The following is a 57,671-nucleotide window of genomic DNA, read 5'->3' as shown; positions in this document are numbered from 1 at the left end:
CGCCAACCAGCGCACGGATTAGCTTATCGATCGAGCTACCTTCCGCCATAAACAGCGGCAACATCACCGATGACATAAACAGGACGGTGATCAGCGGTACGCCACGCCAGAACTCGATAAACAGAACGCACAGCGTACGCACGACCGGCATACGTGAGCGACGTCCTAACGCCAGCAGGATGCCCAGCGGTAGTGCCCCGGCAATACCGACAGAGGCAATGATCAGGGTCAGAGTCAGGCCACCCCACTGGCGCGTTTCGACACGTTCCAGCCCGAAGTAGCCACCGTACAGCAGGAACCAGACGACGATCGGATAGATCACCGCCCAGGCCGCGATGTAGGTCCCACGTCGCGGCAGGCGTTTCAGGAACATCGGAACAATGGTTACCAGGCCGACTACCAGCGCCAGGTTAATACGCCAGCGCAATTCATGCGGGTACAGTCCGTACATGAACTGGCCAAAACGCGCATGGATAAACACCCAACATGCCCCATCTTTGGTGCAGTCAGCGCGTGTTTCACCAATCCAGTTAGCCTGAAACACCAGCCAGTTCAGCGCCGGAGGGATAACTGCCCATATCACCCACAGACAAAACAGCGTCAGCAGTGAGTTTCCGACGCTGGAGAACAGATTTTTTCTTGCCCAGAGCACGGCACGCGCAAGCGAAGTCGCAGGTGCCGCAGGGACTTCATGAGTGGTCATCGTCATAATCCCGTTCTCTTAACGCTCTATAAGAGCAATTTTGCGGTTGTAGATGTTCATTAACAGCGAAATCGACAGGCTGATGATGAGATAGACACCCATAGTGATGGCAATAGTTTCGATGGCCTGGCCCGTCTGGTTCAGTACCGTACCGGCAAACAGGGACACCATATCGGGATAACCAATCGCGGCGGCCAGCGAAGAGTTTTTCACGATATTCAGATACTGACTGGTCAGCGGAGGAATAATCACGCGCATTGCCTGCGGGATAATCACCTGACGCAGGGTGACGGGGTTGGGCAGACCGAGAGAACGGGCGGCCTCATGCTGACCGTGCGGAACAGACTGAATACCGGAACGGATCACTTCGGCAATAAATGAAGACGTATAAATCGACAGTGCCAGCGTTAAGGCCGCCAGCTCCGGGATCAGCACGAACCCGCCGCGGAAATTGAATCCACGTAGTTCAGGGATGTCCCAGTGCATCGGGCTACCCGCAAACAGTGAGGCCACCAGCGGAAAGAGGACCAGCATCGCGAGAGCCGCAGGCCAGGTGCGACGCAGTTGTCCTGTTTTCAGCTGATGCTGCTTGTTGTAGCGAAATAAACCGAACGCGATTGTCAGAGCCAGGGCTATGGCGATCAGGAACGGCCCGGTACCTGCCACGTATTCAGGCCAGGGAATATACAGCCCACGGTTACTGACATAGGCGAGATCGAAGGCGTTGAGTGCCTGGCGTGGGCCTGGCAGATTGCGCAGTACCGCAAAATACCAGAAAAATATCTGCAGCAGAGGGGGAATATTACGGAACGTCTCAATATAGATATTGGAGATTTTCCGCAGCAGCCAGTTATCAGACAGGCGGGCCAGTCCGATAAAGAACCCGAGGAAAGAAGCAAAGACGATACACAGCGCAGACACCAGCAGGGTGTTAGTGAGACCGACCAGGAACACGCGGGCATAGGTGTCGCTTTCAGTGTAATCAATCAGGTGCTGGACGATACCAAAGCCAGCGCTACGTTCAAGGAAACCAAAACCGGAGGTAATGCCACGGTTTGCCAGGTTAATGATGGTGTTGTGCATCAGGTAACCCGCAACGGCAAGCACCGCGACGATCGCAATGATCTGGTAAAGCCAGGCGCGCACCGCAGGATTGCTGAATGAAAAATCCCTTTTCACGGTTGGGCGTTGAGACATGTTGAGACCTCAGTGACGAAAATTCTGGCGTGGGCACCGACAGGCCGGTGCCCTGTAATCATGGGAATTAACGTACTGGTGGTGCGTACTGAATACCGCCCTGATTCCACAGTGCATTCTGACCACGAGCAATTTTCAGCTGGCTGTCTTTACCGACGTTACGGTCAAAGACCTCCTGATAGTTACCCACTTGTTTGATGATGTTATAAGCCCATTTGTTATCCAGCTTCAGATCTTTACCGAAGTCACCTTCCGCGCCCAGCAGGTGGGCCATATCCGGGGTGGTTGGTTTCGCCGTCATATCATCGACATTTTTAGAGGTGATCCCCATCTCTTCGGCGTTCAGCATGGCGAACAGGGACCACTTAACAATGGTGTACCAGTCATCATCACCGCGACGTACAACCGGGCCCAGCGGCTCTTTAGAGATCACTTCTGGCAGCACGATAAAATCGGAAGGTTTACCCAGCTTGATACGCAGCGCATAGAGCTGTGACTGGTCGGAAGCAAGGGTATCGCAACGGCCAGTGTCCAGGGCCTTAGCCGACTCATCGGAACGGTCGAAGGTCACCGGGGTATACTGCATTTTGTTGGCTTTAAAGTAGTCGGCGACGTTCAGCTCGGTATCCGTACCGGCCTGAATACAGACGGTGGCACCGTCCAGCTCTTTAGCGCTCTTCAGGCCTGCCTTCTGATGGGTGAGGAAGCCGATACCGTCGTAGTAGTTTACGCCGGCGAAAATGAAGCCCATACCGCCATCGCGCGAGGATGTCCAGGTGGTGTTACGTGACAGGATATCAACCTCACCAGACTGCAGCGCGGTAAAGCGCTCTTTTGCGGTCAGTGGGGTATATTTCACTTTGGTCGCATCGCCAAATACTGCCGCTGCTGCTGCACGGCACACGTCCACATCAATACCGGTAAATTTACCGCTGGAATCCGCGTAGGAGAAACCCGGCAGGCCGTCACTGATACCGCACTGAACAAAACCTTTCTTCTTAATGGCGTCCAGTGTCGTACCTGCATGAGCCTGATTTGCCACAGAAAACAGCGTAGCAGCGGCAACCAGAGTGGAGAGCATCATCTTTTTCATAAAGCATCCTGTGTGGCAGATTTATTTTGTTATGTGTAATGCACGCTTTGGTGCACTTTGCCTGTCTGTGGCCGAAGCCATTCACTGCTTTGCAAAGGTAATGCCACATTTGCAGAGCCCTGAATTTGTTGAGAAGCATTAACGATAATGGGAACTTTCTTATCGGCAGCGTTAATATCGCGCACCAGCGAGGGGCAAAAATAGCCATGATGGTCACAAATAGTGCATTTAGTTTCACTATGTGGAAGCAATGTGAAGGCGGTGGCAGATTTGTTATTTAAATGTAAAGTTTCTTGCGGCAGCCAGCGCCTCAAGGCGCTGGTGGAAAAAAGGAGGGCAGCAGGGGTGAGACGTTAGTAGAGAGAACTGGCGCCAGCAGGGCGGGTTTTAAAACGGCGGTGCAGCCACATATATTGATTCGGCGCGCGCATGATCTCGCGTTCAATCACCCGGTTCATATACTCAGCAGCCAGCTGTTCACTTTCAATCGGATAATCCTGCAGCTCAGGCTGGATCACCAGTTCATAACCGCTGCCGTCTTCGTTGCGGATCAGCACCGTAGTGATCAGGGCCGGTTTCGCCATGCGCGCCAGCATCCAGGTACCGCTGGTCGTCGCTGCCTCAGGCACGGCAAACAGCGGTGCAAAAACGCTGCCCTTAGGACCGTAGTCCTGATCGGGAGCGAACCAGACTGCTTCACCCTGTTTCAGGGCTTGTACCATACCCCGCAGATCGCGACGGTTGATCATCGCTTTATTCGAGCGCATACGGCCTTTAGTCTGTACCCACTCCATCAGTTTATTGTTATGCGGGCGATACATCGCCATCATCGGCTGGCAGAGGCCCATCGCCCGTCCACCTAACTCCAGCGACATAAAGTGCACGCCAATAATCAGCGCACCGCGGCCATCCGCCTGCGCAGCCTGCAGGTTATGTAAGCCGTTAACTTTAAACCAGCGCTTTACGCGGCGATCTGACCAGAACCAGGCCATGCCCGTTTCTATCAGCCCCATACCGAGAGATTCAAAGTTGCCAATTATCCGCCGTTCCAGCTGTTCCTTATCCATATCCGGGAAGCACAGCTCCAGATTGCGGCGGGCGATCGAGACACGGCGCTTCATAAAGCGCATGGAAGTGCGGCCCATCCAGCTACCGAACTTATGCAGCAGCGGATAAGGGAGTTGTACCAGCAGATAGAGAACGCTGACGCCAAACCAGGTTAACCAGTAGCGTGGGCGCAGAAAACCCCGTTTGAATTGTTGTGACGGCTTCATTTATTACTCATTCTTGGCATTATGGGTTAAGAGAACCTGTAACGCATATGAAGACGATCAGCAGCGATACAATGACTCAGACACCCGTTCAGGACGATGGTTTAGCCGGGTTCCACAGGCAGCAAAACTTTACATTCGTGGGGGCATTACGCACTGCAGCAGAAGGTAAGGGCGGCAGGCATTTCCAGTCAACGTGATTTTACACAAGTTACCCAACCTTCAGGAAGATGTGCATGTGAAAATTCTTAATGGAAAGTTTATCCAATCAACGGATAATAAAAAAGCGCTTACCCCAAAGGAATAAGCGCTTTCGAAACAACATGATAGCCAGAGGCTATTAGTTCATGCCGTATTTTTTCAGTTTCTTACGCAGTGTACCGCGGTTGATGCCCATCATCAGGGCTGCACGGGTCTGGTTGCCACGGGTGTACTGCATCACCATGTCCAACAGAGGCTGTTCTACTTCAGCCAGTACCAGCTCATACAGATCATTTACATCCTGACCATTCAGTTGAGCAAAATAGTTCTTCAGTGCCTGTTTGACCGAATCACGAAGTGGCTTTTGGGTCACCTGATCCTGTGAATTTACGGTAGATACGGTCAGTACGTCAGAATTTACGCGTTGTTCGAACATAGTTCTGTCAGCTCTTTATTTCTAATTACGCAAGATTTTCGAAGTATGCCTCCAACGCCTCCAGCTGTTCGCTGGCATCCTCTATGGCGTTGAATGTGCGCCGAAACTGGTCGTTTGGGGCGTGCTCCTGCAGATACCAGGAGACGTGCTTCCGGGCAATACGGTATCCCTTGCGGTGACCATAAAAGTCGTGCAGTTCCCGTAAGTGCCCGATGAGCAAGCGCTTTACTTCAGCCAGTGGCATCGGTGCCAGCAGCTCCCCAGTGTCCAGATAGTGCTGGATTTCCCGGAAGATCCACGGTCTTCCCTGAGCCGCCCGTCCTATCATCAGGGCATCAGCCCCCGTATAGTCAAGTACGGCTCTGGCTTTGTGCGGGTCAGTAATGTCCCCATTCGCGATAACCGGAATGGATACGTTCTGCTTAACTGTCCGAATGCTGTCGTATTCAGCTTCGCCGTTGAACAAACACGCGCGAGTGCGTCCGTGAATTGTCAGGGCCTGAATACCACAACGCTCAGCCAATTGGGCAATCTCTACACAGTTGCGGTTGTCGCTATCCCAGCCGGTGCGAATCTTTAAGGTAACCGGTACGTCAACTGCATTGACCACCGCTGAGAGGATAGACTTCACCAGCTCAGGATGTTGCAGCAGCGCCGAACCTGCCATCTTGCGATTCACTTTTTTGGCTGGGCAACCCATGTTGATGTCGATCACCTGCGCACCTGATGTTGCATTGATGCGTGCGGCTGCCGCCATCTCTTCCGGGTCACAACCGGCAATTTGCACGGTACGAATACCAGGTTCGTCACTGTGTACCATACGCAACCGCGACTTATCGCTGTCCCAGACTTCGGGGTTGGACGACATCATCTCGGAAACAGTCATACCAGCGCCCATTGCATAGCAAAGGGTCCTGAATGGCCTGTCTGTTATCCCGGCCATCGGGGCTGCAATCAAACGATTACGAAGCTGGTGATTTCCTATGCGCATGAAAAAAAAGTGACCATAGTGTGTCCGCAAGGCGGCGTATATTACGCATTTTTTCAGGAAGATGAAAGGCCAAACTTTGAACAATCCGCGGTAGCGGAACGTTAGATCGCCTTACGTGCTTCGGTTATTAATTTTATAGTGTTATAAAACAACACATTAAAAAAATATGACGAAATTGTGTACAAAGATTTTTCTTTTTTTGTGACCTGGATAACAACATAAACTGCGTCAGTTTGACCAATATTCGGGACATATGACGTCATCAGCGGGATGACGCAGCTCATCCGGGCTGCGTCATCTGCTTGTTTTATCGGCGAATACCGGTGATCCGGCACCACTCTTCTTTCTCTGCCACCGGATCCAGCGCAAAGGTATCGGCATACGCGTCACAAACGCCCTCAGCCTGGCTGGCCAGCACACCGGATAAACCAAGGTGGCCGCCTTCTTTAGGCAGTACGCTAATCAGCGGAGCCAGCTCACGCAGTGGGCCTGCGAGGATATTGGCGACCACGACATCCGCACTCAGGTTATCCGGCTGCTGGTGGGGCAGATAGAGCGACAGACGCTCAGAAACGCCGTTGCGTTCTGCATTGTCGCGGCTGGCCTGGATCGCCTGAGGGTCAATATCAATGCCAATCGCGGCAGCGGCACCCAGCTTCAGTGCGGCAATCGCCAGAATGCCTGAGCCACAGCCAAAGTCGATCACCGTTTTACCCACCAGATCCAGGCCATCAAGCCACGTCAGGCACAGCGCGGTGGTCGGATGGGTCCCCGTACCAAAGGCCAGACCCGGATCGAGCATAACGTTGACCGCATCGGGATCCGGCACGTCACGCCAGCTTGGACAGATCCACAGGCGTTCGCCAAAACGCATGGGGTGGAAATTTTCCATCCATTCGCGTTCCCAGTCTTTATCTTCGATCTGTTCGATCTTGTGATGAAAGCCTGCGCCCAGCAGCGGGTGCTGTTCCAGGCCGGCAATCACCTCCGGCATCTCTGTTTCGGCATCAAACAGGCCGATGACATCGGTATCACCCCACAGGCGAGTCTCACCCGGTAACGGTTCAAATACCGGGTTATCGTGAGTATCCTGGAAGGTGACGGACACGGCGCCGTTTTCAATCAGTGCGTCGCCCAGCTCTTCAGCCTGCGCACCAGTGGTATTCAACTTCATTTGTATCCAGGGCATAGTCAGTCTCTTCAATCAATCAGGGTGGAGGCAGTCGTTGATTCGCTGGCAGAGTGGCCAAAACGATTACCAATAATAAAGGCCAAAAGGCTGAGAAGCAGCGCTGGCACAATCGGGTGGAAGCCCCAGGGTTGCAGCGACAGGCTGGCCAGACCGGTATAGCAGGCTGCCCCGGTAATCATGCTGCTGAGAGCGCCGCTGGCATTGGCTCTTTCCCAATATAAGCCCAGCACCAGTGGCCAGAGGAATACGGCCTCCAGCCCGCCAAACGCCAGCAGATTTAGCCAGATGATCATATCCGGCGGATTCCACGCAGCCACCAGCAGTAGCAGACCCAGCACCAGCGTCACCAGAGAAGACAGGCGCTTCAGCAGCGGCTCGTTATCAAGCTGGTGCGGGTGCATGCGCAGATAGAGATCTTTGACGATCGTTGCCGATGATTGTAACAGCTGAGCATTGATGGTGGACATGATCGCCGCCATCGGCGCGGCCAGAAAGATCCCAGCCGCCAGCGGAGGCAGAACGTGGATCATCAGCGTTGGGATCACCCGATCGGGGATCTGCAAATCCGGGATCACCGCCCGGCCAAGAGCCCCTGCCAGGTGCATGCCAAACATCAGAACCGTCACCACCACCGTGCCGAGCAGAATGGCCAGATGCACGGCCTTACTGTCTTTATAGGAGATGCAGCGAACGGCCGTATGCGGCAGGCCGATCACCCCAAAACAGACCAGCACTGAAAACGAGGCAAGGAAGGTCGGAGTCAGGATGTTATCGACGCCAGACGCAGACACCAGCTGGGGGTCGATACGCTGCAGTGTACTGACCGCGTTATGCATCCCGCCGGCAGCGTGGATCACCGCGAACAGCAGCAGGAAGGTCCCGGCAAGCATCACCACGCCCTGCATGGCGTCGTTCAGTACGCTGGCGCGGAAACCACCAAACGCCGTGTACAGCGCGATAGAGCCACCAAAAATCAGCAGTCCGGTATCGTAGGGGATACCTGCGGCAGTTTCCAGCAGGCGCGCCCCACCGATAAACTGCACGGTCATGGCACCGATAAAGGCGACCAGCAGGCTGATGCTGGCCAGCCATACCAGTAACGGGCTGCGATAGCGTGCATACAGCATATCGTTAAGGGTGACCGCATTATAACGCCGCGCCAGAATGGCAAATTTTTTGCCCAGAACACCCAGTGACAGCCAGACGGCGGGAACCTGAACCATAGACAGCAGCACCCAGCCCAGCCCGTACTTATAAGCCGCGCCGGGGCCACCGATGAATGAGCTGGCGCTGATGTAGGTTGTGGTGAGGGTCATGGCCAGCACGAAGCCGCCCATTGAACGGCTACCGAGGAAATACTCACTCAGGAAGCTGCCTTCACGGCGCTTGCGCATGGCGTAAACGGAGAGCCCCGCGACCAGCAGCAGGTAGCCAATCAGGGGCAAAATAATTTCAAGCTTCACCGTCGTCCTCCAGAGAAATATCGCGAAAGATGACGCGAACCATCAGCCAGCAGAGAAAAATAAAGACGCCGGGTATCAGCAGGCAGGCCATTTCAAACCAGTGTGGCAGGCCGGTAAAACCCGGCAGGTCGTCCGGTAGCCAGGCTGAAAGCCCCCAGCAGGCAAGGTAAGTCACCGCCAGCCAGAAAGACCAGCGTGCTTCACGGTGGGCCTGAATAAAACGTTTTTCCATCCGCTCCTCCCCAATAAGAAGGGGCCGAATAATCGGCCCCTCTGTATATCGATCTCTGTCGCTTTCGGGTCGGACATGCCCGACCCTGCGATAAGGCCGGATTACTTCTCCTGCAGGCCGAGTTTTTTCTCCAGGTAGTGGATATTGGTTCCACCGTGCTGGAAATTCTCGTCTGACATGATTTTCATCTGCAGTTCGATATTGGTTTTAATCCCGTCGATAATCAGCTCAGCCAGCGCATTCTTCATACGAGAAATGGCGACATCACGGTTTTCACCGAAGGTGATCAGCTTACCAATCATTGAGTCATAGTATGGCGGCACGCTATAGCCGGCATAGATATGAGACTCCCAGCGCACGCCAAAACCACCGGGCGCATGGAAGCGGGTGATTTTGCCAGGGCTTGGCAGGAAGGTCGTCGAATCTTCTGCGTTAATACGGCATTCCACCGCATGACCGCGAATCACCACTTCTTCCTGTTTGATTGACAGCGGCTGACCGGCAGCAATACGCAGCTGCTCTTTAATCAGGTCAACACCGGTGATCATCTCCGTTACCGGATGCTCTACCTGAATACGGGTATTCATCTCGATAAAGTAGAACTCGCCGTTTTCATACAGGAACTCGAAGGTACCTGCGCCACGATAGCCGATATCAATACAGGCTTTCGAGCAGCGCTCGCCGATGTAGCGACGCATCTCTTCGGTGATACCTGGTGCAGGGGCTTCTTCCACAACTTTCTGGTGACGGCGCTGCATGGAGCAGTCACGTTCTGCCAGATAAATGGCGTTGCCCTGACCGTCAGCCAAAATCTGAATTTCGATATGGCGTGGGTTCTCCAGGTATTTTTCCATGTAAACCATGTCGTTGTTGAAAGCCGCTTTGGCTTCCGCTTTCGTCATGTTGATGGACTGTTCCAGGTCTTTATCGCTGCGCACAACGCGCATGCCGCGACCGCCGCCGCCGCCGGAGGCTTTGATAATCACCGGGTAACCGATGCGTTTCGCGAAGGCGCGGTTCTTGTCCATGTCTTCGGTAAGAGGACCGTCAGAGCCTGGCACGGTCGGTACACCGGCTTTCTTCATCGCGGTAATAGCCGACACTTTATCGCCCATCAGGCGGATCGTGTCCGCTTTAGGTCCGATAAAGATGAAGCCAGAGCGCTCAACCTGCTCGGCAAAGTCAGCGTTCTCAGACAGGAAGCCGTAACCTGGGTGGATAGCCACAGACCCGGTGATCTCAGCGGCTGAAATCAGCGCCGGGATGTTCAGGTAGCTTTTGACTGACGGTGGCGGCCCGATACAGACCGTTTCGTCAGCCAGCAGCACGTGCTTCAGGTCGCGGTCTGCCGTGGAGTGTACGGCAACCGTCTTGATACCCAGTTCTTTACAGGCGCGGAGAATACGCAGTGCGATCTCACCGCGGTTAGCAATTACAATTTTATCCAGCATGGCTCGCCTCGTTATTCGATGACTACCAGCGGCTCGTCAAACTCAACAGGCTGACCGCTTTCGACCAGAATCGCTTTCACAATGCCGGATTTATCGGCTTCGATCTGGTTCATCATTTTCATCGCTTCAACGATGCACAGGGTATCACCGGCGTTAACTTTCTGGCCGATTTCTATAAAGGCTTTCGCATCCGGGCTTGGGGTACGGTAGAAAGTACCGACCATAGGAGAACGCACGATATGGCCACTGATCTCGGCAGCGGCAGGTGCTTCCATTACCGGAGCGGTAGCCGGAGCGACGGCGTTAGCTAACGCCGGTTGCTGCTGCTGCATCATCGGTGCAGCATAAGCCTGCTGCATCATCGGGTAACCGACGTTAACCGGTGCACGGCTGATGCGAACAGACTCTTCGCCTTCAGAAATTTCCAGTTCTGCGATGCCTGATTCTTCAACCAGTTCGATCAGTTTTTTAATCTTACGAATATCCATGAGTGTGGTTCCGTACTCTGTTTAATTAGAGGGTGACAGGCGTTTGACTGCCGTCTGTAAAGCCCAGGAGTAACCGTCGACGCCAAGTCCACAGATCACACCGGCAGAAATATCAGAAAGATACGAATGATGACGAAAGGGCTCGCGGGCATGCACGTTTGACAAATGAACTTCGATAAACGGGATGCTGACGGCCAGCAGCGCATCACGCAGCGCGACGCTGGTATGGGTCAATGCCGCCGGGTTAATGACGATGTAATCGACATTACCTTTCGCCTCATGTATGCGATCAATTAGCGCATATTCCGCATTTGACTGGAGATGGCTCAGAGTGACGTTAAGCGCGTTGGCCTGCGAGGTCAGATCGCTGACAATCTCGGCCAGCGTAGTATGACCGTACTTTTCAGGCTCACGTGTGCCCAACAAGTTGAGGTTGGGACCGTTTAAAAGCAGTACGTGCAACTTATCCGTCATCTTGCTGCTATCTCCTGCGATAATAAAGGCATCGCACAAAATACATCGCAAAAGCCCGTTTGTCACCTTTTCAGATGAAATTGGCTAAAGCAACAATGTGAAGTCGGGCATTATAACGATATCAACGCAATTAGCAGCTAAATACTGGTCGTATCAGCGAAGATGATCAACCACGCCAGAGTAAAATGGCGTGGTTGATTGTTGAAGATGTGTGGCAGAACACAGTTATCAGGATTTTCCAGGTAACCATTTACGCAGTTTTTTGTAGCGCCATGCCAGCAGGATCGCAGCAATTAGCGCATAAATCCACGGCTGAGGTGAGAGGATTTTGACTGACCACAGGTAGTGAACAGGGGCCAGTATCGCGACCAGATAGACGGCATTGTGCAGTGTTTGCCAGCGTTTGCCCAGTTTACGCTGCGCTCGCTGGAAAGAGGTTGCCGCCAGCAGCAGCAGAATAACCCAGCAGATAATTCCCAGCGTGAGATAAGGACGTGAGATAAGCTCCGACCCCAGCAGGCCCAGATTGCTGATCCCCAGCTCCAGCAGTGAGTAGCTCACCAGATGCAGGGTAGCCCAGGCAAAACACCACAACCCCAGCAGGCGCCGGACGCGAATTAGCAGCGGCTGTTTACCATAGCGCGCCAGCGGAGTGACCGCCAGCGAGGCCAGCAGGAACTTTAATGCCATCCTGCCGGTAAAATGCTGGATGTCTTTTGCCGGGTCGGCACTGAACCAGCCCTGATCTATCGACAGCAGCAACCACAGTAACGGCAGAAAACCCGCCAGATGCAGCAGTACCTTTAAGCCCGTTATCTGCTTCAGCGACAGGCGTACCATGTCAGAAGTTCTCCCGCAGATCGAGCCCGCGGTAAAGAGACGCGACCTGATCCGCATAGCCGTTAAACAGCAGCGTCGGCTGGCGTTTTACATCCAGAATCCCACCGGAACCGATAAAGCGTTCAGTGGCCTGTGACCAGCGCGGATGATCGACGTGTGGATTTACGTTGGCGTAGAAACCATATTCATTACCGGCGAGCTGGTTCCAGGTGGTCGGCGGCATATCTTTGACGAGAGTGATTTTCACAATCGACTTGATGCCTTTAAAACCGTATTTCCAGGGCACCGTCAGACGAATAGGGGCGCCGTTCTGTGGCGGCAGCGCTTTACCATAGACGCCGGTCGTTAACATCGTCAGCGGGTGCATTGCCTCATCCAGCCGCAGCCCTTCGACATAGGGATAATCCAGGCCGCCGCCGATAAAGCGGTCCTGCTGGCCGGGCATCTGGTCGGGCGCATACAGCGTCTGGAAGGCAACATAGCGCGCGTTGCTGGTGGGTTCTGCGGCCTTGAGCAGTTTACCCAGCTCGAAGCCTATCCAGGGGACCACCATGGACCAGGCCTCCACGCAGCGCATGCGATAGATACGCTGTTCCTGCGGGAAGCGCTTAAAAATGTCGTCCATGTCCAGCGTCATCGGTTTTCCGACCTCACCGCCGATCTGAATTTTCCAGTCGGTGGTTTTCAGCGTGCCGGCATTGGCCGCCGGGTCGGCTTTATCCAGCCCGAATTCGTAAAAGTTATTGTAACCGCTGACCTTATCTTCCGGCGTCAGAGCAAGGTCGGATTGATACTGTGCGGGTTTGCTGAAGTCGAGGGGCTTACCGGCGGGAGCGGGCGGGCGGTCATTGCCTTTAAACCATGACAACACGTCCGCACGGGCGGCATTCGGCAGCGTCAGGGCGGCGGCGCTCAGGCCGAGAGTTTTCAGCAGCGTTCTGCGGCGGGTATTAAAAATACTTTCCGGCGTGACATCATTTTCAGTCAGTTTATTGACGGCTTTCATCGGCGACCCTTGCTCATGATGGGGTAATAATGTTGAGCATGGCGCAGAGCCGCGAATTACGCTAATTGTGGCCGAAAAATGTGAAATTTCCTGGAAGGAACCCCTGTCATCAGACAGGGGCTAAGAGTGCAATTAGCGGATGCGCACCAGCGTCCGTCCGGTGGTCTGATTATTCAGTAGTTTTTCTGCCGCACTGGCCGCTTCCGCGAGGGAAACTTCTGTCGTCGCCTGCTGATAGAAACTGTGCGGCAACACTTTCACCAGCCGTTTCCAGGCTTCGCGGCGGCGTGCTGCCGGGGTCATCACTGAATCCACTCCCTGCAGGCGGACGTTACGAAGAATAAACGGCATCACGCTGGTGGGCAGAGCAAAGCCACCGGCCAGACCACAGGCCGCGACGACGCCGCTGTAATTCATCTGTGCCAGCACGCTGGCCAGTACCCGATCGCCGACGGTATCTACCGCCCCAGCCCAGCGCTGTTTTTCCAGCGGCCGCGACGGGTCGCTGAAGGCGTCGCGCGGCAACACCTCGCGCGCGCCCAGCTGACGCAGATAGTCGTGAGTGGATTCGCGTCCGCTGACGGCGACCACGTGGTAGCCCAGCGCATTAAGCAGCGCCACGGCGGTACTTCCCACGCCGCCGCTGGCGCCTGTTACCAGCACTTCACCGCTTTCCGGCGTCACGCCGCCTTCTTCCAGCGCCATGACACACAGCATGGCGGTAAAACCGGCAGTACCCACGATCATTGCCTGGCGCCCGTCCATGCCTTCCGGCATTGGCACCAGCCATTCAGCGTTAACCCGCGCCTGTTCCGCCAGCCCTCCCCAGTGATTTTCACCGACGCCCCAGCCGGTCAGGAGTACCGGCTGGCCGTTGTGAAAACGCGGATCGCTGCTGGTGTGAACCCTTCCGGCGAAATCAATCCCCGGCACCATCGGGAACTGACGGATAATTTTTCCCTTGCCGGTGATCGCCAGCGCATCTTTGTAATTAATGCCTGACCAGTCGATATCAACGGTGACCTCGCCCGGCGGGAGGCTGTCAGCGCTGATCATCTTCACGGCTGCGAGGGTTTTACCTTCCGACTGCTCAAGAACCAGTGCCTGCATGAGAATCTCCTGAAATAGTGGTTTCATCAATTAAATTAAGGATTGCGGGACTATACTCCTCAAAATGAGGTTTTATCTGATGCCGGGCAAGCATTGCGCAGGTGGGGTGTGTTATTTTCCTACAAGGGTGCCATCATGCACCGACTTTTCTCTGGCCATTAACATGTTAATAGCGGTTCAGTGTTAATGGCGTCCCGGTCACCGCCGTAATATGGGCACAAGGATGCGATTAACCACCAGGCTCTCTGCAATTATCACCCTGCTTTGTTCTCTGGCGATGTTACTGATGCTGGTGGGCTGCGTGCTGAGTTTCTTTTATCTTAGCAATCAGCGGGCAGAACATCGGATCCAGCGGATGGCTGATGATGTTGATAGCGCGTTACACACTCAGTCACCCCGGCAGATAGAGCCGTGGCTCCGTCAGGTGATGAATCCGTTACAAATCGAACAGATTACGTTGAGCAAGGGCGATAAGCCGTTGCTTCAGGTCACCCGTCACCAGCAGTCACTGCTTGACGATGAACCTAATCGTTACCGCCAGTTGCTGCTGCCATTAACCCAACATCCCGATATGACTCTGCGAATTCAGTGGGTTGATTCAACCCGCACCTGGTTTGCTTCGTTAATCGGAACGACCAGCGTATCGCTGATGGTCGGCGTAGTGGTGATTATGACGCTGCTTTTATTTCAGGCGCGCCGCTGGCTGAACCGGCAACTGGAAGGCATGGAGCGGCTGGAAAAGCGTGCCGAGGCGGTGATCAAAGGTGAACGTCTGAGCGTGAGGCCGGGAACCGTACATGAGTGGCCGCCCAAGGCCAGCAGTGCGATTGACCTGCTGCTGGCTGATTTAAAAGAGGCCGGAGAACAGCACAATCGCATTGATACCCTGATCCGCGCCTTTGCCGCGCAGGACGGGCGCACCGGGTTAAATAATCGTCTTTTCTTTGATAATCAGCTGACCACGCTGCTGGAAGATCCTGAAGCCGTAGGGACTCACGGGATGGTGATGATGATCCGTCTGCCGGATTTCGACAGCCTGCGCGAGCGCTGGGGGCACGCGGAGGTACAGGAGTATCTGTTTGCCCTGGTGAACATGCTGTCGACCTTTGTTCTGCGCTACCCCGGAGCACTGCTGGCGCGTTATTTCCGCAGTGACTTCGCGGTCCTGTTGCCGCACCGCAGCGTTAAAGATGCAGACGGTATTGCCTCGCAGCTGATCAAAGCCGTCGATACCTTACCCTCAACGCGGATGGTGGATCGCGAGGATATGATCCACATCGGTATCAGCGGCTGGCACAGCGGGCAAACCGCTCAGCAAGTTATGGAGAACGCGGAACTGGCTACGCGCCAGGCCACCCTGCAGGGAGGAAACAACTGGTCTGTAGGAGAGGGCGCACAGCAGGATTTAGCGCGCGGCAGCGTGAAGTGGCGAACGTTACTGGAAAACACGCTCAATCGGGGTGGCCCACGGCTTTATCAGAAACCGGCGGTGAATGCCCAGGGCGAGGTCCATCACCGTGAAATGATGCCGCGAATTTTTGATGGCGAGAAAGAGCTGCTGTCGGCGGAGTATTTGCCCATGATCCAGCAGCTGGGTCTGGCTGAACGTTATGACCGCCAGATGGTAAAACGTATCCTGACCCTGATCGAACTGTGGCCTGAAGAAACCCTTGCTATCCCGCTGACGGTCGACTCATTATTGCAGCGCTCATTCCTGCACTGGCTGCGCGACAGCCTGCTGCAATGCACGAAATCACAAAGAAAACGTATTTTATTTGAACTTGCAGAAGCGGATGTGTGTCAACACATCAGCCGTTTAGAGCCCGTGTTGCGATTGCTCTATGGTTTTGGCTGTAGCGTAGCGGTCAATCAGGCGGGTTTAACGGTGGTGAGCACCGCTTATATCAGGCAGTTCCAGGTGCGGCTGATCAAGCTGCATCCCGGACTGGTGCGCAATATCAACCGGCGCACCGAGAATCAGCTGTTTGTACAAAGTTTGCTGGAAAGCAGTAAGCAAACTTCTACCCAGGTTTTTGCTGCCGGAGTCCGTTCGCGGGAAGAGTGGCAAACACTGGTGGAGCTGGGCGTTACCGGGGGGCAGGGGGACTTTTTCGCGCCCTCACAGCCGGTTGACAGCAGCGTGAAAAAATATTCGCAAAGATATCGAGTTTAGTCTCACGTCAAGCGGGTTTTCACGTAGAATACCTGGGCGATAGTGCTTCGAAGCGGCTTTTTCATCGGCCGAAGCGATACTGAACTGTTAATGTTTATGTATGTTATGTCCGTCGATGTGTCCAGAAAACCCGTGCAGAATGCCCGACCAGCGGCTTCTGCTGCGTAATCTGTTGCAAGGGTTGTGACGCTGGCGCGAGATAGCATGATTTTTCACCGGAGCAGAACGTTTTTGCGCCTTGTCGCTGCTTCGTGTGGTTGGTAAAGTAAGCGGATTTTATTTTCCGCCCCCAGCTTGCAGGATTATCCTTTAGTATGTTTAAAAAATTCCGTGGCATGTTTTCCAACGACTTGTCCATCGACCTGGGTACAGCCAATACCCTGATCTACGTTAAAGGGCAGGGCATTGTTCTTAATGAGCCTTCCGTCGTTGCTATCCGTCAGGATCGTGCCGGTTCCCCTAAAAGCGTAGCGGCAGTCGGTCATGACGCAAAACAGATGCTGGGTCGCACACCTGGCAACATTGCAGCTATTCGCCCAATGAAAGATGGCGTTATTGCCGATTTCTTTGTCACCGAAAAGATGTTGCAACACTTTATTAAACAGGTTCACAGCAACAGCTTTATGCGCCCTAGTCCGCGCGTGCTGGTGTGTGTGCCTGTGGGCGCGACTCAGGTAGAACGCCGTGCTATTCGTGAATCCGCTCAGGGTGCCGGTGCGCGTGAAGTGTTCCTGATTGAAGAGCCAATGGCTGCCGCTATCGGTGCTGGCCTGCCAGTTTCAGAAGCGACCGGTTCCATGGTGGTGGATATCGGTGGCGGTACAACCGAAGTCGCGGTGATCTCGCTGAATGGCGTGGTGTACTCTTCTTCTGTCCGTATCGGTGGTGACCGCTTCGATGAAGCTATCATTAATTATGTGCGCCGTAATTACGGCTCTCTGATTGGTGAAGCCACCGCAGAGCGTATTAAACACGAAATCGGTTCAGCCTACCCAGGTGATGAAGTGCGCGAGATTGAAGTGCGCGGACGTAACCTGGCGGAAGGTGTTCCACGTGGTTTTACACTGAATTCCAACGAGATTCTGGAAGCACTGCAGGAGCCGTTGACCGGTATCGTGAGTGCGGTCATGGTCGCACTGGAGCAGTGCCCACCAGAACTGGCCTCTGACATCTCAGAGCGCGGTATGGTGTTGACGGGCGGGGGCGCGCTGCTGCGTAACCTGGATCGTCTGCTTATGGAAGAGACCGGAATCCCTGTCGTCGTCGCGGAAGATCCTCTGACCTGCGTTGCGCGTGGCGGTGGTAAAGCGTTGGAAATGATTGACATGCACGGCGGCGATTTGTTCAGCGAAGAATAATTTGCCTGAAGGAGTGGCGGGGCGCTGCCCGCACTCCTTTTTCATGTTGTCGAGGAAAACGCCGAGTTTATGAAGCCGATGTTCAGCAGGGGGCCTTCCCTGCAGTTACGCTTATTTTTAGCGGTTATAGTGGCAATAGGCGTAATTGTTGCCGACAGTCGAATGGGGGCTTTCTCCCAGATCCGCACCTATATGGACACTGCCGTCAGTCCATTCTATTTTCTGGCCAACGGGCCACGTAAAATTCTGGACAATGTTTCTGAAACATTGGCCTCCCGCCAGCAGCTCGAACTGGAAAATAAAGCCCTCCACCGTGAACTGATTCTCAAAAACAGCGAATTGCTGATGCTGGGTCAGTTTAAGCAGGAGAATGCGCGCCTGCGCGAACTGCTGGGCTCACCGCTGCGTCAGGATGAGCAAAAAATGGTGACTCAGGTGATCTCTACCGGCACCGATCCTTATACCGATCAGGTCGTTATCGATAAAGGCAGCGTCAACGGTGTTTACGAAGGTCAGCCGGTGATCAGTGATAAAGGCGTGGTCGGTCAGGTGGTGGCGGTGGGTAAAATTACCAGCCGCGTGCTGCTGATCTGCGATGCGTCACACGCCCTGCCGATTCAGGTCCTGCGCAATGATATCCGGGTGATTGCTGCCGGAAATGGCTGTACTGAAGATCTGCAACTTGAACATTTGCCGGGCAATACCGACATTCGCGTGGGCGATGTCCTGGTGACCTCCGGTCTTGGGGGGCGCTTCCCTGAAGGTTATCCGGTCGGGGTGGTTTCTTCGGTCAAAGTTGACACCCAGCGTGCTTATACCGTTATTCAGGCGCGTCCAACCGCTGGTCTGCAGCGTCTGCGTTACCTTTTACTGTTATGGGGAGCGGACCGTAACGGATCGATGCCGATGGCACCGAATGAAGTGCATCGTGTTGCTAATGAACGTCTGATGCAGATGATGCCGCAGGTACTGCCGCGCGCCAGCGAGACGGTCGGGCCACCGGCACCTGCCGCACTGACGACCGCCCCGGCCAGCGTAACCGCTCCGGCGGCGACACCCGCGCGCCAGCCCGGCGTGCGCGGGGGGCAGCCTTGAGTAGCTACCGAAGCCATGGGCGTTGGGTTATCTGGCTCTCGTTCCTGGTGGCGCTGGTGCTGCAAATCATGCCGTGGCCTGAAGAGCTCTTTATGTACCGCCCCTCGTGGCTGTTGCTGATCCTGATTTACTGGGTATTAGCGCTGCCGCACCGGGTGAATGTCGGTACCGGGTTTGTGATGGGATCTATAATGGATCTTATCTCAGGATCGACGCTTGGCGTAAGGGCGCTGGCTTTCAGTATTGTTGCCTATCTGGTGGCATTTAAATTCCAGCTGTTCCGTAATCTGGCGCTGTGGCAGCAGGCACTGATGGTTATGGTGCTGTCCCTGGCGATGGATGTCATTGTATTCTGGTCTGAATTTCTGGTGATCAACGTCTCCTTCCGCCCGGAAATATTCTGGAGTAGCGTCGTTGACGGTATTCTCTGGCCCTGGCTGTTCTTACTCATGAGAAAAATTCGCCGCCAGTTCGCCGTTCAATAAAGGACAATTATGCTATCCCTGTATCTGGCTTCTGGTTCTCCCCGTCGTCGTGAATTGCTGACTCAGTTAGGCCTGACATTTGAACGTCTCGTCACCGATGTGGAAGAGCAGCGGCAGAATGGCGAAGAGGCTGAACGCTATGTTCGTCGCCTGGCGCGTGAGAAAGCGCAGGCGGGCGTTGAGGTTGCACCTGCCGATCTGCCGGTGTTAGGCGCAGATACCATTGTCGTTTTGAATAATCAGGTACTGGAAAAACCGGCCGATGGCGCGGATGCAGCGAAGATGCTGGCCCTGCTCTCCGGTCAGACTCATCGGGTGATGACCGCCGTGGCGCTGGCAGACCGCCAGCAGACGCTGGATTGTCTGACGATCACTGAGGTGACTTTTCGCCTTCTGACGCCCCAGGACATTCGCGACTATATTGCCAGCGGGGAACCGATGGATAAAGCCGGGGCGTACGGGATTCAGGGCCTCGGCGGCAACTTTGTCAGAAAAATTAACGGAAGTTATCACGCGGTCGTCGGATTGCCACTGGTGGAAACCGCCGAGCTGTTCAGCCATTTTCAGTCGCTGCGTGAAGTGAGAGGTTAAGATGACAGCTGAGCTACTGGTAAATATTACGCCGTCAGAAACGCGCGTTGCCTACATTGACGGTGGCATTCTGCAGGAAATCCATATTGAGCGCGAAGCGCGCCGTGGCATCGTCGGCAACATCTACAAGGGCCGTGTCAGCCGGGTTCTGCCGGGAATGCAGGCGGCATTTGTTGATATTGGTCTGGAAAAAGCCGCCTTCCTGCACGCCTCCGATATTATGCCGCATACCGAATGCGTCGCGCGTGACGAGAAGAAAAACTTTACCGTACGCGATATCTCAGAGCTGGTGCGTCAGGGACAGGATCTGATGGTGCAGGTGGTGAAAGATCCGCTTGGTACCAAAGGGGCGCGGCTGACGACCGATATCACTCTGCCGTCGCGCTATCTGGTCTTTATGCCCGGCGCTTCACACGTGGGCGTTTCTCAGCGTATTGAAAGTGAAGCCGAGCGCGATCGTCTGAAAGCGGTGGTAGCGGGCTACTGTGATGAGCTGGGCGGTTATATTATTCGCACGGCCGCGGAAGGCGTGGGTGAAGATGAGCTGGCCTCCGATGCGGCATTTCTAAAACGTCTGTGGACCAAAGTGATTGAGCGTAAAAAACGCAATCAGACCCGTTGCCGCCTGTACGGCGAAGTCGCCCTGTCGCAGCGTATTCTGCGTGATTTTGCCGGTGCTGAACTTGACCGCATTCGTATTGATTCACGCCTGACATTTGAGCATCTGGTGGAGTTCACCGGGGAATATATCCCGGAGATGACGGCTAAACTGGAGCTGTACACTGGCAAACAGCCGATCTTCGATCTGTTTGACGTGGAAAATGAGATCCAGCGTTCTCTCGATCGCAAAGTTGAGCTGAAGTCGGGCGGCTATCTAATCATCGATCAGACCGAGGCGATGACCACGATTGATATTAATACCGGGGCATTTGTCGGCCACCGTAATCTTGAAGAGACTATCTTTAATACTAATATTGAAGCGACGCAGGCGATTGCGCGTCAGCTTCGGCTGCGCAATCTCGGCGGCATCATTATTATTGATTTCATTGATATGAATAATGATGATCACCGCAGGCGCGTACTGCATTCACTCGATCAGGCGTTAAGCAAAGATCGGGTAAAAACCGGGGTTAACGGTTTCTCGCAGCTGGGGCTGGTAGAAATGACGCGTAAGCGCACGCGTGAAAGCATCGAACACGTGCTCTGCCAGGACTGCCCGGTCTGTAAGGGGCGGGGCACGCTGAAAACCGTAGAGACGGTCTGTTTTGAAATTATGCGTGAAATTGTTCGCGTCCATCACGCGTATGATTCCGATCGCTTCCTGGTTTACGCTTCGCCTTCAGTGGGGGAAGCCTTGAAAAGCGATGAATCTCATGCGCTGGCAGAAGTGGAAATTTTTGTCGGCAAACAGGTTAAAGTACAGGTTGAGCCGCTTTATACTCAGGAACAGTTTGACGTTGTCATGATGTAAATTCGCCGTCGTTAACCTCAGTTTGCGCTAATAAAGGCCATGTGCTGCAGTAAACTGAGGGGAACGGCTTGAATTGCCTTGTCGGGTCTTGTGTGTGAGACAATTAACAGATTTTATTCGTGACTGACCATCCGTTTCGACGGAAGACAAGGAGAGGTGTGTGAGGCAATTGCCGAGGATTTTGCTACTAACAGGCGCAACTTTAGTTGTGGTTACTGCGCTATTGGTTAGTGGCTTACGCCTGCTGATGCCGCACGTAAACAGCTGGCGAATCCCCATTCTGGAACAGGTCTCCTCCGCTACGGGAGTTGAGGTCAAAGCCAGCTCGCTGGAAGGCAGCTGGGAAAACTTCGGCCCTCGCCTCGAAATTAAGGATATCCACACTGGTTTTTCCGACGGTGGCGAGCTGAATATTCAGCGCGTCACGCTGGCGCTGGACGTGTGGCAGTCCCTGCTGCATCTGCGCTGGCAGTTTCGTGACCTGACCTTCTGGCAGCTTAATCTGGTCACCAACACGCCGTTAAACTCCGACGATAAGCGTCAGTCTGATTTTCAGATTAAACAACTCAACGACCTCTTCCTGCGTCAGTTTGACCATTTCGACCTGCGCGACAGCCAAATCAGCTTCGTCACCTTATCCGGCCAGCGTGCCAAATTAGCCATCCCGCAGCTGACCTGGCTGAATGAAGAAACCCGTCACCGCGCCGAGGGGCTGGTCAGCCTGTCCAGCTTTACCGGCCAGCACGGCGTGGTTCAGCTGCGGCTCGATCTCAGCGACAGCAACGGCTACCTCAGTACCGGCCGCGTCTGGATGCAGGCCGACGATGTGGATGTCAAACCGTGGCTGGGGCAGTGGATGCGCGACAACACCAGTCTGAACAGCGCCCGCTTCAGTCTTGCCGCGTGGATGAGTGTTAAAAATGGAGAGATTCACGGCGGGGATGTCTGGCTAAAAAAAGGGGGCGCCACCTGGCAGGGCGACCAGCAGTCACATCACCTGAGCGTCGATAACTTAACCGCGCATGTCAGCCGCTTTAACGGTGGCTGGAATCTCAATATCCCGCAGACGCGTTTTATTACCGATGGTAAACCCTGGCCCCACGGACAATTTTCTCTGCTGTGGCAGCCGGAAAACCCGCAGCTGCCCGGCCCTGACCACCCGCAGGAACTGCGGGTGCGGGCGACCGATCTCGACCTTGAGCGCATTGATCCGCTGATCCCGCTGTTTGCCAAGCTGTCGCCTCAGCTACTGGAAAACTGGCGGGCGCTTCAGCCCCGCGGTCAGCTTGATGCATTAGCGCTTGATGTCCCGCTGCAGCAGCCGGAAAAAACCCGCTTCCAGGCGCAGTGGCACGATTTCAGCTGGCAGCAGTGGAAGCTGTTGCCGGGCATGGAACATTTTAACGGTACGCTGGCCGGCGGCATGGCTGACGGCAGGCTGACGTTTGACATTCAGCAGGCGATGCTGCCATACGGTGACATGTTCCGCGCGCCGCTGGACATCGTGAAAGCCAGCGGTTCCCTCAGCTGGCAGAACGGGGAGCAGGGGTTGACCCTTTCCGGGCATCAGGTCGACGTGCAGGCCCGTTCGCTGTGGGCTCGCGGTGACTTCCGCTATCAGCAGCCGAAAGATCAGCCACCGCAACTTGATATTCTTGCCGGGATTAACCTCACGAATGCGGGCGATGCCTGGCGCTATTTCCCTGAACCCCTGATGGGCAAATCGCTGGTGGACTACCTGAGCGGGGCGATAAAAGGCGGCCAGGTGCAGGATGCGACGCTAATCTTTGCCGGTAATCCGCAGCGTTTTCCATTCAAAAATAACGACGGCATGTTTGAAGTGGCGGTACCGTTGCGCAAGGCCACCTACGAGTTTCAGCCCGACTGGCCCGCGCTGGAAAATCTGGATATTGACCTCGATTTCGCTAACAACGGCCTGTGGATGAAAGTGCCCGACGTAAAACTGGGCGATGTCAGTGGCCACAATATTTCCGTCGTTATTCCTGACTATCTGCAGGAAAAATTGATTATTGACGGTGAGATCAGCGGCGATGGTACGCAGATACGTGATTACTTTAATCGTTCACCGCTGAAAGCCTCACTAGGTACGGCGCTGGATGAACTACAAATCGGTGGAGATGTTAGTGGTCACTTACATCTTGATGTGCCGCTGGACGGGACGAACGTCCGTGCGACGGGGGACGTCAATCTGGCGGACAATTCACTGCTGATCAAACCTCTCAATACCCGTTTTGATCGGCTGAACGGCCACTTTACCTATGATAATGGTGACCTGAAAAGCAACGCGATGACGGCCCGCTGGTTCGGCCAGCCGGTCGGTATCAGTTTCAACACCCAGGACGGGGAAAAAGATTACCAGATTGGCGTCGATCTTAACGGTGACTGGCAGCCGGGGAACATTACCCAGATCCCTGACGCTGCCCGCAGGAAGTTGAGCGGCAGCGTGCCGTGGCGCAGCAGTGTGCTGATCGCCATGCCACACGGAGGCGGGGCGAATTATCAGATAAACGTCGAAGGTGAACTGAAAAATGTAAGCAGTCACTTACCTGCTCCGCTTGATAAAAAGGGAGGTGTTTCGCTCCCGGTGCGCGTTCTGGCGAAAGGAAACCTGGACAGCTTTAACCTGAGTGGCTCAGTGGGAGATAGTCACCGCTTCAACAGCCGCTGGCTGCTGGGCGAACAGCTTAAAATCGATCGCGGCATCTGGGAAAACGACACCAGACAGTTGCCGGCGCTGCCGGAAAAGAGCGGAATGGTATTAAACCTGCCCGCCCTCGACGGTGAGGCCTGGGTCGGTCTGCTCGGTGCCGGAACCGGTGCTGGTGCAGGCAGCCAGGCGGGCAGTATGAAGTTACCGGGCGATATTCGTCTGCATACGCCGGTGCTGACGCTGGGTGGGCAGCAGTGGCAGGATCTGACGGCAATCCTGACTCAGAGCGTTGCGGGCGAGATGGCGGTGAAGGCGGAAGGCAAAGAGATTAACGGCTCTCTGGTGATGAAACAGAATGGCCCGTGGCTGGCGGACGTGAAATACCTTTACTACAACCCGCAGTGGGATATTACGGGCAGCACTTCACCGCTGCCTGCTGATGCCACGGTGGTCAACTTTAGCCGCTGGCCGGCACTGCGTCTGAACTGTGCTGAATGCTGGCTGCGCGGGCAGAAGTTTGGCGTGGTAAAAGCCGACCTGACGCCGTCCGGTGATATCCTGACATTAGAAAACGGTTTAATTGACAGCGGCAACACGCGTCTGACGGTGAACGGTGAGTGGGTTAACAAGCCGCAGGAGCAGCGTACCTCGTTGAAAGGCGTGCTGAGCGGGAAAAAGATTGACCAGTCAACCCGCTGGTTTGGTGTCAGTTCACCCATGCGCGATTCACCGTTTAAATTCGACTATGACCTGCACTGGCAGTCTGCCCCGTGGCAGCCCTCGGTGCAGACATTAAGCGGCGTACTAAAATCCCATCTGGGTGCCGGACAGATTGACGATGTTTCCACCGGACGTGCCGGACAGCTGCTGCGCCTGGTGAGTTTTGACTCACTGCTGCGCAAGCTGCGGCTCGATTTCAGTGACACCTTCAGTCAGGGCTTCTACTTTGATTCCATCAACGGAACGGCCTGGATAGAAAACGGCGTGATGCACACGGATAACCTGCTGGTAGACGGGCTGGAAGCCGATATTGCCATGAAAGGCCGGGTGAATCTGGTGAAGCGTGAGATTGATATGGAAGCCGTGGTTGCGCCGGAAATTTCAGCCACCGTTGGCGTCGCCACCGCCTTCGCCGTTAATCCGGTGATTGGCGCGGCAGTGTTTGCCGCCAGCAAGGTGCTGGGGCCGCTGTGGAGTAAGATTTCCGTGCTGCGCTACCATATCAGTGGACCGATCGATAAGCCGGAAATTAACGAAGTGCTGCGCAAACCGCGTGAAAACAGTGAGAAGTGAGTTTGACGTTCTGAGTATATTGCCTCAGGCTGTTACCATAACGTAAGAATGACATCACCCGGTTTTAGCGATGCCGGCCTGCTGTATTCGGCCATCCCCACAGAGCGAGAATTCATGAGTCTGAATCTGGTAAGTGAGCAGTTACTAACTGCTAACAACATTAGTCAAAGCGACCTTTTTTCCATCCTCGGCCAGCTTTCCGAGCGCAAGCTGGACTATGCTGACCTCTATTTTCAGTCCAGCTACCATGAATCCTGGGTGCTGGAAGACCGTATCATTAAAGACGGTTCCTATAATATCGATCAGGGCGTGGGTGTGCGTGCTGTCAGCGGTGAGAAAACCGGCTTTGCTTATGCCGACCAGATCACGCTGAATGCACTGCATCAGAGCGCAACGGCGGCGCGCAGCATCGTGCGCGAACAGGGTAACGGGCAGTCCCGCACGCTGGGAGCCGTGGCTAACAGAGCGCTTTATCCGGCGCTCGACCCGCTGCAAAGTCTGACGCGTGAAGAGAAAATTTCTCTGCTACATCGCGTAGACGCCGCTGCACGTGCGGCAGATAAGCGCGTACAGGAAGTCTCTGCCAGCCTTAGCGGCGTCTATGAGCTGATTCTGGTCGCGGCCACCGATGGCACTCTGGCGGCTGATGTTCGTCCCCTGGTTCGCCTCTCTGTCAGCGTACAGGTGGAAGATAACGGCAAACGTGAGCGTGGCTCCAGCGGCGGTGGCGGTCGTTTTGGCTATGAGTTCTTCCTGGCTAACGAAGCCGGTGAAGTGCGAGCCGAAGCCTGGGCACGTGAAGCGGTGCGCATGGCCCTGGTGAATCTGAATGCGGTCGCCGCACCGGCCGGGACAATTCCCGTGGTGCTGGGCGCTGGCTGGCCGGGCGTGCTGCTGCACGAAGCGGTCGGTCACGGGCTGGAAGGCGACTTTAACCGCCGTGGCACGTCGGTGTTCAGCGGCCAGATGGGCCAGCTGGTGGCGTCTGAGCTGTGTACGGTCGTGGATGATGGCACCATTGACGGACTGCGCGGCTCGCTGGCGGTGGATGATGAAGGCGTTCCGGGTCAGTACAATGTTCTGATTGAGAACGGCATCCTGAAAGGCTACATGCAGGATAAGCTCAATGCGCGTCTGATGGGGGTTGCGCCGACCGGTAACGGTCGCCGTGAGTCTTATGCACACCTTCCTATGCCGCGCATGACCAACACCTATATGCTGGCAGGCAAATCGACGCCGCAGGATATTATTGAAAGCGTAGAATACGGCCTGTATGCCCCGAACTTTGGCGGTGGACAGGTTGATATCACCTCCGGGAAGTTTGTTTTCTCCACCTCTGAAGCCTATCTGATTGAAAATGGTAAGGTGACGAAGCCGGTGAAAGGCGCGACGCTGATCGGTTCCGGCATTGAGGCGATGCAGCAGATTTCCATGGTCGGTAATGACCTGGCGCTGGATAAGGGGGTTGGCGTGTGTGGCAAAGAGGGGCAGAGCCTGCCGGTCGGCGTCGGCCAGCCGACGCTGAAGCTGGATAAACTGACCGTCGGCGGTACCGCGTAATATCGGGCGGACCGGAAAAAAGGTCTGCCCTTACAGATATCGGGCGGACCGGAAAAAGGTCCGCCCCTGCAAATATCGGTCGCCCTGCCTGTTATCCCTTACGAAACTCCTGATAAATCTCTGCCACCTTATCGAAGTAAGCAATCAGATAGTTAATACATACCTGCACCTTCAGCGGCAGCTTATCTTTCTGCGTGTAAACCGCATATACCGGGCGCGGCACGGACTGATAATGGCCAAACAGGATCTCCACCTTTCCGGCGTTAATCTCATCAATAATCCACATCAGCGGAACATAGGCGATGCCGGTGCCGGACTTCAGCCAGCGGATAAGCGTCTGCGAGTCATTAGTAGCAAAACGCCCCTGGGGCGAGAGACGAATGGAGGTGCCCTGTGGTGAGGTCAGCTCAAAATCGTTATCCACGCGCACGCTGTACTCCAGCCACGAATGGTTGCTGATATCGGAAGGTTTCTCCGGCGTCCCGAACTGCGCCAGATAGCTTTTGGCGGCACAGACCACCATCGGCATCGAGCCCAGACGGGTAGAAAACAGGCTGGAATCCTGTAAGGAACCCACACGCACCACCAGATCCAGTCCGTCGGCAATCAGGTCGGGTGCCGGGATGCCGGTGACAAGATTTACCGTCAGGCCGGGGTACTCCTTCAGCATCTCCTCGGTCATCGGAGCCAGCAGGTTCTGCGACATCGTGGAGGAACTGCCAATGCGCAGGGTGCCGATCGGGGTATTATTAAATGCCCACAGCTGTTCATGCACCTGCTGCGCTTCGGACATCATCCTCCGACAGCCCTGAAAGTAAATCTTACCGGCCTCGGTCAGCCCGAGACTGCGGGTACTCCGGTTAAGCAGTTTTACCTGCAGCTCATTTTCCAGTCTGGCAACAATCTGACTGACTGCCGATACGCTTAGCTGCATATGCTGTGCTGCCGCTGTAAATGAACCCAGTTCAACTACTTTGGCGAAAACGGTCATGCCTTTCAGTCTTTCCATTATTAACTCTGGCTTAAAAGTGATTTAGATCACATTTGGTAGATAACTTATAGTCAGCCGCGTTACTATAGCACCGCCGGGTTACCGTTCCGTCACCCCACGCCCTTTTAATGCTGGTTCGTTGGATAGGCTATTATTCAATGAGCTACGGTTCTGATTAATGTCTGACAGTACACCCGTCGACGAAACATCATCAACCTGCATACCGAACCGTTCTGAAACCGGAAGGGGAGCGAACGGTGACAGCGGGTAGCCCGGTGAGGAATCAACAAGGATAAAAAATGAATGCGCTTCCGGTTGTTGTGGTGTTCGGGATGTCATTCCCCCCCATTTTTTTTGAAATAATTGTGTCGCTGATGGTGTTCTGGCTGGTGCGGCGTCTGCTGACGCCAACCGGGATCTACGATCTGGTCTGGCACCCGGCCCTGTTTAACACTGCATTGTATTGCTGCCTGTTTTACCTGGTATCCCGATTGTTCGTCTGAGGTCATAGTGAAAGCTCTTACAAGAAAAATTTCCCGTTTCGCCATTACCCTGCTGCTGGTGATCATCGCGATTGTCCTGATTTTCCGTGTCTGGGTGTTTTATACCGAATCCCCCTGGACGCGTGACGCCAAATTTACCGCGGATGTGGTGGCGATTGCACCTGATGTCAGTGGCCTGATCACCGACGTACGCGTCCATGATAATCAGCTGGTGCAGAAAGGCCAGGTGCTGTTTACCATCGATCGGCCGCGTTACCAGAAAACGCTGGACGAGGCGGAAGCGGATGTCGCTTATTACCAGGCGGTGCTCAGCGAAAAGCGCCGCGAAGCCGCACGTCGCAACAAACTCGGCGTGTCTGCGATGTCGCGTGAAGCCATCGACCAGGCGAATAATGATTATCAGACCACAGAGCATCAGCTGGCGAAAGCGGTCGCTACCCGCGATCTGTCTAAGCTGGATCTCGAACGTACCGTCGTCACAGCCCCTTCCGCAGGCTGGATAACCAACCTGAATGTCTACACCGGCGAGTTTATTACCCGTGGATCAACCGCCGTCGCGCTGGTTAAACAGAACTCCTTCTATGTGCTGGCTTACCTGGAAGAAACCAAGCTGGATGGCATCCGTCCGGGCTACCGTGTGGAGATCACCCCTCTGGGTAGCAACCATGTGCTGCACGGTTCGGTGGACAGCGTCGCTGCCGGTGTGACCAACAGCAGCAGCACCGTTGATGGTAAAGGCATGGCGACCATTGACTCGAATCTGGAGTGGGTGCGCCTGGCGCAGCGTGTGCCGGTGCGTATTCATCTCGACCAGCAGCCAGGCAACCTCTACCCGTCAGGCACTACCGCCACGGTCGTCGTTACCGGAGCAAAAGATCGTCAGGATAAAGATATGTCACCGCTGATGAAGCTGATGCATCGCCTGCGCGAGTTTGGCTGAGGCGGGGCAGATTATGCAGTGGTATCGTCTGCGTTTTCCCATCAAACTGACCTTCGCCATTCTGCTGGCGCTGTTTGTCGGGTTTGAGTTCAACCTGCAAACCCCCCGCTGGGCAGTGATGACCGCGGCTATCGTCGCCGGGGGCACCGCGTTTGCTGCCGGGGGAGATCCCTTCTCCGGTGCGCTGCGCCATCGCGGTATGCTGCGTATTATCGGCACATTCATCGGCTGTATTGCCGCTGTCGTCATCATGGTCGCCACCATTCGCGCACCGGTAGTGACATTACTCTTGTGCTGTATCTGGGCGGGCGTCTGCGTATGGATCTCCTCGCTGATGAAGGTGGAGAACTCCTATGCGCTTGGTCTGGCGGGCTATACCGCCCTGATCATTGTGGTCAGCGTGGATGCCAACGGCTCGCTGCTGCTGGCCCCGCAGTTTGCCGTTGAGCGTTGCAGCGAAATTATTATCGGTATCGTCTGTGCCATTGTGGCGGATATGCTGTTTTCACCGCGTTCAATTAAGCAGGATATTGAACGTGAAATCGATGCCCTGCTGGTGGAACAGTATCGGCTGATGCAGCTCTGCGTATCCCATGCTGATAAAGACGAAGTTGATAAATGCTGGGCAGGGCTGGTGCGCCGTAATACGGCGCTGAACGGCATGCGTAATCATCTGCTGATGGAATCAGGCAGCTGGCAGAAAGTGGATCGCCGACTGCGGGTGATGAATACGCTGTCGCTGACGTTAATCACTCAGGCGTGTGAAACCTTTCTTATCCAGAATACCCGTCAGGAATATGTTCCTTCGCAGTTTCATCTGTTCTTCGAAAAACCGGTAGAGAGTATTGCGGATATCCACAAGCGGATGAAAGTAATGCGGCGCGTGGTCGCGGTGAGCGGCAGCAGGAATACACCCACGACCATCCGCACCTGGGTCGGGGCGGCCAGCCGCTATCTGCTGCTGCTGAAAGGCGTTCACACCAACAGCAGCATCAGTCGTATCGAAGAAGAAATACTCAACGCGGAGCCGGTGGTTAAAATGCGCTCTGCAGAGAGCCGCCATGCGCTGGTCAACGGATTACGCACCTTTGTCGCCATTGCCGTGGGTTCACTGTTCTGGCTGTGGACCGGCTGGACATCCGGCAGTAGCGCCATGGTGATGCTGGCCGTGATTACCTCTCTGGCTATGCGCACCCCAAACCCTCTGATGGTGGCGAAAGACTTCCTTTACGGCATGATTGCCGCCCTCCCGCTGGGGTCGCTGTATTACATGGTGGTCATGCCGAACACTCAGCAAAGTATGCTGCTGCTGTGTATCGCTCTTGGCGTGCTGGCGTTTATCTGCGGCATCCTGATCCAGCGCCGTCAGATCGGGACGCTGGGTGCGCTGGTCGGGACCATCAACATCCTGACGCTGGATAACCCGATGAAGTTCGAGGTCAGCCTGTTTATTGACAGTGCGCTTGGGCAGGCGATTGGCTGTTTTGTAGCGCTGCTGGTGATCCTGCTCATCCGCGATACCTCAAAAGCTCGCGTCGGGCGCACGCTGTTAAACCGCCTGATGTATGCCGCCGTCTCTGCGCTGACCACCAATACCGCACGGCGAAAAGAAAATCATCTGCCTGCGCTGTATCAGCAGCTGTTTATGCTGCTCAATATCTTCCCTGGCGATATCGACAAGTACCGACTGGCGCTGACGCTGATTATTGCTCACCAGCGGATGCGTGATGCCGATGTGCCCGTGAATCCCGATCTCTCGGCGTTTCATAAACAGTTGCGTCACACCGCTGACCGGATGATTTCAGCCAGCAGCGAAAGCAAAAAACGCCACTATTTTGACCTGCTGCTGGCAGAGTTTGAAATCTATCAGCAAAAGCTGGAGCAGTATCACGCCCCCCTCAACGTTACAGAGCCGGTTGCCCGTCTGGCCGCGGTGCTGAAGAAATATCAGAATACCCTGATCCAGATTTGATCCCGCCGCTGGCAGCGCAGGGTGCCAGCATTTTCCCCCGCAGAATTCCGCCCCCGTATGCCATTACGTCATAAAACGCCTGCCGTTTGCCATCTATACTGATCTTCAGACGAATGACAAACCGATCGGGAGAAAACGATGGCCACCTCAATACTCAAGGACAACGAACTGTTTCAGACAGGTTTTCTGGTTAATGGCAGCTGGCGACAGGCCGCCAGCACTTTTGACGTGCTGAACCCGGCTAGCGGTGACGTAATAGCCCAGGTGGCGAAGGCAGGAAGAACTGAAACTGAGCAGGCGATCGCAGCCGCAGGCGCGGCTTTCCCGGCGTGGCGGGCGAAAACGGCCAAAGAACGATCGGAGATCCTTCAGCGCTGGTATCAGCTGATCGTCGAAAATAAAAGCTGGCTGGGGCAGCTGATGACCGCCGAACAGGGTAAGCCGCTGAAAGAGGCAGAAGGGGAGGTCGAGTATGCTGCCAGCTTCATCCAGTGGTTTGCCGAGCAGGCAAAGCGTGCCAATGGTGAAATCATTCCTCCGGCTAAACCAGGTAGCCGTATTCTGGCCACCCGTGAGCCGATCGGCGTAGTGGCGGCGATTACGCCGTGGAATTTCCCGATGGCAATGCTGACGCGCAAGCTGGGTCCGGCGCTGGCTGCGGGCTGCACCGGAATTATCAAACCGGCCAACAATACCCCACTGTCGGCGTTTGCTCTGCTGGCGCTGGCCAAAAAAGCGGGCCTGCCTGACGGCGTGCTGAATGCCGTCGCAGGGGATACCCAGGCGATCAGTGATGCGATTATGGCGAGCCCCGTGGTACGTAAAATCTCCTTCACCGGATCTACTCAGGTGGGCAAGCTGCTGATGCGCAAAGCGGCAGATACGCTGAAAAAAGTCTCGATGGAGCTGGGCGGCAACGCGCCCTACATTGTATTTGAGGATGCGGATATTGATGCGGCCGTTAAAGGTGCCATAGCTAATAAATTCCGTAATGCCGGCCAGGTCTGTGTCAGCGTCAATCGTTTTTATATTCATAACAGCGTGTATGACCGCTTCGTCAGCCAGCTGGCGGCTGAAGTGAACGCGCTGAAAGTGGGTAACGGTACGGAAGAAGGGGTGGTGGTAGGGCCACTGATTGACGCTGCTGCGCTAAAAAAAGTGGAAGAGCACGTCAGTGATGCCGTCGCGCAGGGCGGTAAGCTGGTGGCGGGCGGTGCGCGCCACGCGCTGGGCGGTAATTTCTGGCAGCCGACGGTGATAGCTGAAGCCAGTGAGGCCATGAAACTGGCGCACGAAGAGACGTTCGGCCCCGTCGCGGCCTGCTTCCGCTTCGACGATGAAGACGATGTGATCCGCCGGGCGAATGACACGGAGTTTGGCCTGGCCGCCTATTTCTATACGCAGAACCTGCAGCGCGTTTTCCGCGTTTCGGCGGCGCTGGAAAGCGGCATGGTCGGCATCAACGAGTGTGCGGTGTCCACCGAGCTGGCACCGTTTGGTGGCGTGAAAGAGTCCGGATTAGGTCGGGAGGGGTCAGTGCTGGGGCTGGAGGAGTTTATGGAAGTCAAAGCCCTGCATATTGGGGGACTTTAGCCTGATACCCGGTGGTGTGTCCTGCGGAGCAACCAGCATGAGAAAAGAGAGTTTTGATTTCAATATCATTGTCGATCAGGCCCACTTTTACCGCCAGTTCAGCGAGCGATTTGCGCTGCCGCTGGGGGCAATAACAGATCTGGATAGCCTGTGGGATGCCATCGTTCAGCCGCAGATCACCTTGCCTCTGGAGATCGAGTTTATCCATCTGGGAAGCGGTCAGAAGCGGCGCTATGGCGCACTGATATTACTGTTTGATGAAGCAGAAGAGGAGCTGGAGGGTCAGCTCCGCTTTAACGTCAGATAACAGGGCATAAAAAGGGCCCCGGCGAACGGGGCCAAAAGGTTCGTCATGCCAGCCGTCATGTGACTGGCCGTCGACGAGGAATTACTGATAGATTTCGGCCGTTGCGTGCCAGTTATCCTGATTACGTGCTTCGATAATGCGGAATGCGCTGGCACCCTGCCGATCGGCTTTTTGTGAAAGCTGCGCGCGAATGTCCGACGGCGTACCCGCGACACCGCTTACCGAGATGATCCCCGCAGAGTGCAGATTTTCAGCCTGTTGGCTGTTCACCAGCTGGGCAGCAGATGCGCCGAAGCTGACAACAGAGAACAGACCCAATGCAGCGATGGTTGTTTTAATTTTCATAGTTAATCTCCTCATTGTGACCAACAACCTGCGGATTCAACATCATGACCGCAGTCATGTCACGGGCGGGTGCAACAGACACCCGATGCGATGTTATTTATACAGTTCAGCCGTTGCGTGGTAGTTGCCATCGTTACGTGCTTCGATCACGCGGTAAGAAGTGGCACCCTGCTGGTCGGCTTTCTCAGACAGCTTATGACGGATGTCCATCGGCGCGCCGGCAACGCCATTAACGCTGATGGTGCCGACAGACTGCAGGTTCTGGCTGGCGACCTGTTGACTGGTCACAAGGCTAGCGGCGCTGGCACCGAATGACAGAACAGAAGCAAGACCTAACGCAGCGATAGTAAAAGTGGTTTTCATGATGATGACTCCAGAATAAGGGTTGTGCGGTAACCGAAAGGGCTAAAAAGCGTTTGTTATACTTGGGGTTACCGTATTTCATTAATTAAATAACTAATTAATAAGCAGATGATTCTCTGAGTTACTTGTACAGCTCAGCCGTAGCATGCCAGTTACCGTTCTGATAATTCTCGATAACGCGATAGGCGCTGGCACCTTTATCGGTTGCTTTATTATTCAGTGCCTGACGGATATCCATCGGTGAACCGCCCACGCCGCTGACGCTGACAACGCCCATCGGTTGCAGATTTTTTGCCTGATCGGCATTAACAGATTCAGCGGCAAAAGAACCAAATGACAGCGCAGATAGCACGCTTAATGCAGCAATAGTAGTTTTAACGTTCATGATATTTTCCTCGTCAACTGTTTTTATCTTTTTGCTTACTGTGATTTGCATCACGGAAACTAGTATAGATCTGATAACGTAAAAAATTAATAGCAGGCTAATAATGTTTTGTTGGGATTCTTCTTAAGTTGCGAGGTTTTTAATAACTAGCCGTTATAAAAAACGCTTATATTTTAACCATGACCTGTTAAATGCTTGTAAAAACATTACCCTGCGTGAATTTAGCTATCTGTGCGCTTATTAGGGGTCGATCACATTGCTGAAATAAATTTTGCGGGGGGAAGTGACAGGTGGGTGAGAGAAAAGGTAGTGGAATATGCTGCTGGTGATTGTTATATAAGGGAAATAAAAAAGGACTGACGATGGTCAGCCCTGAAGAGAAGGCACCGCTGGCATGTGTTGCCGCCAGGTTAACGTCTGCGGCGGCTTATAACTCTTGTTCGAACAGTACCAGCACCGCATCGTGCAGCTGTTTCACCGTAAATGCACGGGCAGGCGTGATGAAGATGGTGTCGTCCCCGGCAATCGTGCCGAGAATACCTTCTGCCTTACCCAGTGAGTCGAGCAGGCGAGCAATCAGCTGGGCAGCTCCGGGGCTGGTGTGAATCACGACCAGCGCATCATTGAAGTCGATATCCAGAACCAGATTTTTCAGCGGGCTGGTGGTGGTTGGCACGCCCAGCTCTGCCGGCAGGCAGTAAACCATCTCCATTTTGGCATTGCGGGTACGCACAGCACCGAACTTTGTCAGCATGCGGGAGACTTTCGACTGATTAATATTCTCGAAACCTTCTTCCTGAAGTGCGCTGACAATCTCGCCCTGCGAGCTGAATTTTTCTTCCTTGAGTAAGGCTTTAAACGCCTTAATCAGTTCTTCTTGCTTTGATGGGTTACGCATAGGTTACCGATAAAAGGAGGTTATTAAGGGATACCCTCAGCGGGATATTACATTATTATGCATTTAAATGAATGTTTATGCAAATAAGAAATGAGATTCCGGGCATTCCCTGGCCGCCGGGAAGGGCAGTTTAACAAACTTTAGTGGTGAAAAAAAATGAGCTGACGCCGTGCTGAAATGCGCACGATGTGAACGGTTTGTTATAATGTTGAGGTTGTTCGGATTAGCGCTAAAGGTGTAATGTAACGCCGCAACATGATTTAAATACAGATGGATTTCCCGGCACATGTAATGTTCAAAATATAATAAGGAGTTTAGGATGAAAGTTGCAGTCCTCGGTGCAGCAGGTGGTATCGGCCAGGCTCTGGCCCTTCTGCTCAAAACCCAGCTTCCAGCAGGCTCAGAACTCTCACTCTATGATATCGCCCCGGTGACTCCCGGTGTGGCGGTTGATTTAAGCCATATCCCTACCGCAGTAAAAATCGAAGGTTTCAGTGGTGAAGATGCGACTCCGGCGCTTAAAGGTGCTGACGTGGTGCTGATTTCTGCCGGCGTGGCTCGTAAACCGGGTATGGATCGTTCAGATCTTTTCAACGTTAATGCCGGTATTGTGCGTAATCTGATTGAGCAGGTGGCATCAACCAGCCCGAATGCCCTGATCGGTATCATCACTAACCCGGTGAATACCACGGTGGCGATTGCTGCTGAAGTGCTGAAAAAAGCCGGTGTTTACGACAAAAACAAACTGTTTGGTGTGACCACGCTGGACATCATCCGCTCGAATACCTTTGTTGCCGCGCTGAAAGGCAAGCAGCCTCAGGACCTGAATGTACCGGTTGTCGGAGGCCACTCCGGCGTGACCATTCTGCCGTTGCTGTCACAGATCCCTGGCGTGACCTTCAGCGAGCAGGAAGTTATCGATCTGACCAAACGTATTCAGAATGCAGGCACTGAAGTGGTCGAAGCTAAAGCCGGTGGCGGCTCAGCCACTCTCTCTATGGGGCAGGCGGCTGCACGGTTTGGTCTGTCGCTGGTGCGTGCGCTGAAAGGCGAAAGCGACATTGTGGAATGTGCGTATGTCGAAGGGGACGGCGAACATGCTCGCTTCTTCTCACAGCCGCTGCTGCTGGGTAAAAACGGTATCGCTGAGCGTCGCCCAATCGGCCCTTTGAGCGCGTTTGAACAGCAGTCGCTGGATGGTATGCTGGATACGCTGAAAAAAGATATTACGCTCGGCGAAGAGTTCGTTAAGTAAATATCCTTCAAACGGGTGCCTCAGCACCCGTTATCTTCGCTGTCAGTCAGGCCTACTGGCTTTGGTTCTGGGCCGGGCTATCCTCCGGATACTCCTGCACCGTGACCGGCAGCGTCATCTTTTTGTCTTCACGACTGATCTCAACGTTAATCACCGTTCCCGGGCGAATTTCCGCGACCTGGTCCATGGTTTCCATGGGGGAGATGGCGGGGGTGTTATTCACCCGCGTAATGACATCGTTAACGCGCAGACCGGCAATATCTGCGGGGCCGCCTGCTTTCACCACGGTCACAACGATGCCCTGGCCCTGAGGGTGTTCCACACTGGTATTTTGCCCGCTAAAACGGCGGAACTCCTGGCCCGTTATGCCAATGTAACCACGGATCACGCGCCCGTCGCGGATCAGCTTTTCCATCACCTTGGTGGCCAGCTTGGTCGGGATGGCAAAGCCCAGCCCTTCCGGGGTCTCACCGTTACTGCTTTTATCAAACGACAGGGTATTAATCCCCACCAGTTCGCCCAGTGAGTTGATCAGTGCGCCGCCGGAGTTACCCCGGTTAATCGATGCATCCGTTTGCAGGAAATCCTGATGGCGCGAGGGGCTGAGGCCGACGCGTCCGGTGGCACCGATAATTCCCTGCGTGACCGTTTGTCCGATGTTGTACGGATTACCTATCGCCATCACCAGATCGCCAACGTGTGCCACGCGCTGCGGATTGATAGGGATCACGGGTAAGTTAGAGGCGTTGATTTTCAATACGGCCAGGTCGGTCAGAGAATCGGAGCCCACCAGCATCGCTTCAAAATAGCGGCCATCCTGCAGGTTAACGATAATCTGGCTGGCGTCGTTGATCACATGCTTATTGGTCAGGATATAGCCACGTGGGTCCATGATCACGCCTGAACCCAGCACATCGCTCGCACCGTTGGCGCTGCGATTATAGACATAGACGACCGCAGGCGCAGCGCGGCGCACGCCCGTATTGTAGCTGACCGGTTCCTCGCTGGTGCTGACATTCCGAGATGACAGCAAATCGCTACCCAGCCTGAGGCCCGGTACGGCTACCAGAAGAATGCCGGCCACAATCAGGCCGAAGATCACTGAACGCAAAATTTTAAGAAACATGGTCTTAAGCGGTGAATGAATGAACGAGAGGCAGGATAGCATGAGTTACGCAGACACAGTAGCCTGTGTCTGCGTGGGGGGGATTAACGCAGCAGCAGATAGATATTCTCATCGCCGCGCATGACGCTCAGGGCCAGCAGAGGGGGTTTTGTGTCGAGCAGTTTACGCAGTTCGGCCAGGTTCTGAACCGGCGTGCGGTTAACGCCAACAATCACGTCATCTTTCTGCAGACCAAACTGTGCCGCCGGTGACGCTTTAGCGACATCATCGACTTCCACCCCTTTGGTGCCGTCTTTTGCCGCACCGTCGCTCAGGGTCGCTCCCTGCAGTGCTGGCGTCATCAACTCCGCGCTGGAGCCAGACTGAGTGCTGTTATCCAGCTTCACGGTGAATGTCAGCGGCTTACCTTCACGCAGCAGGCCAATTTTCACCTCCTGACCTGGCGGCGTCGTACCGATTTTCACCCGCAGCTCAGAAAAATTGGCAATCGATTTTCCATCGACGCTGGTAATGATATCACCTGCTTTGATCCCGGCTTTCGCAGCAGATGACTGCGGTAACACCTCATTGACGAAGGCGCCGCGCTGCACGTCGACATTAAAGGCTTTCGCCATATCGGCGGTCATCTCGGTGCCTTTGAGGCCCAGCTGGCCGCGTTTCACTTCACCAAACTGGATCAGCTGCTGCGCCAGACCCATCGCCATATTACTCGGGATGGCAAAGCCAATACCGATATTACCGCCGCTGGAAGCCAGAATAGCCGTGTTCAGGCCGATCAGCTCACCGTTCAGGTTAACCAGTGCGCCACCGGAGTTCCCACGGTTAATGGCGGCATCGGTCTGAATAAAGTTTTCCAGCCCTTCCAGATTCAGCCCGCTGCGGCCCAGCGCAGAGACAATCCCTGAGGTTGCGGTCTGACCCAGGCCAAACGGATTACCGATAGCAACGGTGAAATCGCCGACTTTAAGCTGGTCGGAGTCGGCAATTTTTACCTGAGTCAGGTTGGTGGCACCGCTCAGCTGGATCAGGGCAATATCCGTTTGCTCATCGCGCCCGACCAGTTTGGCATCAAACTCACGGCCGTCGCTCAGCTGCACGCTGATTTTATCAGCCCCGCTGACCACGTGATTGTTGGTCAGCACGTAGCCTTTCGCAGCATCAATAATCACGCCTGATGCCAGCCCTTCGAACTCCTCTGACTTATCGTCACCCTGCGCGCCATCCTGGCCATTTTGATCGAAGAAGCGTTTTAGCTGGTCGGGGATTTGCTGCGGTTTGCCGCTGCTGTCGCTTTCGCTTCCCTCAACGTGAACGCTGACCACGGCAGGCAGCACTTTTTCCAGCATCGGAGCCAGGCTGGGAAGGGGCTGCCCCTGAATCTGAGTCGGGAGCGATGCCTGGGTCGGTGGTATGACTGCCAGATTGACGCCAATACTCAGGGCTAATGCGCTTAACAGAAATGATGTCTTCTTCATCGGAACTCAGCTCTCGCTACCAGGGGGAATTAAAGGGGGTACCCGGAATTGCAGGCAATGTTGAGTAACACAGGTATGACAGCTCAGATACAGGGGTGCAAGGCACCCCATAAAAATTATTTTGCGGCACGATCTCCCCGCAGCAGGCCAGAGGCGCTGTCCGGGTAATCACGCGGCATTTGAACAGGGGCCTGATCGTTATCGGCTTCTGATTCAGTCAGCTGATAAGCAAACGGGTTTTTCTCGCCAGGCAGGTTTGGCAGCAGGTCGTTCGACCCCTTAGCCATATGCTGATAAAGCTGACGATAGTCGCGAGCCATATTGTCCAGCAGCTCTGCGCTGTGGGCAAAGTGGTTGGTCAGCTCTTCACGGTAGTCTGACAGCTCGGCTTTGCTTTTTTCTAACTCGTATTGCAGGCTGCGCTGCTCACGCAGTTTCTTGTTACCGAAACGCATGGCGACCGCGCCAATAATAATCCCAACTACTAACCCAATAAGCGCGTATTCCCAGGTCATAATGACTCCCATATTGTCTTCGTTGTTCCGTAGGGCTTTTCCAACTCTTACCCGCCACTATAACCGCTAATCTCATGGAAGTGGAATCCTGCCGCAGCTTCGCTTAGTGTAGAACGACTTTTTTTTCGACGATCGACCCGCTGGCAGGGCTATTTTTCAGGGAATGTGACGAAATTATGCAAACGATGTCTCCACTGGCGCTTTATCAGCAGGCGCTGGAAAACGGCGAGTATCAGGCTGATGAAGTACAGCGTGAAGCCATGACCCGCCTGGACGGTATTTATCAGGCTTTAACGCGTGCCGACACCCCGGCAGCGCCTGCCAGCGGTGGGCTACTGGGTAAGCTCAATAAGCTGCTGGGTAAAAGCAAAACAGACGCTCAGCCCCCCGCCCGTGGCCTGTATATGTGGGGCGGAGTCGGGCGCGGTAAGACCTGGCTGATGGATATGTTTTTTCGGGCAATTCCTGGTGAGCGCAAGCAGCGTCTGCACTTCCACCGCTTTATGCTGCGGGTGCATCATGAACTGACCGAACTGCAGGGGCAGAGCGATCCGCTACAAATCGTGGCCGACCGTTTTAAAGCGGAAACCGACCTGCTGTGCTTCGACGAGTTTTTTGTCTCCGATATCACCGATGCAATGCTGTTGGGGACGCTGATGGAAGCGCTGTTTAGTCGGGGTATCACGCTGGTGGCGACCTCGAATATTCCGCCAGACGATCTGTACCGTAACGGATTGCAACGGGCGCGCTTCCTCCCCGCGATTGAGATGATAAAGCAGCACTGCGATATCATGAACGTAGATGCGGGTATCGATTATCGCCTGCGTACCCTGACCTCGGCGCACCTGTGGATGACGCCGCTGGGGGACGAAACCGCGAAAGAGATGGAGCGGATGTTTGTGGCCCTCGCCGGTAAGCCGCGAGAAGCCCATGAGCCGCTGGAAATTAACCACCGCCAGCTGTCCACGCTGGGCATGGCGGAGGGCGTTCTGGCGATGAATTTCCTCGCGCTGTGCGGCGAAGGGCGCAGTCAGCACGACTATATTGAACTGTCGCGCCGTTTTCACAGCGTATTGCTGTATGATGTGCCGGTGATGATTTACAAGACCGAAGACCAGGCCCGGCGTTTCCTGGCGCTGGTGGATGAATTTTACGAGCGTCATGTCAAGCTGGTGGTCTCGGCGGAAGCATCACTGTATGAGATTTATCAGGGCACGCGGCTGAAGTTTGAGTATCAGCGCTGCGTATCCCGTCTGCAGGAGATGCAGAGTGAAGAGTATCTGCGACTGCCGCATTTGCCCTGAAACTTGAATGGGCGTGGCGGGATGAGGATTTTATCGCAGAAAACGTTCGATCTTTTCGGGCGACTTCTCTATAATCTTGCGACCCCACGTTACAGCAAAGGTTTTTTTCCCAAAACTCTTTGTGTTCCAGTAACTCTATCCGAAGGGGTGGGCTTACTGGTCAAGATGGTCGTGTGAGCTCCAACCGTTTATTCAAGCGTTTGGGATTTCACCAACGTGTAACTTAATTTGGGTAAGCTTTTAGATGAAAACTTTTACAGCTAAGCCAGAATCGGTCCAACGTGACTGGTATGTTGTTGACGCAACAGGCAAAACATTAGGTCGTTTAGCGACTGAACTGGCTCGTCGCCTGCGCGGTAAGCACAAAGCGGAATATACTCCGCACGTTGATACTGGTGATTACATTATCGTTCTGAACGCAGAAAAAGTTGCCGTAACCGGTAACAAGCGTACCGATAAAGTGTATTACCATCACACCGGTTTCGTCGGTGGTATCAAGCAAGCGACCTTCGAAGAGATGATTGCTCGCCGTCCTGAACGCGTGATTGAAATCGCGGTTAAAGGCATGCTGCCAAAGGGTCCGCTGGGCCGTGCTATGTACCGTAAACTGAAAGTTTACGCGGGCAACGAGCACAACCATGCGGCACAGCAACCGCAAGTTCTTGACATTTAATCGGGATTACAGGCAATGGCTGAGAATCAAAACTACGGCACTGGTCGCCGCAAAAGCTCTTCCGCACGCGTCTTTATTAAGCCGGGTAGCGGTAACATCGTTATCAACCAGCGTTCTTTAGAACAGTACTTCGGTCGCGAAACTGCCCGCATGGTAGTTCGTCAGCCGCTGGAACTTCTGGACATGGTCGGTAAATTCGATCTGTACATCACTGTTAAAGGTGGTGGTATTTCTGGTCAGGCTGGTGCGATCCGTCACGGTATCACACGCGCTCTGATGGAATACGACGAGTCACTGCGTGGCGAACTGCGTAAAGCAGGCTTCGTTACTCGCGATGCTCGTAAAGTTGAACGTAAGAAAGTCGGTCTGCGTAAAGCACGTCGTCGTCCTCAGTTCTCCAAACGTTAATTTTTCCTGCTTACGCAGAAACGATTATCGGAAAACCCGGTGCATGGCACCGGGTTTTTTATTTTCTCCTGGTGCAAAAAGCGCGAAACACACACCGCTTTACCATTTTCCCCCGCAATTCCGTGTGTGACCCCCCACAAGCTGGCTAAAATCTGGTAAACTGTGTGTCACTTTGTGCCCATTGGCCAGGTATTGACGCGTGTAACCTGTGTACCAGGGAGCGGTTAACTTTCGGGCCGGTGGCAATAATGAGTCGCCACGTGGATGGCTATTCGCAGTAATTTTCTCGATAAACTTGGAGGTTTACATGGCTGTCGCTGCCAACAAACGTTCGGTAATGACGCTGTTTTCTGGTCCGACTGACATTTTCAGCCACCAGGTACGCATTGTACTGGCTGAAAAGGGTGTTAGTGTCGAGATCGAGCAGGTTGAAACGGATAACCTGCCGCAGGATCTGATCGACCTCAACCCGTACCGTACCGTACCCACCCTCGTTGATCGCGAGCTGACGCTGTATGAGTCGCGCATCATCATGGAATACCTTGACGAGCGTTTCCCACACCCACCGCTGATGCCGGTTTACCCGGTTGCGCGTGGTGAAAGCCGCCTGATGATGCACCGCGTTGAGCAGGACTGGTACAGTCTGATGCGTAAAGTTGAAGGTGGCACCGCTCAGGAAGCTGAAGCGGCACGTAAACAACTGCGTGAAGAGCTGCTGGCGATTGCCCCGCTGTTCGCACGGACTCCGTTCTTCATGAGCGAAGAGTTCAGCCTGGTTGACTGCTATCTGGCTCCGCTGCTGTGGCGTTTGCCGCAGATGGGTATTGAACTGATTGGCGCGGGTTCTAAAGAGCTGAAAGGCTATATGACGCGCGTCTTTGAGCGTGATTCCTTCCTCGCTTCCCTGACGGAAGCGGAACGTGAAATGCGCCTGCAAACGCGGGGCTGATTACGATGGAAATGTCCCAACTTACCGCACGTCGTCCTTATCTGCTGCGCGCTTTCTATGAGTGGTTGCTCGACAACAATCTCACGCCGCACCTGGTGGTCGACATTAATTTGCCCGGCGTGATGGTGCCCCTGGAGTATGCCCGTGATGGTCAGATCGTTCTGAATATTGCGCCGCGTGCCGTGGGCAATCTTGAGTTGGGCAATGACGAAGTTCGCTTCAGCGCGCGTTTTGGCGGCGTTCCCCGTCAGGTTTCTGTCCCTTTAGCGGCGGTTCTGGCGGTGTATGCACGTGAAAACGGCGCAGGCACCATGTTTGAGCCTGAGCCAGCGTATGAAGAAGGTGGCGAGTACGACGCCTCCAGTGCGCAGGATGATGCACCGGAAACGGTAATGTCTGTCATTGACGGCGATCGTCCTGATGACAGCGGTCAGGATGACGACAATGGTCCTGACGATGAGCCGCCTCCGCGCGGCGGTCGTCCGGCGTTACGCGTCGTGAAATAAAAAACGGGCCTTCTGGCCCGTTTTTTTATCCCTGTCAGGGGGGCATTTCGCCCCCGTTGCGATTAATACACGTCGCGCAGGTAACGTTTCTCTTTCTTCAGCTGGTCGACATAGTCGGCTGCACGTTCTGCCGACATCCCACCAAATTGAGTAATGACCTGATAAAGCGCTTTATCCACGTCTTTCGCCATGCGTGAGGCATCGCCACAGACATAGAAATAAGCGCCTTCTTCTAACCAGGCAAACAGCTCCGCACCCTGTTCCAGCATGCGGGTCTGCACGTAGATCTTCTCGGCCTGGTCGCGTGAGAACGCCAGGTCCAGGCGGGTCAGCAGACCGTTTTCCTGCCAGGCCGTCAGTTCTTCGCGGTAGATATAGTCATGTTCCTGATGCTGGTCACCGAAGAACAGCCAGTTTTTACCTTTAGCGCCGATCGCTTCGCGCTCTTCCAGGAAGGCGCGGAACGGGGCAATACCGGTACCCGGACCGATCATGATCAGCGGGGCATCATTGTTCGCCGGGACGCGGAACGCTTTGTTTGGCGAGATAAAGATGGCGGGTTTCTCACCGCGCTTCACACGTTCAGCAAGGTATGTAGAACAGACGCCGCTGCGCGCACGGCCAGCGCTGTGGTAGCGCACGGACGCGATAGTCAGATGCACCTGATTCGGGTGCGCCTTCTGGCTGGAGGAAATAGAGTAAGCGCGGTGCTGTAACGGGCGCAGCAGGCCGACAAATTCAGGAATGCTCAGCGAACGGGTCACGTCGAGCTGCAACAGGTCGAGGGTATCTTTACCCCACAGCCACACGCCCAGCGCATCTTTGTCATCGTGCTGTAAGACGTGGCGCAGTTCCTGGTTGGTGGTGTTCTGGCCCACCCATTCGATCAGCTTGCGCGAAGGCTCAGAGATCTCAAACTGGTAGGTCAGCAGGTCGCCCAGGCTGCGGTCGAAGCCCGGTACCGGGTTATCATAATCAGATTTCAGCTGCGTCAGCAGCAGCTGAACCAGCGCCGGTTCGTTGACCGGTATCACGCCCAGCGCATCGCCCGCTTCATACTTCAGGCCGCTGTCGGTCAGGTCAAACTCAAAGTGACGAATATCCTTGCCTGAGCTTTCACCGGACAGACGCTTGTTGGTCGCCAGTGCGGCGGCATACGGGTTATTTTTATTGCTGCCTGGAATGACCGGCGCTTCCGGCGCGCTCTCCAGAGCGTTACCGCTACTGCCTGCGCTGGCGGCAAACTGTGGCATCGAACTGGCAATCCACGCGTTTGAAGGCTCTTCATAATCGATGTCGCAGTCGATACGGTCATACACGCGTTTCGCGCCCAGTTGCTCAAGGCGCATATCGATAAATTTACCCGCCTGGCAGAAGCCGTCGTAGCCGGTATCACCGATAGCCAGTACCGCAAAGTGCATCTGCTCAAGGCGCGGTGCGGTGCTGGCAGAAATGGCCTGCCAGAACAGCTGTGCGTTATCCGGCATTTCGCCTTCGCCATAGGTGGAGGTGATCACCAGCACGTGACGCATGGTGGCGAACACGTCGATATCCACTTCACCCAGCCCCTGAACCACGGGCACCAGGCCTTTCGCACGCGCCGCTTTCGCCGCGCTTTGTGCTAACGCTTCCGCATTGCCGGTCTGGGAACCAAACAGGATATGCAGCTGCGTGGTCGCCGCCGAGGCGGCAGAGCCTGCCGCCTGCGGCTGGTTTTCCAGCACCAGCAGGCGTGAGTGTAATCCGGCAAGGAAGCCTGCCAGCCAAAATTTCTGCTCGCCATTGAAAGGCGCGTCTTCAGGAATATAAGGAATCTTCATCAGTTATTTACTCAATCCCGCTCTCTGTTAACTGTTTTATCAGGCTAATTTGCCAACCGCCGCCGCCAGTTCTGGCAGTGCAGCGCGGGCAAACAGCTCTTCAAAGTCCGGCAGACGTCCCAGCACTTCCCGGTTACAGGCATCCTGATACATGATCCAGCCGTAAGTTGCCAGGCTGTCCATGGAACGGATATTACGCTGTGTCAGCGCGGCTTTATAATCTGTCATACGTTTCGCACCAATCAGGCAGGCGAGCTCTTCATCGCTGTAGCTCTCAATGGCTGCACGACCGTGGCGCTGCAACTTGCTGATCAGAGTGAAATCCTCGGTCATCAGCAGGTTACGTACTGCTTTCTCCACGGCGGGGTCTTCCACGGAGGTGCCTTTCGGCAGGCGTGAAAGCGCCAGCTGCTGGGCAGAGCTGAGCACGGTGTAGTTATTCAACAGCACCAGCATCTCAGGCGTATCCGTTGCGCCATAGCCCGGTACGGCACCGTTAGCGATCGGTTTCCCTTCACGCCATGCGGCTTTAAATTTCGCCACCTGATGCCCGGCCAGCGCTGTGGAGAGCTCTTCCAGCAGATCCTTACGGGTCTTCGCTTTCAGGATCTCCGCCCCGTCCTGATACAGCAGCAGGGAACGTGGCATCACATAAACAAAGTGCTGGCACTCGCTTTCCCAGTGGTCAAGCAGCCACTGCGCGCGTGGGGAAGAGGTGGCTTCCAGATGCCAGTTCAGCATCGTCAGCACCGCTTCTTTATGGACGCGCGCCATTTCATTGTCGTCAGTGATGGAACCCAGCATCACGGAGTCAGCGGCAGCAGACCCTGCCAGCGTGCCGTACGGATCGTACTGATAGGCGAAACCGCCGCTCATACCGTTACCAAAGCCCGTACCGTAAGTGCCGAGGTTAAGTACCGCGCCGTTGGTCATATATTCGCAGCAGAAATCACCGACACCTTCGACCACGGCAGTGGCGCCGGAGTTACGCACGGCAAAACGGTCGCCCGCCTGACCCTGCGCGAACAGACGTCCGCCGGTGGCACCGAACAGTGCAAAGTTACCGATCAGCACGTTGCCTTCCGCATCTTCAGAGCCGCCGCCAGGGGACATGACGACGATTTCACCGCCGCACTGCCCTTTACCGACGCCGTCATTACAGGTGCCGTAATGTTCCAGGCGCATGCCGTCGTTACAGAATACGCCGTAAGACTGGCCGGCGGACCCGGAGGTAGAAAGGGTCACTGTAGACGGGGCCAGATAGCGACGACCGCGATCGTCCAGCAGCGCGGCCGGGATACGGCTCAGGTGCTCAGCGTTCAGCGTATGGTTCAGCAGGCGTTCGATATCAATCGCCAGCTGGCCGCCCACGCTCTTGTTACGGTTATTCAGCACGATGCCGTCACCGAGAGCGATCGTGGTCGATCCCTGGCTCACCAGCCGATCGTTGAGCAGATCGATCCAGCCGTTATCCAGCTCGAAATCTTTTTCCAGATAAACCGGACGGGCAATCTTCACTTCAGGCACCACGGTTAACATGGCACGCAGATCCAGCTTACCGACTTCCAGCGGGTGATCCATCAGGTGCAGCAGGTCAGAACGACCGCGCGCTTCACGCAGCGAACGCAGGCCCAGGCGCGCCAGCATTTCACGCACTTCGTGCGCCACATTGATAAAGTACTGCGCCAGCTGACGCGGATCTCCGTCAAAGGCTTCGGCGTTGGTGGTCAGACCGGCCGGGCATTTCACGTTACAGTTTTTCGCCATCACGCACTTCAGCATCATCAGCGCCGTGGTGCCGAACTCAAAGCTGTCGCCGCCCAGCAGCGCAGATTTCACCACGTCACTGCCGGTCTGCTGCGCGCCGGAACAGCGCAGCAGCACTTTCTCACGCAGGCCGTTGGCGCACAGTGCCTGATGCACTTCCGCGATGCCGATTTCAGCCACGCGTCCGGTGTATTTCAGGCTGGTGACGGAAGCCGCTCCGGTGCCCCCGGTGTTACCGGCGACGTTAATCACGTCAGCACCGGCTTTCGCCACGCCAACGGCGATGGTGCCGATACCTTCTGAGGAGACCAGTTTAACGATCACGCGCACGCGGGCCGCCTTACAGTCGTGGATCAGCTGTGCCAGATCCTCGATGGAGTAAGTGTCATGGTGCGGAGGAGGGGAGACCAGCTCCACGCCCGGTGTACCGCCACGTGCTGCGGCGATTTCTACCGTCACTTTCGCTGCCGGCAGCTGACCGCCTTCACCCGGTTTAGCCCCCTGGCCAATTTTGATCTCCAGCTCTTCGAGCATTGGATCCGCCAGATAGGCGGCCCAGACGCCAAAACGGCCGGACGCCAGCTGTTTGATGCGCGAAGCACGGATGGTGCCGTGACGCGAATAGTGTTCGCCGCCTTCGCCACAGTTGCTCATCCCACCGACCATATTGGTACCGTGGGCGACGGCTTCATGGGCCGGAGCGACCAGCGCCCCGTGGCTCATTGCGCCGGAAGCAAAGGTACGGGTAATTTCATGAGCAGGCTGCACTTCGCTTAACGGCAGCGCCGGAGAGATAGTAAAGATGCGTGACAGGTAGTCCGCCGCTTTGCCGGTCGCCGTCAGATGCAGGGCATCGGCCCCCACTTCAGCCTGTTCAATCGCACCGCCAAAGCGTTTTTTCAGTACGCCGGACAGGGTGGTCAGGCGCTCATGTTCGCTTTTCAGGCCAACGATGGCATCGGTCAGACGCAGCGTAAACTGCCCTTCATGGTCTGCATTGGCCGTACATTCCAGCCCGCGCACGGCAAAGCCGTTGTTGACCAGTGAGTAGCGCCCCAGCTTGCGGGTGAACTCGGCTTCGCTGTCCACGTGGGTCAAATCTGCCGGCAGGGCGAGAATATCACGCAGCGCCGCCGGGCGACGTTTACGCTCTTCCAGCATCAGGCTGGAGAACTGACGGTAGTCAGCGGTGATAGTGAAGTTATCGATCACCTCGTCCGGGATACGTTCAAAGCTGCTGTCAGTAAAGGAGCCGGGTTTAATATTGAACGCATTATCCAGTTTTGCCAGCGTCATCAGGCGGATAAAATTATCCTCCTCGCGCGCCTTGTCGGAAAAGCGAATCGGCTGCTCGGTCATATCGATAAAGGTGCGTACCGCAATCGTCCCGTAGGAGTGACCTGCACCTTCTGCACGCTCTTTAAACAGACCCAGCAGCGGGACTTCTGACTCACCCTGGATGCGCAGCGCACTCTGGTGCCAGTCAACGGCCATCTGGGCGATGGTGGCAAAGCCCGCGCCGCCCACCGGCGTTTTGATATTCGGGAAATACTTCTTCAGCACGCGATCTTCCGTATCCAGGAAGTTTGGCTCAAAGAACTCACCGCAGCTGTAGCTTTCCACGGTACACAGGCCGACTTTGCCCATGGTTTTCATCAGCGCCTTCTCTGCGGCTTTGGCATAGCGTTTAAAGGCTTTGTTGCCCTCTTCGCCTTCACCGTATTTCTCTTCCGCACGCATCTGTACGCCCAGCGGATAAACCGCCGAAGCGCCGAAGCCTAAGGTAGCGGCAATGTGGTGCGACGAAATGCTCTGGCCGCTTTCCACCACCAGCGACACGTCGAGACGCAGACCTTCCTGCACCAGGCGCTGGTTGATGGCAGACACCATCAGCAGCATCGGGATAGCGGCACGGGTAGAGGAGATATGACGGTCGGTGATGACGGCAATACCGCCCTGTTCACGGGCGAAATCCACCACATCCTGCGCCAGCGCATCAATGGCCTGCTCCAGCGCGTCAGCATTGGCGGCGCGGCTGATCGGATCGGTACCGATAACCGGCACATACAGCATTTCAAAACGGGCATAAGGCGCGACAGTCTGCTCGCGCAGCTGCAGCATATCCAGATGCGTCAGGATCGGTGTAGGCACCACGATCTGGTGGCCTTTGCTGCGTCCGAGGTGGGGTTTGGCACCCAGGGCAACGCGCAGCGTCATGCCGTCCACTTCACGGATGGAGTCCAGCGGTGGGTTAGTGACCTGGGCAAAGCGCTGGGAGAAGTAGTGCGCCATGCCGCCTTCGTGATCGGACAGGGCGTTAATCGCGTTGCCGTACCCCATCGCAGAGATTTTTTCTGCGCCGGTGGTCAGCATCGGGTCCATCATGAATTTGAAACTTTCCTGGTTGTAGTAGTACGCCACAAAACGCTGATAGGTTTTGAGGTCGCCGCTATAACGCAGAGGGGAACCCTGTTGTTCGGCCGGAATGACCGGCAGCTCCTGCAGGGTGACGCGTGACTCAGCCAGCAGTGCCGGATAATCCGCCACCGCCGCCAGTTTTTCCAGCGCTTCGATAGTGGTATAGCTGCGTTTTTCACGGTGATCGTAATACAGCATCCCGCCCGCTTCGATGCGGCCACGGCGCAGAACGCTCTGCGGTGGGAAGGCGATCTGACCCGCTTCGGACATGGCACCGATATATTCAGCGGTTTCTACCGAGCGCAGCGGACGCAGGCCCAGGCGGTCAAGGCGTGCGCCAATCACTTCGCCATTGCCGAAGATCAGCGCGGCCGGGCCGTCATTTTTCTCTTCGTACAGGGAGAAGTATTCCAGCATCGCGCGCACTTCAGGAGACAGTGACGGATCGTTTTCCCACGCCGGCGGCATCATCGATACCACCGCAGTGATCAGGTCAAGATTGTCTTCCATCAGACGGCTGTGGATGCTCTGGTCCAGGCGCGAGCTGTCAGACTGGCCTTTCGGACGCACGATTTTTTTGCCGCGTGCCAGCGCCAGCGCTGATTCTGCAATACGGTTTTTACGGTCGGTGTTCAGCTCGCCGTTGTGCGCCATCAGGCGGAACGGCTGCGCCATGGTGGTGTGCGGGTCGGTATTGGTCGAGAAACGCGTATGGAAAAACAGACCGCGTACCTGATGGTCAGCATCGGTCAAATCCTGGAAGTAAGGGATCACTTCGTTGGAGTTCAGGCGTGCTTTAAACACCTGAGTGCGCGAGGAAAGCGACAGCGGATAGAGGCCGCCAAATTCGCTTTCGGTAAAGGCGCGGGCTTCGATGTCCAGCAGGGCGCGGTAAATGCGTTTTTCAAAATCAATCTGGTCAGTCAGATCGGCCGGGGCAGCAAAAACCCACTGTACGATAGGCAACTGGAACTGAATGGCCGCCGGGCGCAGCACGCTGGTATCCAGCGGCATATCACGTTTAATGAGGATCGTAAGATCACAGGAGGCCAGGGTCTCTTCGACCAGACGCTCGGCATTCGCACGCAGCGCACTGTCTTTCGGTACAAAAAAGTTACCGACGCCATAGCGGCCCGCTTCCAGCGGCATTCCGGTGATTTTGCGGAAAAAGTGCAGCGAGAGGTCGACGTTGACCCCGGCACCATCGCCTACGCCTTCGGCTGACATGCCCCCGCGATGAGGTACGGTGCACAGGGCGCTGTGAGCCATCTGCAGAACCTCATGAGTTTGCTCGCCGTCCTTACGAGTAATGAAACCCACACCACAGCTATCACTGTCTTTTGATGGATCATACAAGCCGTAGGGATAAGGTGTTGAGTTGGACATCGAGGGCCTCCTTAAACTGCTTTTGACATTGCCACTATTCTTCAGTCACAGAGCGCTCGGAATGTCTCACTGGCTCTGTATCATTTTCTTGCCGCTAAAACGCAGACACCGCGATTCCGAACATTTCATTAGCAGACATTTATCTAAAACGTCCTTGAATGAGTTGCTCACTAAATTCCGGGTCTCAAATTGGAGATAACTTACATCACGAGGGAGTCTACTTGCTGCATAGATATGCCGAGACACTGGCCCGTCAGGAAAGCTTCCAGCGGATTTCCAACTTATCGGGAAAGCGTACTCAGGTCAAATAGCGATCTTACTTATGCCTTTTCGTCTCTTTTGTTATCTATCTATATGATAAACAATGTTATTTAGTCTTATTTTAACCCGATCGACCTGTCCCCGCAGGGCCATGAAGTGTGAGCTGACTCACTATAGGGCAGCGGGCAAATCTCTGCACCATGCTGGTGCCAGGGGTATTGCCAGCAGAATATGCTGTCAGGATGCTGATAACCGCAGGAACACACTGTTTTTAATCAGTGGGGTTATTTGAATTAAACAGGGGGGTGCTATTAGTAAAATTAATCATGCCAGGTGTGATTAATTTTTCATTAATTGTGAATGGTTATTCGTTAGGTGTGACCAGAGAAGGCGAGTGATGTGGGTCATCGCTATGAAAACTATCAACAAGAGAAAGGCGCTCTGAACTCAGAACGGCCTTACAGATTATGCAGTTATAAAATTTAGTCAATATCTCCTGGCATAACTTTTTGCACTGAGGGAACAAATAATTTTTTCGCGCAGAACCCAGGCAGGAGACGGCTCAGGCGCGTTTGCTATGCCAGCAGCCGCTGGCGCGGATAATCCCGTGATAACCCCCTTGCGGCTGTGGGTGCTGCTGCACTGTTACTGTGCAATATTCTGCCGTGCGGCAGGTGAGATAGCGCGTTGGTCTTTGGGGCAATTCCGGTATGATTGCCGCTATCAGAGCGGAAGGAATCCTATATGAAACAAATTCGTTTATTAGCGCAGTACTACGTCGATTTGATGGTGAAACTGGGGCTGGTTCGCTTTTCGCTGCTGCTGGCGTCGGCGCTGGTGGTACTGGCGATGATAGTGCAGATGGCGGTGACCATGGTGCTGCGCGGCCATGTTGAAAGCATTGATATGGTGCGCTCGGTCTTCTTTGGCCTGCTGATAACCCCCTGGGCCGTTTACTTTTTATCGGTGGTGGTGGAACAGTTAGAAGAGTCGCGTCAGCGCCTTGCCCGGCTGGTGGACAAGCTGGAAGAGATGCGTAATCGCGACCTTGAGCTGAATCAGCAAATGAAGGGGAATATCACTCTGCTGAATCAGGAGATTGCCGACCGAATTAAAGCTGAAGAGGCGCGTTTGCAGGTGATGGCCAAGCTCAAAGAGGAGATGGTGCGCAGAGAGCAGGCGCAGATCGAACTCGAGCAGCAGTCCTCCTTTTTGCGTTCGTTCCTGGATGCCTCCCCCGACCTGGTGTTTTACCGTAACAGCGACCAGCAGTTTTCCGGCTGTAACCGCGCCATGGAGCTGCTGACCGGCAAAAGCGAAAAGCAGCTGATCGGACTGTCGCCAAAAGAAGTGTATGACGACGATGCGGCGACCAAGGTGCTGGAAACCGATGAGAAAGTGTTCCGTCATAATGTGTCGCTGACCTACGAACAGTGGCTGCAATATCCCGACGGACGCAAAGCCTGTTTTGAGATCCGCAAGGTGCCTTATTACGACCGCGTGGGGAAACGTAGCGGGCTGATGGGCTTTGGGCGCGATATAACCGAGCGTAAGCGTTATCAGGACGCGTTAGAGAACGCCAGCAGGGAAAAGACCACATTTATCTCAACGATTAGCCATGAGCTTCGTACGCCGCTTAATGGCATTGTCGGGTTGAGCCGCATTCTTCTGGATACTGACCTCAACCAGGAGCAGCTGAAATATCTAAAAACGATCCATGTTTCCGCTATTACCCTCGGCAACATTTTCAATGACGTGATCGAGATGGACAAAATCGATCGACGTAAAGTGCAGCTGGATAACCAACCCATCGATTTCACCGGCTTCCTCGCAGACCTTGAGAATCTTTCCGGACTTCTGGCCGAGCCAAAAGGACTGAAGTTCGTGCTGGCACCGGATTTACCTCTGCCGCATAAAATCATTGCCGACGGTACGCGCCTGCGCCAGATCCTGTGGAACCTGATCGGCAATGCCGTGAAGTTTACCCAGAAGGGGGAGATTGTGGTGCGGGTCGGTTATCAGCAGGATGGCCGTCTGTGCTTTGAGGTGAAGGACTCCGGCATGGGCATCCCTCAGGATGAGCAGGACAAGATTTTTGCGATGTACTATCAGGTGAAAGACCAGCGCGGCGGCAAACCGGCAACCGGCACCGGCATCGGGCTGGCCGTTTCCCGTCGTCTGGCGCAAAGCATGGGCGGCGACATCAGCGTACATAGCTCACCGGGGCAGGGTTCCTGCTTTACCCTGACGCTCAACGCACCGCGCGTTGAGGAAGAGCCGCAGGATGAGCAGGCAGAAGACGATCTGCCGCTGCCGGCGCTGCACGTGCTGCTGGTGGAAGATATTGAGCTGAACGTGGTGGTGGCACGTTCGGTGCTGGAAAAACTGGGTAACAGCGTTGAAGTGGCGATGACCGGCCAGGCCGCGCTGGATATGTTTGACCCGGAAGAGTTTGACCTGGTGCTGCTGGACATTCAGCTGCCGGATATGACCGGGCTGGACGTGGCACGCGCCATTCATCAACGCCATGCCGGTAAGCAGCTTCCGCCGCTGGTGGCGCTGACCGCCAACGTTCTGAAGGATAAACGCGAATATCTTGATGCCGGGATGGATGACGTGCTCAGCAAGCCGCTGGCCGTTCCTGCCCTCACCGCCATGATCAAAAAATACTGGGATTTCCAGGCTGACGAACTGTCCAGCGAACCGGAGTTCACGATGGATGAGAAAAAACTGGCCCTGCTGGATGTCCCGATGCTTGAGCAGTATATCGAGCTGGTCGGGCCGGGCCTGATCCACCAGAGTCTGGCCATGTTTGAACAGATGATGCCGGGCTATCTGGCTGTGCTTGACTCAAACATGATGGCGCGCGATCAGAAAGGCATTGCGGAAGAGGGGCATAAAATTAAGGGGGCGGCAGGTTCCGTCGGATTGACGCATTTGCAGCAGATCGCAAAACAGATTCAGAGCCCTGAGCTACCGGCCTGGTGGGATAACGTTCAGGAATGGATCGACGAGCTGAAACAAGAGTGGCGTAAAGATGTGGATGTATTGCGGCAGTGGGTGACGGATGCTGAAAAAAAATGACCCCGACCGAAGCCGGGGTGCGCGAATACTGCGCCAACACCAGGGAAAATGGTAACCTGCGCTGTTCTAACTAGAATCGTCTGAAGCACAGGTTTGGTATTGGTTGAACTTTCAAAGCTCAGTCACTACTTTAGCAAATCTGACGTAACTTGTTACCGGATTCATTAAGATGTGTGATGTTGAGCAAGGTTCCTAAATAGAAGACCCGATTTTTACTTCTTAGTCAAGCATGTTATTAATAATTCCGACGAATCGCATGTTTAATGAGCGATTGCAATTTTAATTCCGGCAAGGTGATTGACGCAGAATTTATTGTCGGCAGGGTATTTTTCTTATCAACTGAACAGACTCTCTGAACGGGGCGATGAGTGAGTTTAGTGTCTTGTTTTTACGATGATTTAGCCTTGTATTGCCAGTGTTTTCCGAAACGTTTTGGTTTCTGCTAGCAAAAATTATCAAAACACTCTGCTAACTCAGGATAAAGCTGACTCCGTTCAGCAAGATAAACTGCTCTTACCAGTGGTTTAAAACGGAGAAAAATCGTTCCATCTCGACTGAATCCTGTGTCATTTTCTTGCGCGGGACGATAATTTCCAAAAAGCACCGGCAGAAATTTATTAGCAGGCTGAACCAATTGATTTAATGCAATTTCGGTGCCTGGCAGATCCATAACGGAACGGAGCAAAACAGCGTGATTTTATGGAACCGATTCCGCTTATGTAGAGAGACTTAACAATGTTGGAGAGAACCTGGTGAATTTTCATACTGATCAATTTGGAGTGGATACTCAGGCATGAGCCGTAATAAATCGCGCGCAATGGCGCGGATAAAATCAATGCTATTTCGTCTGGTTCTGGGCGTCGTGGGTTTATGGTTGACGGGTATTGTGGCTTTTGCCTTTCTGCCCGTCCCCTTTTCTGCGGTGATGGTTGAACGACAGCTCGGTGCCTGGTTTAGCGGTAACTTCAGCTATGTCGCCCACTCGGACTGGGTGGGCATGGATGATATCTCCCCGTGGATGGCGCTGGCGGTGATCGCTTCCGAAGATCAGAAATTCCCCACTCACTGGGGTTTTGACGTGGAGGCTATCCAGTCGGTGCTGGACAGTGACGGCGAAAAGGCCGGTATGCGCGGGGCGTCCACGCTGTCACAGCAGACGGCAAAAAATGTATTCCTGTGGGACGGGCGAAGCTGGATACGTAAAGGGCTGGAGGCCGGGCTGACGGTGGGAATTGAAACCGTCTGGACCAAGCGACGTATTCTGACCGTCTATCTCAACGTGGCCGAAATGGGCAACGGGGTGTTTGGCGTGGAAGAAGCCGCCCAGCGCTATTTCCACAAACCGGCCAGTCGCTTATCCATGTCCGAAGCGGCGCTGCTTGCCGCCGTGCTGCCTAATCCGATCCGCTTCCGGGCCGACGCGCCGTCAGGCTATGTTCGCCAGCGCCAGCAGTGGATTTTGCGCCAGATGCGTCAGTTAGGAGGGGAAAGTTTTCTGCGTCAGCACAAGCTGGATTAAGAACATCCTTGTTTCTCTGGTCTGCGGAGACAGACCCCGTTTTTAGCCCCGTTTTTATGCTAACGTCCCCTGTTGTAACGCATTGTTAAACAGGGATAAAGGGATTATGAAACGCATTGATGCGGTGTGTCAGGAGCTGGAGCGCCTGACGCGGCAAAGCGGAGCCCCGCAGGCAACCGCGCAAAAAATTGGCCTCAATCTGGGGCTGGCGCGCAACTCTGTCAGTAAAGAGCTGAATCAGCTGTGGTGCGACGGGCGGGCGATCAAGATCAAATCCCGTCCGGTCTACTTTTTGCACCGGGCCGTGCTGGAGTCTGCCGCCGGGCAGACTCTGCCAGCGGAAATCAGCGACCTGGACACGCTTCATCAGCTGTTAACGCCCCGGACGCCGGACGTCAGCGATCCTTTCCAGGCGATGATTGGTTACCGGCGCAGCCTGCATTCCGCCATCGAAAAAGGCAAAGCGGCCGTGCTTTATCCTGCCGGGCTGCATGTGCTGCTGACCGGGCCGTCGGGCGTCGGCAAAACGTGGTTCGCCGAACTGATGCACCAGTTTGCCCGCCAGCAACAGCCAGATATCTCGCTGCCTTTTATCTACTTCAACTGCGCGGAATATGCTCATAACCCTGAACTGCTCTCCTCTCATCTGTTCGGCCACCGTCAGGGAGCCTTTACCGGCGCAGCTAAAGATAAAACCGGCCTGGTCGCCCAGGCTGACGGCGGCTATCTGCTGCTGGATGAAATACACCGTCTGCCGTATGAGGGGCAGGAAAAGCTGTTCTCGCTGCTCGACCGCTGTGAATACCGGGCGCTGGGTTCCAGCGGCGAGGCGCAGCGGGTCAATATTCGCCTGATCTGCACCACCACTGAGACGGTTGATTCAGCTCTGCTGCGCACTTTTTTACGCCGTATTCAGGTGCGTATCGCACTGCCCGCGCTGCGCGAACGCACGCTGGAGGAGCAGATTGAACTGAGCCGTTTTTTTCTCCAACGTGAAAGTGCCAAAACGGCCCGCCCGCTGCGGGTCGATAAAGCACTGATGCTGTGGCTGCTGGCCAAACCGCTGCCGGGCAATGTCGGCCAGTTGAAGAGTGATATCCAGTTTATCTGTGCTCAGGCCTGGGCGGCGGATATGTCCCGGCCGGAAGGCGCACTGATGCTGGATAAACGTTTTGCCGTGCCACCCGTGTCCCCCTCCTCAGCGCTGCATCAGCGTATCGCTACGCTGTTTGCCGATCGCACCTGGCTGGAGATCAGCGACAGGGTGATGTTGCCGGCTGCGACCGCGCTGTCGGATCTGGCCGGACAGGAGGAGAGCGACCCGTTTTATCACTTCCTCACCCGCGAGTATGTCAGCCTGCGTAACAGCAATGTTCCGGCCCCCGAAACGCTGGCCATTCTGAAAAACAAACTGCGTTCGATATTCAAATACGGTCTTTACAGCCGCGACAGCGCCACCATTACTGTCAACGGGCAGATGGCGCAGCGACTGTGCGGTCTGATCCAGCGCATTGAGCAGGTCACGGGTTTCAGCCTGCCGGAGAATCGGGTGAATCATCTGCGCAGGCATATTCTGGTGCTGCTGGATTATGTTCAGCGCGGCGTGATCCCCCAGATTTACTCTTCCAGCCTGATCCTCGACCACTGCCAGGATGAGTATCAGCACGCCGTCGAGCTGGTTCGCTTCATCGATGATGCGTTTGCGATCCAGTGCCCACCCACCGAGATCGTCTATCTGTGCCTGTTTCTTAAAGCCTGTCGTCAGCACCGCCAGCAGGTCGAAGCCAGTCCCGATCTTGGGGTGATCCTGATCGCGCACGGGTCCACTACCGCCACCAGCATGGCGCAGTATGCTAATCAGGTGCTGGAGCAGGAGCTATTCAGCGCCATTGATATGCCCTTCGAACAGTCGGTGCACGACACGCTGGATCAGCTGACGCAGCAGATCCGCAGGCGGGGTTACGACCGGTTGATCCTGATGGTGGATATGGGATCGCTGGTCCATTTTGCCAGCACCGTCAGCCAGCTCTTCACCCTTGATGTCCTGCTGCTGCCCTGCATTA

The 57,671-nt window shown here is 54.9% G+C and carries 47 protein-coding genes (2 of these 47 only partly in view); 22 read left to right on the top strand and 25 right to left on the bottom strand.

The genetic code is table 11. The features are described 5' to 3' along the window. The 15 genes from ABEH87_RS18490 to ABEH87_RS18420 form a co-directional block, all read right to left on the bottom strand. Positions 1-709: the 5' portion of an amino acid ABC transporter permease gene (locus ABEH87_RS18490; RefSeq protein ID WP_346578469.1), read on the bottom strand. The gene continues 392 nt to the left of window position 1, outside the view; 709 of the gene's 1,101 nt are visible here — the first part of the coding sequence; its start codon is at positions 707-709; the stop codon falls past the left edge of the window. Between the two features lie 12 nt (positions 710-721). Then, entirely contained in the window at positions 722-1,900 is a 1,179-nt protein-coding gene (locus tag ABEH87_RS18485; protein WP_346578467.1) for an amino acid ABC transporter permease, read from the bottom strand. A 67-nt stretch (positions 1,901-1,967) separates the two neighbouring features. Further along, on the bottom strand, positions 1,968-2,993 hold the full coding sequence (locus ABEH87_RS18480; RefSeq protein WP_346578465.1) for an amino acid ABC transporter substrate-binding protein: 1,026 nt from the start codon (positions 2,991-2,993) through the stop codon (positions 1,968-1,970). Positions 2,994-3,346: 353 nt separating this feature from the next. Continuing rightward, entirely contained in the window at positions 3,347-4,267 is a 921-nt protein-coding gene (gene lpxP, locus ABEH87_RS18475; RefSeq protein ID WP_346578464.1) for a kdo(2)-lipid IV(A) palmitoleoyltransferase, read from the bottom strand. 337 nt (positions 4,268-4,604) lie between these two features. Further along, a complete protein-coding gene (gene fis, locus ABEH87_RS18470) occupies positions 4,605-4,901 on the bottom strand; it encodes a DNA-binding transcriptional regulator Fis (protein ID WP_000462905.1) in 297 nt (98 codons plus the stop codon). A gap of 25 nt (positions 4,902-4,926) precedes the next feature. Next, the gene (dusB, locus tag ABEH87_RS18465; protein WP_346578463.1) at positions 4,927-5,892 is read right to left on the bottom strand and encodes a tRNA dihydrouridine synthase DusB; all 966 of its coding nucleotides are present in this window, start codon (positions 5,890-5,892) and stop codon (positions 4,927-4,929) included. A gap of 307 nt (positions 5,893-6,199) precedes the next feature. Continuing rightward, entirely contained in the window at positions 6,200-7,081 is an 882-nt protein-coding gene (gene prmA / locus ABEH87_RS18460; protein ID WP_346578462.1) for a 50S ribosomal protein L11 methyltransferase, read from the bottom strand. Positions 7,082-7,092: 11 nt separating this feature from the next. After that, positions 7,093-8,547 carry a sodium/pantothenate symporter gene (panF, locus tag ABEH87_RS18455; RefSeq protein ID WP_346578461.1) on the bottom strand — a complete coding sequence of 485 codons (1,455 nt, stop codon included), beginning with the start codon at positions 8,545-8,547 and terminating at the stop codon, positions 7,093-7,095. Then, the gene (locus ABEH87_RS18450; protein ID WP_346578460.1) at positions 8,537-8,779 is read right to left on the bottom strand and encodes a YhdT family protein; all 243 of its coding nucleotides are present in this window, start codon (positions 8,777-8,779) and stop codon (positions 8,537-8,539) included. Before ABEH87_RS18450 ends, panF begins: the two co-directional genes overlap by 11 nt. 101 nt (positions 8,780-8,880) lie before the next feature. After that, on the bottom strand, positions 8,881-10,230 hold the full coding sequence (gene accC / locus ABEH87_RS18445; protein ID WP_346578458.1) for an acetyl-CoA carboxylase biotin carboxylase subunit: 1,350 nt from the start codon (positions 10,228-10,230) through the stop codon (positions 8,881-8,883). A gap of 11 nt (positions 10,231-10,241) precedes the next feature. After that, entirely contained in the window at positions 10,242-10,718 is a 477-nt protein-coding gene (gene accB, locus ABEH87_RS18440; protein ID WP_346578456.1) for an acetyl-CoA carboxylase biotin carboxyl carrier protein, read from the bottom strand. A 21-nt stretch (positions 10,719-10,739) separates the two neighbouring features. Further along, on the bottom strand, positions 10,740-11,192 hold the full coding sequence (aroQ, locus tag ABEH87_RS18435) for a type II 3-dehydroquinate dehydratase (protein WP_346578454.1): 453 nt from the start codon (positions 11,190-11,192) through the stop codon (positions 10,740-10,742). 228 nt (positions 11,193-11,420) lie between these two features. Then, positions 11,421-12,032 (bottom strand): protein-methionine-sulfoxide reductase heme-binding subunit MsrQ, encoded by a 612-nt coding sequence (gene msrQ / locus ABEH87_RS18430; protein WP_346578452.1) that lies wholly within the window; start codon positions 12,030-12,032, stop codon positions 11,421-11,423. Between the two features lies 1 nt (position 12,033). After that, positions 12,034-13,038, bottom strand: coding sequence for a protein-methionine-sulfoxide reductase catalytic subunit MsrP (gene msrP, locus ABEH87_RS18425; protein ID WP_346578450.1), 1,005 nt, complete (start codon positions 13,036-13,038; stop codon positions 12,034-12,036). A gap of 132 nt (positions 13,039-13,170) precedes the next feature. Next, entirely contained in the window at positions 13,171-14,148 is a 978-nt protein-coding gene (locus ABEH87_RS18420; protein WP_346578449.1) for an MDR family oxidoreductase, read from the bottom strand. Positions 14,149-14,371: 223 nt separating this feature from the next. Here ABEH87_RS18420 and csrD point away from each other — a divergent pair, with 223 nt between their 5' ends. The 8 genes from csrD to tldD all read left to right on the top strand — a co-directional run bounded on the left by csrD (position 14,372) and on the right by tldD (position 26,845). Then, positions 14,372-16,321: an RNase E specificity factor CsrD gene (gene csrD, locus ABEH87_RS18415; protein WP_346578447.1), complete on the top strand. Its 1,950-nt coding sequence runs from the start codon at positions 14,372-14,374 to the stop codon at positions 16,319-16,321. A 314-nt stretch (positions 16,322-16,635) separates the two neighbouring features. After that, positions 16,636-17,679, top strand: coding sequence for a rod shape-determining protein MreB (gene mreB / locus ABEH87_RS18410; RefSeq protein WP_003855260.1), 1,044 nt, complete (start codon positions 16,636-16,638; stop codon positions 17,677-17,679). Between the two features lie 69 nt (positions 17,680-17,748). Then, positions 17,749-18,774, top strand: a complete 1,026-nt coding sequence (gene mreC, locus ABEH87_RS18405) for a rod shape-determining protein MreC (protein WP_346578445.1) — start codon at positions 17,749-17,751, stop codon at positions 18,772-18,774. Beyond that, positions 18,771-19,259, top strand: a complete 489-nt coding sequence (gene mreD / locus ABEH87_RS18400) for a rod shape-determining protein MreD (RefSeq protein ID WP_346578443.1) — start codon at positions 18,771-18,773, stop codon at positions 19,257-19,259. Before mreC ends, mreD begins: the two co-directional genes overlap by 4 nt. Before the next feature lie 9 nt (positions 19,260-19,268). Then, on the top strand, positions 19,269-19,850 hold the full coding sequence (locus ABEH87_RS18395) for a Maf family protein (RefSeq protein WP_346578441.1): 582 nt from the start codon (positions 19,269-19,271) through the stop codon (positions 19,848-19,850). Between the two features lies 1 nt (position 19,851). Next, the gene (gene rng, locus ABEH87_RS18390; RefSeq protein WP_346578439.1) at positions 19,852-21,321 is read left to right on the top strand and encodes a ribonuclease G; all 1,470 of its coding nucleotides are present in this window, start codon (positions 19,852-19,854) and stop codon (positions 21,319-21,321) included. Positions 21,322-21,481: 160 nt separating this feature from the next. Then, on the top strand, positions 21,482-25,285 hold the full coding sequence (yhdP, locus tag ABEH87_RS18385; protein ID WP_346578438.1) for an AsmA2 domain-containing protein YhdP: 3,804 nt from the start codon (positions 21,482-21,484) through the stop codon (positions 25,283-25,285). Positions 25,286-25,399: 114 nt separating this feature from the next. Beyond that, on the top strand, positions 25,400-26,845 hold the full coding sequence (gene tldD, locus ABEH87_RS18380) for a metalloprotease TldD (RefSeq protein ID WP_346578436.1): 1,446 nt from the start codon (positions 25,400-25,402) through the stop codon (positions 26,843-26,845). A 91-nt stretch (positions 26,846-26,936) separates the two neighbouring features. Here the strand turns inward: tldD and aaeR are convergent, their stop codons facing one another. Further along, the gene (gene aaeR / locus ABEH87_RS18375; protein WP_346578434.1) at positions 26,937-27,854 is read right to left on the bottom strand and encodes an HTH-type transcriptional activator AaeR; all 918 of its coding nucleotides are present in this window, start codon (positions 27,852-27,854) and stop codon (positions 26,937-26,939) included. A gap of 281 nt (positions 27,855-28,135) precedes the next feature. Here aaeR and aaeX point away from each other — a divergent pair, with 281 nt between their 5' ends. From aaeX to ABEH87_RS18350, 5 genes are all read left to right on the top strand, one after another. After that, complete coding sequence (gene aaeX, locus ABEH87_RS18370) at positions 28,136-28,339, top strand: p-hydroxybenzoic acid efflux pump operon protein AaeX (protein WP_346578432.1); 204 nt, start codon at positions 28,136-28,138, stop codon at positions 28,337-28,339. A gap of 7 nt (positions 28,340-28,346) precedes the next feature. After that, on the top strand, positions 28,347-29,279 hold the full coding sequence (gene aaeA / locus ABEH87_RS18365) for a p-hydroxybenzoic acid efflux pump subunit AaeA (RefSeq protein WP_346578430.1): 933 nt from the start codon (positions 28,347-28,349) through the stop codon (positions 29,277-29,279). A gap of 13 nt (positions 29,280-29,292) precedes the next feature. After that, positions 29,293-31,251 (top strand): p-hydroxybenzoic acid efflux pump subunit AaeB, encoded by a 1,959-nt coding sequence (gene aaeB / locus ABEH87_RS18360; protein ID WP_346578428.1) that lies wholly within the window; start codon positions 29,293-29,295, stop codon positions 31,249-31,251. Between the two features lie 138 nt (positions 31,252-31,389). Next, a complete protein-coding gene (locus ABEH87_RS18355; RefSeq protein WP_346578426.1) occupies positions 31,390-32,844 on the top strand; it encodes an NAD-dependent succinate-semialdehyde dehydrogenase in 1,455 nt (484 codons plus the stop codon). Between the two features lie 37 nt (positions 32,845-32,881). After that, positions 32,882-33,151, top strand: coding sequence for a hypothetical protein (locus tag ABEH87_RS18350; RefSeq protein WP_346578424.1), 270 nt, complete (start codon positions 32,882-32,884; stop codon positions 33,149-33,151). Between the two features lie 81 nt (positions 33,152-33,232). Here the strand turns inward: ABEH87_RS18350 and yhcN (ABEH87_RS18345) are convergent, their stop codons facing one another. From yhcN (ABEH87_RS18345) to argR, 4 genes are all read right to left on the bottom strand, one after another. After that, positions 33,233-33,496 (bottom strand): peroxide/acid stress response protein YhcN, encoded by a 264-nt coding sequence (yhcN, locus tag ABEH87_RS18345; RefSeq protein ID WP_346578423.1) that lies wholly within the window; start codon positions 33,494-33,496, stop codon positions 33,233-33,235. Between the two features lie 93 nt (positions 33,497-33,589). Then, positions 33,590-33,859, bottom strand: a complete 270-nt coding sequence (yhcN, locus tag ABEH87_RS18340; RefSeq protein ID WP_346578422.1) for a peroxide/acid stress response protein YhcN — start codon at positions 33,857-33,859, stop codon at positions 33,590-33,592. 121 nt (positions 33,860-33,980) lie between these two features. After that, entirely contained in the window at positions 33,981-34,244 is a 264-nt protein-coding gene (gene yhcN, locus ABEH87_RS18335) for a peroxide/acid stress response protein YhcN (protein WP_346578421.1), read from the bottom strand. 427 nt (positions 34,245-34,671) lie between these two features. After that, positions 34,672-35,142, bottom strand: a complete 471-nt coding sequence (gene argR, locus ABEH87_RS18330) for a transcriptional regulator ArgR (protein ID WP_346578419.1) — start codon at positions 35,140-35,142, stop codon at positions 34,672-34,674. A 319-nt stretch (positions 35,143-35,461) separates the two neighbouring features. Between argR and mdh the strand changes: the two genes are divergently transcribed. Continuing rightward, positions 35,462-36,397, top strand: coding sequence for a malate dehydrogenase (gene mdh, locus ABEH87_RS18325; RefSeq protein ID WP_346578417.1), 936 nt, complete (start codon positions 35,462-35,464; stop codon positions 36,395-36,397). Positions 36,398-36,449: 52 nt separating this feature from the next. Here mdh and degS read toward each other — a convergent pair whose 3' ends face one another. The 3 genes from degS to zapG form a co-directional block, all read right to left on the bottom strand. Next, a complete protein-coding gene (degS, locus tag ABEH87_RS18320) occupies positions 36,450-37,523 on the bottom strand; it encodes an outer membrane-stress sensor serine endopeptidase DegS (RefSeq protein ID WP_346578416.1) in 1,074 nt (357 codons plus the stop codon). 83 nt (positions 37,524-37,606) lie between these two features. Further along, on the bottom strand, positions 37,607-38,998 hold the full coding sequence (degQ, locus tag ABEH87_RS18315; protein WP_346578414.1) for a serine endoprotease DegQ: 1,392 nt from the start codon (positions 38,996-38,998) through the stop codon (positions 37,607-37,609). 116 nt (positions 38,999-39,114) lie between these two features. Next, positions 39,115-39,513 (bottom strand): Z-ring associated protein ZapG, encoded by a 399-nt coding sequence (gene zapG, locus ABEH87_RS18310; protein WP_346578412.1) that lies wholly within the window; start codon positions 39,511-39,513, stop codon positions 39,115-39,117. Between the two features lie 176 nt (positions 39,514-39,689). Here zapG and zapE point away from each other — a divergent pair, with 176 nt between their 5' ends. From zapE to sspB, 5 genes are all read left to right on the top strand, one after another. Then, positions 39,690-40,817, top strand: coding sequence for a cell division protein ZapE (zapE, locus tag ABEH87_RS18305; RefSeq protein ID WP_346578410.1), 1,128 nt, complete (start codon positions 39,690-39,692; stop codon positions 40,815-40,817). Positions 40,818-41,061: 244 nt separating this feature from the next. Beyond that, positions 41,062-41,490 carry a 50S ribosomal protein L13 gene (gene rplM / locus ABEH87_RS18300; protein WP_048914439.1) on the top strand — a complete coding sequence of 143 codons (429 nt, stop codon included), beginning with the start codon at positions 41,062-41,064 and terminating at the stop codon, positions 41,488-41,490. Positions 41,491-41,505: 15 nt separating this feature from the next. Then, positions 41,506-41,898 carry a 30S ribosomal protein S9 gene (gene rpsI / locus ABEH87_RS18295; protein ID WP_034890399.1) on the top strand — a complete coding sequence of 131 codons (393 nt, stop codon included), beginning with the start codon at positions 41,506-41,508 and terminating at the stop codon, positions 41,896-41,898. A gap of 307 nt (positions 41,899-42,205) precedes the next feature. Then, positions 42,206-42,847 carry a stringent starvation protein SspA gene (sspA, locus tag ABEH87_RS18290; protein ID WP_346578407.1) on the top strand — a complete coding sequence of 214 codons (642 nt, stop codon included), beginning with the start codon at positions 42,206-42,208 and terminating at the stop codon, positions 42,845-42,847. Positions 42,848-42,852: 5 nt separating this feature from the next. Beyond that, positions 42,853-43,353 carry a ClpXP protease specificity-enhancing factor gene (gene sspB / locus ABEH87_RS18285; protein ID WP_346578405.1) on the top strand — a complete coding sequence of 167 codons (501 nt, stop codon included), beginning with the start codon at positions 42,853-42,855 and terminating at the stop codon, positions 43,351-43,353. A 62-nt stretch (positions 43,354-43,415) separates the two neighbouring features. Here the strand turns inward: sspB and ABEH87_RS18280 are convergent, their stop codons facing one another. Both ABEH87_RS18280 and ABEH87_RS18275 read right to left on the bottom strand, forming a co-directional pair. Then, positions 43,416-45,173, bottom strand: a complete 1,758-nt coding sequence (locus ABEH87_RS18280; RefSeq protein ID WP_346578404.1) for a sulfite reductase subunit alpha — start codon at positions 45,171-45,173, stop codon at positions 43,416-43,418. A gap of 39 nt (positions 45,174-45,212) precedes the next feature. Then, a complete protein-coding gene (locus ABEH87_RS18275) occupies positions 45,213-50,744 on the bottom strand; it encodes a glutamate synthase-related protein (RefSeq protein ID WP_346578402.1) in 5,532 nt (1,843 codons plus the stop codon). A 1,005-nt stretch (positions 50,745-51,749) separates the two neighbouring features. Here ABEH87_RS18275 and arcB point away from each other — a divergent pair. The 3 genes from arcB to ABEH87_RS18260 form a co-directional block, all read left to right on the top strand. After that, positions 51,750-54,089 (top strand): aerobic respiration two-component sensor histidine kinase ArcB, encoded by a 2,340-nt coding sequence (gene arcB / locus ABEH87_RS18270; protein ID WP_346578400.1) that lies wholly within the window; start codon positions 51,750-51,752, stop codon positions 54,087-54,089. 793 nt (positions 54,090-54,882) lie between these two features. Next, positions 54,883-55,608: a monofunctional biosynthetic peptidoglycan transglycosylase gene (gene mtgA / locus ABEH87_RS18265; RefSeq protein ID WP_346578398.1), complete on the top strand. Its 726-nt coding sequence runs from the start codon at positions 54,883-54,885 to the stop codon at positions 55,606-55,608. A 106-nt stretch (positions 55,609-55,714) separates the two neighbouring features. Next, positions 55,715-57,671 carry the 5' portion of a sigma 54-interacting transcriptional regulator gene (locus ABEH87_RS18260; protein ID WP_346578396.1) on the top strand. 815 nt of this gene lie beyond the right edge of the window, so the window shows 1,957 of its 2,772 coding nt (coding positions 1-1,957); its start codon is at positions 55,715-55,717; its stop codon lies beyond the right edge, outside the window.

The organism is Erwinia sp. Eh17-17 (assembly GCF_039675725.1).
In the GTDB taxonomy this organism is placed as follows: Bacteria; Pseudomonadota; Gammaproteobacteria; order Enterobacterales; family Enterobacteriaceae; genus Erwinia.
Note: the sequence above shows the minus strand (reverse complement) of the source record. Positions and strands in the feature narration are given on the sequence as shown.

Coding starts and splice junctions, on each gene's coding strand:
- degQ (WP_346578414.1), bottom strand. CDS start 38,998: ATGAAGAAGACATCATTTCTGTTAAGCGCATTAGCCCTGAGTATTGGC.
- mreB (WP_003855260.1), top strand. CDS start 16,636: ATGTTTAAAAAATTCCGTGGCATGTTTTCCAACGACTTGTCCATCGAC.
- arcB (WP_346578400.1), top strand. CDS start 51,750: ATGAAACAAATTCGTTTATTAGCGCAGTACTACGTCGATTTGATGGTG.
- ABEH87_RS18480 (WP_346578465.1), bottom strand. CDS start 2,993: ATGAAAAAGATGATGCTCTCCACTCTGGTTGCCGCTGCTACGCTGTTT.
- msrQ (WP_346578452.1), bottom strand. CDS start 12,032: ATGGTACGCCTGTCGCTGAAGCAGATAACGGGCTTAAAGGTACTGCTG.
- ABEH87_RS18485 (WP_346578467.1), bottom strand. CDS start 1,900: ATGTCTCAACGCCCAACCGTGAAAAGGGATTTTTCATTCAGCAATCCT.
- rpsI (WP_034890399.1), top strand. CDS start 41,506: ATGGCTGAGAATCAAAACTACGGCACTGGTCGCCGCAAAAGCTCTTCC.
- rplM (WP_048914439.1), top strand. CDS start 41,062: ATGAAAACTTTTACAGCTAAGCCAGAATCGGTCCAACGTGACTGGTAT.
- ABEH87_RS18395 (WP_346578441.1), top strand. CDS start 19,269: ATGCTATCCCTGTATCTGGCTTCTGGTTCTCCCCGTCGTCGTGAATTG.
- sspB (WP_346578405.1), top strand. CDS start 42,853: ATGGAAATGTCCCAACTTACCGCACGTCGTCCTTATCTGCTGCGCGCT.
- mdh (WP_346578417.1), top strand. CDS start 35,462: ATGAAAGTTGCAGTCCTCGGTGCAGCAGGTGGTATCGGCCAGGCTCTG.
- rng (WP_346578439.1), top strand. CDS start 19,852: ATGACAGCTGAGCTACTGGTAAATATTACGCCGTCAGAAACGCGCGTT.
- ABEH87_RS18275 (WP_346578402.1), bottom strand. CDS start 50,744: ATGTCCAACTCAACACCTTATCCCTACGGCTTGTATGATCCATCAAAA.
- aaeB (WP_346578428.1), top strand. CDS start 29,293: ATGCAGTGGTATCGTCTGCGTTTTCCCATCAAACTGACCTTCGCCATT.
- ABEH87_RS18450 (WP_346578460.1), bottom strand. CDS start 8,779: ATGGAAAAACGTTTTATTCAGGCCCACCGTGAAGCACGCTGGTCTTTC.
- prmA (WP_346578462.1), bottom strand. CDS start 7,081: ATGCCCTGGATACAAATGAAGTTGAATACCACTGGTGCGCAGGCTGAA.
- csrD (WP_346578447.1), top strand. CDS start 14,372: ATGCGATTAACCACCAGGCTCTCTGCAATTATCACCCTGCTTTGTTCT.
- yhcN (WP_346578423.1), bottom strand. CDS start 33,496: ATGAAAATTAAAACAACCATCGCTGCATTGGGTCTGTTCTCTGTTGTC.
- aroQ (WP_346578454.1), bottom strand. CDS start 11,192: ATGACGGATAAGTTGCACGTACTGCTTTTAAACGGTCCCAACCTCAAC.
- ABEH87_RS18420 (WP_346578449.1), bottom strand. CDS start 14,148: ATGCAGGCACTGGTTCTTGAGCAGTCGGAAGGTAAAACCCTCGCAGCC.
- aaeR (WP_346578434.1), bottom strand. CDS start 27,854: ATGGAAAGACTGAAAGGCATGACCGTTTTCGCCAAAGTAGTTGAACTG.
- mreC (WP_346578445.1), top strand. CDS start 17,749: ATGAAGCCGATGTTCAGCAGGGGGCCTTCCCTGCAGTTACGCTTATTT.
- msrP (WP_346578450.1), bottom strand. CDS start 13,038: ATGAAAGCCGTCAATAAACTGACTGAAAATGATGTCACGCCGGAAAGT.
- accC (WP_346578458.1), bottom strand. CDS start 10,230: ATGCTGGATAAAATTGTAATTGCTAACCGCGGTGAGATCGCACTGCGT.
- yhcN (WP_346578421.1), bottom strand. CDS start 34,244: ATGAACGTTAAAACTACTATTGCTGCATTAAGCGTGCTATCTGCGCTG.
- sspA (WP_346578407.1), top strand. CDS start 42,206: ATGGCTGTCGCTGCCAACAAACGTTCGGTAATGACGCTGTTTTCTGGT.
- mtgA (WP_346578398.1), top strand. CDS start 54,883: ATGAGCCGTAATAAATCGCGCGCAATGGCGCGGATAAAATCAATGCTA.
- yhcN (WP_346578422.1), bottom strand. CDS start 33,859: ATGAAAACCACTTTTACTATCGCTGCGTTAGGTCTTGCTTCTGTTCTG.
- tldD (WP_346578436.1), top strand. CDS start 25,400: ATGAGTCTGAATCTGGTAAGTGAGCAGTTACTAACTGCTAACAACATT.
- degS (WP_346578416.1), bottom strand. CDS start 37,523: ATGTTTCTTAAAATTTTGCGTTCAGTGATCTTCGGCCTGATTGTGGCC.
- dusB (WP_346578463.1), bottom strand. CDS start 5,892: ATGCGCATAGGAAATCACCAGCTTCGTAATCGTTTGATTGCAGCCCCG.
- argR (WP_346578419.1), bottom strand. CDS start 35,142: ATGCGTAACCCATCAAAGCAAGAAGAACTGATTAAGGCGTTTAAAGCC.
- fis (WP_000462905.1), bottom strand. CDS start 4,901: ATGTTCGAACAACGCGTAAATTCTGACGTACTGACCGTATCTACCGTA.
- ABEH87_RS18280 (WP_346578404.1), bottom strand. CDS start 45,173: ATGAAGATTCCTTATATTCCTGAAGACGCGCCTTTCAATGGCGAGCAG.
- ABEH87_RS18355 (WP_346578426.1), top strand. CDS start 31,390: ATGGCCACCTCAATACTCAAGGACAACGAACTGTTTCAGACAGGTTTT.
- zapG (WP_346578412.1), bottom strand. CDS start 39,513: ATGACCTGGGAATACGCGCTTATTGGGTTAGTAGTTGGGATTATTATT.
- lpxP (WP_346578464.1), bottom strand. CDS start 4,267: ATGAAGCCGTCACAACAATTCAAACGGGGTTTTCTGCGCCCACGCTAC.
- zapE (WP_346578410.1), top strand. CDS start 39,690: ATGCAAACGATGTCTCCACTGGCGCTTTATCAGCAGGCGCTGGAAAAC.
- ABEH87_RS18350 (WP_346578424.1), top strand. CDS start 32,882: ATGAGAAAAGAGAGTTTTGATTTCAATATCATTGTCGATCAGGCCCAC.
- accB (WP_346578456.1), bottom strand. CDS start 10,718: ATGGATATTCGTAAGATTAAAAAACTGATCGAACTGGTTGAAGAATCA.
- aaeX (WP_346578432.1), top strand. CDS start 28,136: ATGAATGCGCTTCCGGTTGTTGTGGTGTTCGGGATGTCATTCCCCCCC.